The organism is Klebsiella sp. 64, assembly GCF_018223915.1.
Classification (GTDB): Bacteria; Pseudomonadota; Gammaproteobacteria; order Enterobacterales; family Enterobacteriaceae; genus Klebsiella; species Klebsiella pneumoniae.
Genome location: NZ_JAGRQZ010000004.1, coordinates 56,293 through 111,573, shown reverse-complemented (window position 1 = coordinate 111,573; position 55,281 = coordinate 56,293). Strand labels below are relative to the sequence as shown.

The 55,281-nt window shown below is 54.4% G+C and carries 58 protein-coding genes and 3 pseudogenes (2 of these 61 cut by a window edge); 40 read left to right on the top strand and 21 right to left on the bottom strand.

The window, feature by feature from the left end; genetic code table 11:
- Positions 1-138, top strand: partial view of a 3,4-dihydroxy-2-butanone-4-phosphate synthase gene (gene ribB, locus KHQ23_RS05490; protein WP_004185664.1) — the 3' end only. Its footprint begins 516 nt before the window's first position; 138 of the gene's 654 nt are visible here — the last part of the coding sequence; its start codon lies beyond the left edge, outside the window; the stop codon is at positions 136-138.
- A gap of 61 nt (positions 139-199) precedes the next feature.
- Here the strand turns inward: ribB and zupT are convergent, their stop codons facing one another.
- Complete coding sequence (gene zupT / locus KHQ23_RS05485) at positions 200-970, bottom strand: zinc transporter ZupT (protein WP_004213783.1); 771 nt, start codon at positions 968-970, stop codon at positions 200-202.
- A 186-nt stretch (positions 971-1,156) separates the two neighbouring features.
- On the opposite strand from zupT, the gene ygiD reads away from it, so the two are divergent.
- On the top strand, positions 1,157-1,948 hold the full coding sequence (ygiD, locus tag KHQ23_RS05480; RefSeq protein ID WP_032421835.1) for a 4,5-DOPA dioxygenase extradiol: 792 nt from the start codon (positions 1,157-1,159) through the stop codon (positions 1,946-1,948).
- A 44-nt stretch (positions 1,949-1,992) separates the two neighbouring features.
- Here ygiD and KHQ23_RS05475 read toward each other — a convergent pair whose 3' ends face one another.
- From KHQ23_RS05475 to tolC, 3 genes are all read right to left on the bottom strand, one after another.
- Positions 1,993-3,153, bottom strand: coding sequence for a glutathionylspermidine synthase family protein (locus KHQ23_RS05475; protein ID WP_004144540.1), 1,161 nt, complete (start codon positions 3,151-3,153; stop codon positions 1,993-1,995).
- A gap of 5 nt (positions 3,154-3,158) precedes the next feature.
- The gene (locus tag KHQ23_RS05470; protein WP_002916849.1) at positions 3,159-3,830 is read right to left on the bottom strand and encodes a DUF1190 family protein; all 672 of its coding nucleotides are present in this window, start codon (positions 3,828-3,830) and stop codon (positions 3,159-3,161) included.
- Between the two features lie 167 nt (positions 3,831-3,997).
- Positions 3,998-5,470 carry an outer membrane channel protein TolC gene (tolC, locus tag KHQ23_RS05465; RefSeq protein ID WP_004174363.1) on the bottom strand — a complete coding sequence of 491 codons (1,473 nt, stop codon included), beginning with the start codon at positions 5,468-5,470 and terminating at the stop codon, positions 3,998-4,000.
- Between the two features lie 196 nt (positions 5,471-5,666).
- On the opposite strand from tolC, the gene nudF reads away from it, so the two are divergent.
- The 5 genes from nudF to parE are packed head-to-tail and all read left to right on the top strand — an operon-like array spanning position 5,667 to position 10,071.
- Positions 5,667-6,299 carry an ADP-ribose diphosphatase gene (gene nudF / locus KHQ23_RS05460; RefSeq protein ID WP_002916848.1) on the top strand — a complete coding sequence of 211 codons (633 nt, stop codon included), beginning with the start codon at positions 5,667-5,669 and terminating at the stop codon, positions 6,297-6,299.
- Positions 6,296-6,718, top strand: coding sequence for a DUF1249 family protein (locus KHQ23_RS05455; protein WP_002916847.1), 423 nt, complete (start codon positions 6,296-6,298; stop codon positions 6,716-6,718). The genes nudF and KHQ23_RS05455 overlap by 4 nt, the downstream gene beginning before the upstream one ends.
- Positions 6,719-6,742: 24 nt before the next feature.
- Positions 6,743-7,570, top strand: coding sequence for a 3',5'-cyclic-AMP phosphodiesterase (cpdA, locus tag KHQ23_RS05450; RefSeq protein ID WP_002916846.1), 828 nt, complete (start codon positions 6,743-6,745; stop codon positions 7,568-7,570).
- Positions 7,570-8,145: an esterase YqiA gene (gene yqiA, locus KHQ23_RS05445; RefSeq protein ID WP_002916845.1), complete on the top strand. Its 576-nt coding sequence runs from the start codon at positions 7,570-7,572 to the stop codon at positions 8,143-8,145. The genes cpdA and yqiA overlap by 1 nt, the downstream gene beginning before the upstream one ends.
- A 30-nt stretch (positions 8,146-8,175) precedes the next feature.
- Positions 8,176-10,071 (top strand): DNA topoisomerase IV subunit B, encoded by a 1,896-nt coding sequence (parE, locus tag KHQ23_RS05440; RefSeq protein WP_002916844.1) that lies wholly within the window; start codon positions 8,176-8,178, stop codon positions 10,069-10,071.
- A gap of 72 nt (positions 10,072-10,143) precedes the next feature.
- Here parE and KHQ23_RS05435 read toward each other — a convergent pair whose 3' ends face one another.
- The 4 genes from KHQ23_RS05435 to qseB form a co-directional block, all read right to left on the bottom strand.
- Positions 10,144-10,458 carry a putative quinol monooxygenase gene (locus KHQ23_RS05435; protein WP_002916842.1) on the bottom strand — a complete coding sequence of 105 codons (315 nt, stop codon included), beginning with the start codon at positions 10,456-10,458 and terminating at the stop codon, positions 10,144-10,146.
- Between the two features lie 80 nt (positions 10,459-10,538).
- Complete coding sequence (locus tag KHQ23_RS05430; protein ID WP_002916840.1) at positions 10,539-11,120, bottom strand: NAD(P)H-dependent oxidoreductase; 582 nt, start codon at positions 11,118-11,120, stop codon at positions 10,539-10,541.
- Positions 11,121-11,226: 106 nt separating this feature from the next.
- On the bottom strand, positions 11,227-12,576 hold the full coding sequence (gene qseC, locus KHQ23_RS05425) for a quorum sensing histidine kinase QseC (protein ID WP_021468311.1): 1,350 nt from the start codon (positions 12,574-12,576) through the stop codon (positions 11,227-11,229).
- Positions 12,573-13,232, bottom strand: coding sequence for a quorum sensing response regulator transcription factor QseB (gene qseB / locus KHQ23_RS05420; protein ID WP_211776951.1), 660 nt, complete (start codon positions 13,230-13,232; stop codon positions 12,573-12,575). Before qseB ends, qseC begins: the two co-directional genes overlap by 4 nt.
- Positions 13,233-13,382: 150 nt before the next feature.
- On the opposite strand from qseB, the gene KHQ23_RS05415 reads away from it, so the two are divergent.
- The 7 genes and pseudogenes from KHQ23_RS05415 (at position 13,383) to KHQ23_RS05385 (ending at position 22,422) form a co-directional block, all read left to right on the top strand.
- A complete protein-coding gene (locus KHQ23_RS05415; RefSeq protein WP_002916833.1) occupies positions 13,383-13,778 on the top strand; it encodes a YgiW/YdeI family stress tolerance OB fold protein in 396 nt (131 codons plus the stop codon).
- A gap of 77 nt (positions 13,779-13,855) precedes the next feature.
- Positions 13,856-14,725 (top strand): GyrI-like domain-containing protein, encoded by an 870-nt coding sequence (locus KHQ23_RS05410; RefSeq protein WP_021468310.1) that lies wholly within the window; start codon positions 13,856-13,858, stop codon positions 14,723-14,725.
- A gap of 121 nt (positions 14,726-14,846) precedes the next feature.
- A complete protein-coding gene (gene parC / locus KHQ23_RS05405) occupies positions 14,847-17,105 on the top strand; it encodes a DNA topoisomerase IV subunit A (protein WP_004181324.1) in 2,259 nt (752 codons plus the stop codon).
- Between the two features lie 191 nt (positions 17,106-17,296).
- A complete protein-coding gene (gene plsC, locus KHQ23_RS05400; protein ID WP_002916826.1) occupies positions 17,297-18,034 on the top strand; it encodes a 1-acylglycerol-3-phosphate O-acyltransferase in 738 nt (245 codons plus the stop codon).
- Positions 18,035-18,117: 83 nt separating this feature from the next.
- Positions 18,118-19,530 carry a cell division protein FtsP gene (ftsP, locus tag KHQ23_RS05395; protein WP_032435079.1) on the top strand — a complete coding sequence of 471 codons (1,413 nt, stop codon included), beginning with the start codon at positions 18,118-18,120 and terminating at the stop codon, positions 19,528-19,530.
- 33 nt (positions 19,531-19,563) lie between these two features.
- Positions 19,564-21,895 (top strand): annotated as a pseudogene (locus KHQ23_RS05390) (YgiQ family radical SAM protein).
- Positions 21,895-22,422: a GNAT family N-acetyltransferase gene (locus KHQ23_RS05385; RefSeq protein WP_032421832.1), complete on the top strand. Its 528-nt coding sequence runs from the start codon at positions 21,895-21,897 to the stop codon at positions 22,420-22,422. Before KHQ23_RS05390 ends, KHQ23_RS05385 begins: the two are co-directional and overlap by 1 nt.
- A 35-nt stretch (positions 22,423-22,457) precedes the next feature.
- Here the strand turns inward: KHQ23_RS05385 and dkgA are convergent, their stop codons facing one another.
- Entirely contained in the window at positions 22,458-23,285 is an 828-nt protein-coding gene (dkgA, locus tag KHQ23_RS05380) for a 2,5-didehydrogluconate reductase DkgA (RefSeq protein WP_002916796.1), read from the bottom strand.
- A 145-nt stretch (positions 23,286-23,430) separates the two neighbouring features.
- Positions 23,431-24,594: an alcohol dehydrogenase gene (gene yqhD / locus KHQ23_RS05375; protein WP_004144551.1), complete on the bottom strand. Its 1,164-nt coding sequence runs from the start codon at positions 24,592-24,594 to the stop codon at positions 23,431-23,433.
- Between the two features lie 196 nt (positions 24,595-24,790).
- On the opposite strand from yqhD, the gene KHQ23_RS05370 reads away from it, so the two are divergent.
- Positions 24,791-25,690 (top strand): AraC family transcriptional regulator, encoded by a 900-nt coding sequence (locus KHQ23_RS05370; protein WP_004144552.1) that lies wholly within the window; start codon positions 24,791-24,793, stop codon positions 25,688-25,690.
- Between the two features lie 49 nt (positions 25,691-25,739).
- On the opposite strand, the gene yghB is transcribed toward KHQ23_RS05370, so the two are convergent.
- The gene (gene yghB / locus KHQ23_RS05365) at positions 25,740-26,399 is read right to left on the bottom strand and encodes a DedA family general envelope maintenance protein YghB (protein ID WP_002916791.1); all 660 of its coding nucleotides are present in this window, start codon (positions 26,397-26,399) and stop codon (positions 25,740-25,742) included.
- 131 nt (positions 26,400-26,530) lie between these two features.
- The gene (gene metC, locus KHQ23_RS05360; protein ID WP_004149836.1) at positions 26,531-27,718 is read right to left on the bottom strand and encodes a cystathionine beta-lyase; all 1,188 of its coding nucleotides are present in this window, start codon (positions 27,716-27,718) and stop codon (positions 26,531-26,533) included.
- Positions 27,719-27,968: 250 nt separating this feature from the next.
- Here metC and exbB point away from each other — a divergent pair, with 250 nt between their 5' ends.
- The 7 genes from exbB (at position 27,969) to KHQ23_RS05325 (ending at position 34,268) form a co-directional block, all read left to right on the top strand.
- Entirely contained in the window at positions 27,969-28,700 is a 732-nt protein-coding gene (gene exbB, locus KHQ23_RS05355) for a tol-pal system-associated acyl-CoA thioesterase (RefSeq protein WP_004174395.1), read from the top strand.
- A 6-nt stretch (positions 28,701-28,706) separates the two neighbouring features.
- On the top strand, positions 28,707-29,132 hold the full coding sequence (gene exbD, locus KHQ23_RS05350) for a TonB system transport protein ExbD (protein ID WP_002916785.1): 426 nt from the start codon (positions 28,707-28,709) through the stop codon (positions 29,130-29,132).
- A 204-nt stretch (positions 29,133-29,336) separates the two neighbouring features.
- Positions 29,337-30,755 (top strand): glycoside-pentoside-hexuronide (GPH):cation symporter, encoded by a 1,419-nt coding sequence (locus tag KHQ23_RS05345; protein WP_002916782.1) that lies wholly within the window; start codon positions 29,337-29,339, stop codon positions 30,753-30,755.
- A 13-nt stretch (positions 30,756-30,768) separates the two neighbouring features.
- Complete coding sequence (locus KHQ23_RS05340; protein ID WP_032412422.1) at positions 30,769-32,292, top strand: glycoside hydrolase 43 family protein; 1,524 nt, start codon at positions 30,769-30,771, stop codon at positions 32,290-32,292.
- A 106-nt stretch (positions 32,293-32,398) separates the two neighbouring features.
- A complete protein-coding gene (locus KHQ23_RS05335) occupies positions 32,399-32,893 on the top strand; it encodes a TIGR00645 family protein (RefSeq protein WP_004105804.1) in 495 nt (164 codons plus the stop codon).
- Positions 32,894-33,014: 121 nt separating this feature from the next.
- Complete coding sequence (gene yghX / locus KHQ23_RS05330; protein WP_004144560.1) at positions 33,015-33,902, top strand: YghX family hydrolase; 888 nt, start codon at positions 33,015-33,017, stop codon at positions 33,900-33,902.
- Positions 33,903-33,980: 78 nt separating this feature from the next.
- Positions 33,981-34,268: a DUF2623 domain-containing protein gene (locus KHQ23_RS05325; RefSeq protein ID WP_002916743.1), complete on the top strand. Its 288-nt coding sequence runs from the start codon at positions 33,981-33,983 to the stop codon at positions 34,266-34,268.
- Positions 34,269-34,340: 72 nt separating this feature from the next.
- On the opposite strand, the gene yghU is transcribed toward KHQ23_RS05325, so the two are convergent.
- Complete coding sequence (gene yghU / locus KHQ23_RS05320) at positions 34,341-35,207, bottom strand: glutathione-dependent disulfide-bond oxidoreductase (RefSeq protein WP_002916742.1); 867 nt, start codon at positions 35,205-35,207, stop codon at positions 34,341-34,343.
- Positions 35,208-35,254: 47 nt separating this feature from the next.
- Positions 35,255-35,815: a thioredoxin domain-containing protein gene (locus KHQ23_RS05315; protein ID WP_004150918.1), complete on the bottom strand. Its 561-nt coding sequence runs from the start codon at positions 35,813-35,815 to the stop codon at positions 35,255-35,257.
- Between the two features lie 20 nt (positions 35,816-35,835).
- Between KHQ23_RS05315 and KHQ23_RS05310 the strand changes: the two genes are divergently transcribed.
- The 3 genes from KHQ23_RS05310 (at position 35,836) to KHQ23_RS05300 (ending at position 39,227) form a co-directional block, all read left to right on the top strand.
- On the top strand, positions 35,836-35,958 hold the full coding sequence (locus tag KHQ23_RS05310; protein WP_004217169.1) for a hypothetical protein: 123 nt from the start codon (positions 35,836-35,838) through the stop codon (positions 35,956-35,958).
- Between the two features lie 76 nt (positions 35,959-36,034).
- On the top strand, positions 36,035-37,900 hold the full coding sequence (gene gss / locus KHQ23_RS05305; RefSeq protein WP_002916740.1) for a bifunctional glutathionylspermidine amidase/synthase: 1,866 nt from the start codon (positions 36,035-36,037) through the stop codon (positions 37,898-37,900).
- A 145-nt stretch (positions 37,901-38,045) separates the two neighbouring features.
- Positions 38,046-39,227 (top strand): PLP-dependent aminotransferase family protein, encoded by a 1,182-nt coding sequence (locus tag KHQ23_RS05300; RefSeq protein WP_004149825.1) that lies wholly within the window; start codon positions 38,046-38,048, stop codon positions 39,225-39,227.
- A 176-nt stretch (positions 39,228-39,403) separates the two neighbouring features.
- Here KHQ23_RS05300 and KHQ23_RS05295 read toward each other — a convergent pair whose 3' ends face one another.
- The 3 genes from KHQ23_RS05295 to KHQ23_RS05285 form a co-directional block, all read right to left on the bottom strand.
- Entirely contained in the window at positions 39,404-39,592 is a 189-nt protein-coding gene (locus KHQ23_RS05295; protein WP_002916738.1) for a hypothetical protein, read from the bottom strand.
- Between the two features lie 199 nt (positions 39,593-39,791).
- Positions 39,792-40,136: a hypothetical protein gene (locus KHQ23_RS05290; RefSeq protein WP_004174409.1), complete on the bottom strand. Its 345-nt coding sequence runs from the start codon at positions 40,134-40,136 to the stop codon at positions 39,792-39,794.
- Positions 40,137-40,222: 86 nt separating this feature from the next.
- The gene (locus KHQ23_RS05285) at positions 40,223-40,825 is read right to left on the bottom strand and encodes a short chain dehydrogenase (RefSeq protein WP_002916735.1); all 603 of its coding nucleotides are present in this window, start codon (positions 40,823-40,825) and stop codon (positions 40,223-40,225) included.
- Between the two features lie 97 nt (positions 40,826-40,922).
- Between KHQ23_RS05285 and KHQ23_RS05280 the strand changes: the two genes are divergently transcribed.
- Positions 40,923-41,834 (top strand): LysR family transcriptional regulator, encoded by a 912-nt coding sequence (locus tag KHQ23_RS05280; protein WP_004188550.1) that lies wholly within the window; start codon positions 40,923-40,925, stop codon positions 41,832-41,834.
- On the opposite strand, the gene KHQ23_RS05275 is transcribed toward KHQ23_RS05280, so the two are convergent.
- Entirely contained in the window at positions 41,835-42,983 is a 1,149-nt protein-coding gene (locus KHQ23_RS05275) for a PLP-dependent aspartate aminotransferase family protein (RefSeq protein WP_032417597.1), read from the bottom strand.
- 10 nt (positions 42,984-42,993) lie between these two features.
- Positions 42,994-44,370 carry a cystathionine beta-synthase gene (locus KHQ23_RS05270; RefSeq protein WP_073553579.1) on the bottom strand — a complete coding sequence of 459 codons (1,377 nt, stop codon included), beginning with the start codon at positions 44,368-44,370 and terminating at the stop codon, positions 42,994-42,996.
- A gap of 644 nt (positions 44,371-45,014) precedes the next feature.
- Here KHQ23_RS05270 and KHQ23_RS05265 point away from each other — a divergent pair.
- The 10 genes and pseudogenes from KHQ23_RS05265 to KHQ23_RS05220 all read left to right on the top strand — a co-directional run bounded on the left by KHQ23_RS05265 (position 45,015) and on the right by KHQ23_RS05220 (position 50,697).
- Positions 45,015-45,308: a DUF1778 domain-containing protein gene (locus KHQ23_RS05265; protein ID WP_004150912.1), complete on the top strand. Its 294-nt coding sequence runs from the start codon at positions 45,015-45,017 to the stop codon at positions 45,306-45,308.
- On the top strand, positions 45,305-45,790 hold the full coding sequence (locus tag KHQ23_RS05260) for a GNAT family N-acetyltransferase (RefSeq protein ID WP_021314147.1): 486 nt from the start codon (positions 45,305-45,307) through the stop codon (positions 45,788-45,790). Before KHQ23_RS05265 ends, KHQ23_RS05260 begins: the two co-directional genes overlap by 4 nt.
- A 703-nt stretch (positions 45,791-46,493) precedes the next feature.
- Positions 46,494-47,086, top strand: a pseudogene (locus KHQ23_RS05255) (hypothetical protein).
- Positions 47,087-47,182: 96 nt separating this feature from the next.
- A pseudogene (locus KHQ23_RS05250) lies at positions 47,183-47,399 on the top strand (transposase); the annotation flags it as partial.
- Positions 47,400-48,036: 637 nt separating this feature from the next.
- Positions 48,037-48,879, top strand: coding sequence for a DUF6387 family protein (locus KHQ23_RS05245; RefSeq protein WP_061351358.1), 843 nt, complete (start codon positions 48,037-48,039; stop codon positions 48,877-48,879).
- Positions 48,880-49,054: 175 nt separating this feature from the next.
- Positions 49,055-49,273 (top strand): AlpA family transcriptional regulator, encoded by a 219-nt coding sequence (locus KHQ23_RS05240; RefSeq protein WP_000249902.1) that lies wholly within the window; start codon positions 49,055-49,057, stop codon positions 49,271-49,273.
- A gap of 139 nt (positions 49,274-49,412) precedes the next feature.
- Positions 49,413-49,730, top strand: coding sequence for a hypothetical protein (locus tag KHQ23_RS05235; RefSeq protein WP_061351357.1), 318 nt, complete (start codon positions 49,413-49,415; stop codon positions 49,728-49,730).
- A gap of 65 nt (positions 49,731-49,795) precedes the next feature.
- A complete protein-coding gene (locus KHQ23_RS05230; protein WP_000999357.1) occupies positions 49,796-50,032 on the top strand; it encodes a hypothetical protein in 237 nt (78 codons plus the stop codon).
- A 70-nt stretch (positions 50,033-50,102) separates the two neighbouring features.
- A complete protein-coding gene (locus tag KHQ23_RS05225) occupies positions 50,103-50,399 on the top strand; it encodes a hypothetical protein (protein WP_061351356.1) in 297 nt (98 codons plus the stop codon).
- Between the two features lie 61 nt (positions 50,400-50,460).
- Positions 50,461-50,697 (top strand): hypothetical protein, encoded by a 237-nt coding sequence (locus KHQ23_RS05220; protein WP_061351355.1) that lies wholly within the window; start codon positions 50,461-50,463, stop codon positions 50,695-50,697.
- 48 nt (positions 50,698-50,745) lie between these two features.
- On the opposite strand, the gene KHQ23_RS05215 is transcribed toward KHQ23_RS05220, so the two are convergent.
- Both KHQ23_RS05215 and KHQ23_RS05210 read right to left on the bottom strand, forming a co-directional pair.
- Entirely contained in the window at positions 50,746-51,213 is a 468-nt protein-coding gene (locus KHQ23_RS05215) for a DUF4756 family protein (RefSeq protein WP_001233361.1), read from the bottom strand.
- 98 nt (positions 51,214-51,311) lie between these two features.
- The gene (locus tag KHQ23_RS05210) at positions 51,312-52,013 is read right to left on the bottom strand and encodes a hypothetical protein (RefSeq protein WP_116484567.1); all 702 of its coding nucleotides are present in this window, start codon (positions 52,011-52,013) and stop codon (positions 51,312-51,314) included.
- A gap of 880 nt (positions 52,014-52,893) precedes the next feature.
- On the opposite strand from KHQ23_RS05210, the gene KHQ23_RS05205 reads away from it, so the two are divergent.
- The 4 genes from KHQ23_RS05205 to KHQ23_RS05190 form a co-directional block, all read left to right on the top strand.
- Positions 52,894-53,226 carry a hypothetical protein gene (locus KHQ23_RS05205; protein ID WP_032278472.1) on the top strand — a complete coding sequence of 111 codons (333 nt, stop codon included), beginning with the start codon at positions 52,894-52,896 and terminating at the stop codon, positions 53,224-53,226.
- Between the two features lie 505 nt (positions 53,227-53,731).
- Positions 53,732-54,298 carry a hypothetical protein gene (locus tag KHQ23_RS05200; RefSeq protein ID WP_116484565.1) on the top strand — a complete coding sequence of 189 codons (567 nt, stop codon included), beginning with the start codon at positions 53,732-53,734 and terminating at the stop codon, positions 54,296-54,298.
- A gap of 15 nt (positions 54,299-54,313) precedes the next feature.
- The gene (locus KHQ23_RS05195) at positions 54,314-54,868 is read left to right on the top strand and encodes a DNA-directed RNA polymerase subunit beta (RefSeq protein WP_116484564.1); all 555 of its coding nucleotides are present in this window, start codon (positions 54,314-54,316) and stop codon (positions 54,866-54,868) included.
- A 16-nt stretch (positions 54,869-54,884) separates the two neighbouring features.
- A protein-coding gene (locus KHQ23_RS05190; RefSeq protein WP_116484563.1) for a hypothetical protein crosses the window boundary here: on the top strand, positions 54,885-55,281 show its 5' portion. The gene runs 263 nt beyond the window's last position; 397 of the gene's 660 nt are visible here — the first part of the coding sequence; the start codon lies at positions 54,885-54,887; its stop codon lies off the right edge, out of view.

Here is a 55,281-nt window from a genome sequence, read left to right as displayed (position 1 = left end):
TGCGAGTTGACCAATGACGATGGCACCATGGCCCGCGCGCCGGAGTGCATCAAGTTCGCTCAGCAGCACAATATGGCGGTAGTCACGATTGAAGATCTGGTGGCCTATCGTCGCGAACATGAGCGTAAAGCCAGCTAAATAGCGGTTCGCTACGCCCGAGCACAGCCCACTTGTTAGTGGGCTGTGTTGTTTCTGCGCTTTAACCGATGCCCATCGTCTGGAGTACCACCAGGCTCAGCCCCATGACCGACATCCCGCACAGGACGCCGTAGCTTGGATTGCTTTGCGGATCGATCTCTTTCGCCAGCGGCATCAGTTCATCGACCGACAGCGCCACCATAATCCCGGCGACGGCAGCCATGATCGCGCCCATCACCAGCGGCGAGACCAGGCTCCCCAGAATCAACCACGCCAGCACGCCGCCCAAAATTTCCGCCATGCCGGAAAGCCCGGCCCAGAGCACCGCTTTGCTGCGCGAGCCGGTGGCGGCATACACCGGTCCGGCAACCGCCAGTCCTTCCGGAATATTGTGCAGGGCGACGGCAAGGGCGACGCCCATGCCAAGCTCGAGGTTGTTGCTGGCCGTGACATAGGTGGCGATCCCTTCCGGAAAGTTATGCAGGCTGATCCCCAGTGTCAAAAGAATAGCGGTGCGGCGTAAGTTGCGCGGGCGCGGCATGGCGGGAATCATCAGATCCTGCGGGTGGGCGTGCGGCAGCAGGCGGTCAAGGCCAAAGTAGCCCAGCAGGCCGACAACAAACATTCCGTAGCCGAGCAGCGGCGACATGCCCTCGGCGGCCAGCGCGGCAGGCAGCATTTCCATCAATGAAATTAATAGCATAATCCCGGCGGCAAAGCCGAGGGAGAAGCCAAGCAGGCGGTTAGAGGGTTTCTGGCCAATCACGCCGAATATGGCGCCAATGAAGGTTGCGCTACCGGCTAACAGCGTCAATATTAAGGGTGATGACATCGCTTCTCTCCCTGTGAAAATAATTACATACGAGTATATTGCCTGAGGATGCGCGTACGGGACACGTCCCTTTACCGCGAATTACATTCAAATTTTCTGACGATCATCATCATGGTTATCTGAGTTTATCCTGGCGCAAAAGCGCGTAATGTGAGCACATCACATTGACACCCTAAGGATATCATCATGTCCCGTACCCGAATGCCCGCGTTGTTTCTCGGCCATGGCAGCCCAATGAACGTGCTGGAAGACAACCGTTATACCCGCGCCTGGGCTCAACTGGGCGAAACCCTGCCGCGTCCGAAAGCGATCGTGGTGGTCTCTGCGCACTGGTTTACGCGCGGTACGGGCGTAACGGCGATGGAGGCGCCGAAGACCATTCATGACTTCGGCGGTTTTCCGCAGGCGCTGTATGACACGCATTATCCGGCGCCGGGCTCTCCGGCGCTGGCGCAACGGCTGGTGGAGCTGCTCTCGCCGGTGCCGGTCACCCTCGATACAGAAGCCTGGGGATTTGACCATGGCTCGTGGGGCGTGCTGATTAAAATGTATCCGCAGGCGGATATCCCGATGGTTCAGTTGAGCATCGACAGCACCAAACCGCCGGCCGGGCATCTCGAAATGGGGCGGAAACTGGCCTCGCTGCGTGATGAAGGCATTATGCTGGTGGCCAGCGGCAATGTGGTGCATAACCTGCGCACCGCCCGCTGGCATGGCGAGAACACGCCGTACCCTTGGGCAGAGTCCTTCAATAATTACGTGAAAGCGAATCTGCAATGGCAGGGGCTGGACGAGCAGCACCCGCTGGTTAACTACCTGGCACACGAAGGGGGCTCGCTCTCCAACCCGACGGCGGAGCATTTCCTGCCGCTGCTGTATGTCCTGGGGACGTGGGATGGAGTTGAGGCGATGACGATCCCGGTCGATGGCATCGAGATGGGCTCGCTGAGCATGCTGTCGGTGTTGGTTGGCGCCTGATGATAGCGCGCTCCGGCGGCATTTACCGTCGCCGGAGCGCGGCATTATTCGACGAAAATGTGCGGATAGAAGCGCGACAGATCCTGGGTGATCAGCGCCCGGTCTTCGCGAATACCGATCCCTGCAGGCTGGTCGTTGATGAGCCAGCTGCCAATCAGCGTATAGCTATCGCCAAACTTCGGCAGCGGGTAAAACGCCTGCACGATGGTGCCTTCTTCCCCGTACGGGCCTTCTACTGCCTCCACCACTTTGCCATTTTCAACGATCGACACGTTAGCGCCTTCGCGGGAGAAGATTGGCTTAATGACGTACTTCTCCATCTCCGGGTGAGTATCTTCGCTGAAGTAGGCCGCCAGCAGATTAGGGTGATTGGGGAACATCTCCCACAGCATCGGCAGCAGCGCCTTGTTGGAGATAATGCTTTTCCACGCCGGCTCCAGCCAGCGGACGCCAGCGTCTTCCAGCTTGGTGGAGAACATCTCCCGCAGCATAAACTCCCACGGATAGAGCTTGAACAGATTGCCAATCACCTGATCCTGCAGATCGGTAAACTGGCCTTTTTCGCCCAGGCCGATATCTTCAACGTAGAGGAATTCCGTCGCCAGCCCCGCTTCAGCGGCGCAGTCCTGCAGATACTGCACGGTACCGCGATCTTCAACGGTATCGCGGCAGCAGGCCATATGCAGCAGCTGAAAGCCAAACTGCTCGCGCAGCTCGCCGAAGCGATCGATCAGCTTTTCCTGCAAACTGTTGAACTGGTCGCTGCCCGCCGGCAGCTTGCCGGCGTTGAGCTGATCTTCCAGCCAGATCCACTGGAAGAAGGCCGCTTCATACAGCGAGGTCGGGGTGTCGGCATTGTTCTCCAGCAGCTTCGGTTCGCCGACGCCATCCCAGGCCAGGTCGAGACGTGAGTAGAGCGACGGCTGGTTGGTTTTCCACGACTGGCGTACAAAACCCCAGGTGTGTTTAGGGATGCGGAATTTGGTCATCAGCTCATCGCTGGCGATCACTTTTTCCACCACCTGGAGGCACATCTGATGTAGCTCAGCGGTGACCGCTTCCAGCTTTTCCACCTGCGCGAGGGTCAGCTTGTAATACGCCTCTTCGCTCCAGTAGGGCTCGCCGTACATGGTATGGAAGTTGAAACCGTACTCGGTCGCTTTCTCGCGCCAGTCCGGGCGCTCGGTAATACTGACTCTTTCCATGTTGCTTAGCCGCCCATTGAGCGAGAAGAGGACGTTGAGCCTGCGGCGCTACGCTGCATGGTCGACTGTTTCGCTACCGACTCGCCAAAGCCGCCACGGGTGACGGTGGTGGTGGTGGCTGGCTTCGGCGCCATCGCGGTTTTCGGCACATTCATGGTGCGGCCCGGCTGGGCGGCGCCATAGCTCTTGCCGCTGGCGTCAGTGTACTGACCGTAGGCCGGGCTGGCCGGATTTTTCGAGCTGAACAGCGGCTGCTGTTGCGCCATGCCGCCGCCCATCAGGCGGCCCATCATGTAGCCAGCCATCAGCGGCATCCAGAAGCTGCCGCTGCTTTGCGCCTGCGCCTGGTTTTCCGGGGCGACGCCCGCCTGGGCTGGCGTCTGCTGGCACTGGCCTTCGCCAAACTCGGCGACGCAGTCTTCGCGGGTGGCATACTTCGGCGCAGTGCGCTCTGCCTCTTTTACCGCGTTGGTGTAGGCCGTGGTGCATTCGGCTGCTTTGCCCGGGTTGGCGGCGGAGCAGTCATCGGCGTTCTGGTACAGCGACACCGTTTCGTCGCTTTTTTCACAACCGGCGAGCATAAAGACCGCGGTGACGGCCAGCGCGACCGGCGTCAGATGGCGTGCGCTCCAGCTTTTGCGGAACGACGAATGATTAATATTTTTTGTCCGTTTCATATTTGTCTTCCAGGACCCAGTGGTATGGCGTGTGTTAACGCTCAGGATAGAGGATGAGTGGTGGAAAATGAAGCGAAGAGGGGCGCTAAGCGGGGGATCTTTACGTTGCCTTACGTTTAACGCATCGCCTGTCCGACGGACAGGCGATGCGCATCACAGTATGAGAATTACTGACGGAACGGATTGCTGCCGCTGCTCTGGGTGGTCCGTGCGGACGCCGGCTTCACCGCCGCGGTAGTGTTGCCGTAGCCATCAGCGGTGGCATCCTGTTGCGGATTTTCCGGCGCGACGCTATCTGCGGAGGTGGAGATGGGTTTACCCAGCGTGTTGTTCAGGGCGACCAGATCCTGCTCGTTCAGGGTACCTAACGCCGACTTAATGTTCAGCTCGTTGATCAGGTAGTTGTAGCGCGCATTCGAGAGCTGCTGCTTAGCGTTATACAGCGTAGTGGTGGCGTCGAGGACGTCAACGATAGTACGCGTACCCACCGAGTAGCCAGCTTCCATGGCATCCAGGGAGCTTTGCGCAGAGACCACCGCCTGTTTGTAGGCGTTGATGCTGCTGATGGAGGCGTTCACGTTGTTAAACGATGAACGCACAGTCTGCACGACGCTGCGGTGGGCGCTTTCCAGCTGCTCGCTGGCGCCGACGAAGTTGTATTGCGCCTGCTTGACCTGCGAGGTCACCGCGCCGCCCTGGTACAGTGGCAGAGAGAAGTTCAGGCCGATTTGGTTCTGCCCGGCATCGTTATCCTGGTATTGCTGAGGATTATTATGGGTTTTTGAACCACTGTAGCTAGTATTCGATATCCCACTCGACGCGGATAGGCTGAGCGTCGGCAAATGGCCGTCCTGCGCCTGGCGAATCTGCTCGCGAGCCAGGTCCTGGTTCAGACGCGCCTGCAGCAGCGACAGGTTGCGGTTCTCCGCTTCCTTCAGCAGGGCGTTGACCGCCTGCGGCTTGTTGGTTTTGAAGCCATTCACGTTCAGGGAGGCCAGCTCCGGATAGTAGTTACCGGTGACCTGACGCAGTTCTTCGACGGCGTTGTCGAGATCGTTACGCGCGGTGACTTCGTTCGCCAGCACGGCATCGTATTGTGAACGGGCGTTCTGTACGTCGGTGATCGCCACCAGGCCTACGTTAAAGCGCTGCGTGGTTTGATCCAACTGGCGATAAATAGCCTGTTTCTGCGCTTCGGTATAGGAGAGCGTGTCGATGGCGGCCAGCACTTTAAAATAGGCCGTCGCGGTATTCAGAATCAGTGTTTGCTGATCGGTCTGATACGTGACATCCTGAATCCCTGCCGTTTTTTCCTGCAGCGTCAGGGCGCGCCATTTCGACATATCAAACAGAACCTGCGTTAACTGCAGCGAGCCGCTGGTGACGTTTGAATTGATGCCGTTGCTGTCGCGATAGCCATTGTTATAGGTATAATCCGCTCCCAGCCCAAGCTGAGGCAGTAATGGACTGCGCGCTTCGTTGATCTTTTCGAACGCGGCGTCACGATCGGCTGCCGATTTACGCAGATCGGGGTTGCTGATGCGTGCCTGCTGGTAAACCTGAAGCAGGTTTTCCGCCTGGCTCATGGCGCTGAACCCGGTCAGGCTCAGGCCGATAAGAATGGGGAGCAATTTCTTCATTTGCATTCCTTGTTGTGAAGCATTTAGCGCTGGTCTAATTCTAAGAAAAATTCCGCTGATTGTATCGATTCTGCCGCCGTAAAAAGTTGGCGTTACGTGCCATCCGGCGGTAATTTGCACCAATCTAACATACGGACCGTAAAACGGTAGCCAAACGGTTTGGAAATCCCTAATTTCAGATTCGCAGGACATGACAATGAGCAAACCCACGCAGCAGGGAATTACCTTCTCCAAAAATGATGTAGAAATTATTGCACGCGAAACGCTATATCGTGGTTTTTTTTCGCTCGATTTATACCGTTTTCGCCACCGCCTGTTTAACGGCGGCATGAGTGGCGAAATCACCCGTGAAATTTTTGAGCGCGGGCACGCCGCCGTCTTGCTACCCTTTGACCCGGTGCGCGACGAAGTGGTGCTGGTCGAACAAATCCGTATCGCCGCCTATGATACCAGCGAGAGCCCGTGGCTGCTGGAGATGGTCGCCGGCATGATTGAAGCGGGTGAAACGGTGGAAGATGTTGCCCGTCGGGAAGCGCTGGAGGAGGCCGGGCTTGAAGTTGGGCGGACGAAACCAATATTAAGCTATCTGGCCAGTCCCGGCGGCACCAGCGAACGGTTATCGATCCTGGTGGGAGAAGTTGATGCATCGACGGCAAAAGGCATTCACGGCCTGGCCGAGGAAAACGAGGATATTCGGGTGCATGTGGTGAGTCGGGAGCAGGCTTACCAGTGGGTAGAAGAGGGGAAAATCGACAACGCAGCCTCTGTCATCGCCTTGCAATGGCTGCAATTGCATTATCACAATTTACGAAATGAGTGGACAAAATGAAGCGTTATACACCTGACTTCCCTGAGATGATGCGCCTGTGCGAGACCAATTTCGCGCAGTTGCGCCGCCTGTTGCCGCGAACGGATGCAGCGGGTGAGAAGGTAAGCTATCAGGTGGGAAGCGCGCAGTATCGGTTAACGATAGTTGAATCGACCCGCTACACTACACTGGTGGCAATAGAGCAGACTCTGCCTGCAGTGAGCTACTGGAGCCTGCCATCGATGACCGTCCGCCTCTACCATGACGCCATGGTGGCCGAAGTGTGTTCGAGTCAGCAGATCTTTCGCTTCAAAGCGCGATATGATTATCCTAATAAAAAGTTGCATCAACGCGACGAAAAGCATCAAATTAACCAGTTTTTGGCCGACTGGCTGCGTTACTGTTTAGCACATGGAGCGATGGCGATTCCGGTTTGTTAGCGTCGTTAAACCTAAGGACACCATTTGGAAAGCCTGTTAAACCTACCTCTGGCTGGTGAGGCCAGAGTCAGGATATTACAAATTACTGATACTCACCTGTTTGCTGAAAAGCATGAAACGTTGTTAGGCATCAATACCTGGGATAGCTATCAGGCCGTACTGTCGGCCATTCATGCCTCACAGCGTCCATGCGATCTGATTGTCGCAACAGGCGATCTGGCGCAGGACCACTCCTCCGCGGCCTATCAGCATTTTGCTGAGGGCATCGCGAGTTTTGCTGCACCCTGCGTCTGGCTACCGGGCAACCATGATTTCCAGCCGGCGATGTACAGCACCCTGCAGGAGGCGGGCATTTCCCCTGCCAAGCGCGTGTTTCTCGGCGATCGCTGGCAGATCCTGCTGCTCGACAGCCAGGTGTTTGGCGTTCCCCATGGCGAGCTGAGCGACTTCCAGCTGGAGTGGCTCGAACATAAGCTGGCGGAGGCGCCGGAGCGCTATACCTTACTCCTGCTGCACCATCATCCGCTGCCGGCCGGCTGCAGCTGGCTGGATCAGCATAGTCTGCGCAATGCCGGCGCGCTGGACAGCGCGTTGAGCGCCTGGCCGCGGGTGAAGCATCTTTTGTGCGGCCATATTCATCAGGAACTGGATCTCGACTGGAATGGCCGGCGCATGATGGCGACGCCGTCGACCTGCGTCCAGTTTAAACCGCATTGTGCCAATTTCACTCTGGATACGGTGTCACCGGGCTGGCGCTGGCTGGAGCTTCACCCTGACGGGACGCTGACCACCGAAGTGTGCCGCCTGGAAGGCGCCGCGTTTCATCCGGATATTGCTTCAGAAGGCTACTGATGGCGACGCTCCTTTATCTGCACGGCTTTAACAGCTCTCCGCGCTCGGCGAAGGCGACGGCGTTAAAGACCTGGCTGGCGCAGCACTATCCTGAGATCACCATGGTGGTGCCGGAGTTGCCGCCTTACCCGGCGGAAACGGCGGAGCTGTTGGAGTCCATCGTGCTGGAGCACGGCGGCGAGCCGCTGGGGGTCGTAGGGTCGTCGCTGGGCGGCTACTACGCGACCTGGCTTTCGCAGTGCTTTATGCTGCCGGCGGTGGTGGTTAACCCGGCGGTGCGGCCGTTTGAACTACTAAACAATTTTCTCGGCCACAATGAGAATCCATACACCGGGCAGCAATATGTGCTAGAGTCTCGCCATATTTACGATCTCAAAGTCATGCAAATCGACCCGCTCGAAGCGCCGGATTTACTCTGGCTGCTGCAGCAGACCGGGGATGAAGTGCTTGATTACCGCCAGGCCGTGCATTACTACGCCTCTTGCCGGCAGACGGTAGAGGAGGGCGGTAATCACGCATTTGTCGGCTTTGACGATCATTTCACTCAGATTATCGAATTTCTCGGCCTGCGCTAAACGGCCCTGAACGACCTACGAATACACACCATGACGCAATCTTCATATAATGCTGATGCCATTGAGGTACTCACCGGGCTAGAGCCGGTGCGCCGCCGTCCGGGCATGTATACCGACACCACTCGTCCTAACCATCTTGGTCAGGAAGTTATTGATAACAGTGTGGATGAAGCGCTGGCAGGCCACGCCAAACGCGTGGAAGTTATCCTTCATGCCGACCAGTCCCTGGAGGTCATTGACGATGGTCGTGGGATGCCGGTCGACATCCACCCGGAAGAGGGCGTGCCGGCGGTTGAGCTGATCCTCTGCCGGCTGCATGCGGGCGGTAAGTTTTCCAATAAAAACTATCAGTTTTCCGGCGGCCTGCACGGGGTGGGGATCTCGGTGGTCAACGCCCTGTCAAAACGCGTGGAGGTCAACGTGCGTCGCGACGGTCAGGTCTACAGCATCGCCTTTGAAAATGGTGAAAAAGTGGAAGACCTGCACGTCACCGGCACCTGCGGCAAACGCAATACCGGGACCAGCGTCCATTTCTGGCCGGACGAAAGCTTCTTCGACAGCCCGCGCTTTTCCGTTTCACGTCTGACCCACCTGTTAAAAGCGAAAGCGGTGCTGTGCCCGGGCGTGGAAATTGTTTTCCGCGACCAGGTGAACAACAGCGAGCAGAGCTGGTGCTATGCCGATGGCCTGAACGATTACCTGAGCGAAGCGGTGAACGGCCTGCCGCTGCTGCCGGAAAAACCATTCGTCGGCGCCTTCTCCGGCGAGACGGAGGCGGTGGACTGGGCGCTGCTGTGGCTGCCGGAAGGCGGCGAACTGCTGACCGAGAGCTACGTGAACCTGATCCCGACTATGCAGGGCGGGACGCACGTTAACGGTCTGCGTCAGGGGCTGCTCGACGCGATGCGTGAGTTCTGCGAGTACCGTAATATCCTGCCGCGCGGCGTGAAGCTGTCAGCGGAAGATATCTGGGATCGCTGCGCGTACGTGCTGTCGGTGAAGATGCAGGATCCGCAGTTCGCCGGGCAAACCAAAGAGCGCCTGTCGTCGCGCCAGTGCGCGGCGTTCGTCTCCGGCGTGGTGAAGGACGCCTTCAGCCTGTGGCTGAATCAGAACGTGCAGGCCGCGGAGCTGCTGGCGGAGATGGCCATCTCCAGCGCCCAGCGCCGTCTGCGCGCCGCCAAAAAAGTGGTGCGCAAAAAGCTGACCAGCGGTCCGGCGCTGCCGGGTAAGCTGGCGGACTGTACCGCCCAGGATCTGAACCGTACCGAGCTGTTCCTCGTCGAAGGGGATTCGGCGGGCGGCTCAGCCAAGCAGGCGCGCGATCGCGAATATCAGGCGATCATGCCGCTGAAGGGCAAGATCCTTAATACCTGGGAAGTCTCTTCCGATGAAGTGTTAGCTTCGCAAGAAGTGCACGACATTTCGGTGGCGATTGGTATTGACCCGGATAGCGATGATTTAAGCCAGCTGCGCTACGGTAAAATTTGCATTCTGGCGGATGCGGACTCCGATGGTCTGCACATTGCCACCCTGCTGTGCGCGCTGTTCGTAAGACATTTCCGTACCCTCGTGAAAGAGGGGCACGTCTATGTGGCGCTACCGCCGCTGTACCGTATCGACCTCGGTAAAGAGGTTTACTACGCGCTGACGGAAGAAGAAAAAACCGGCGTGCTGGAGCAGCTAAAGCGCAAGAAGGGCAAGCCAAACGTCCAGCGCTTTAAAGGGCTCGGTGAGATGAACCCGATGCAGCTGCGCGAAACCACCCTTGACCCGAATACCCGCCGCCTGGTGCAGCTGGTGATCAGCGATGAGGACGAGCAGCAGACCACGGCGATAATGGATATGCTGCTGGCCAAAAAGCGTTCGGAAGATCGTCGCAACTGGCTGCAGGAGAAGGGCGATATGGCGGATCTGGAAGTGTAAGTCTGTACGCTGCGCCAGACGTAAAAGGGAGCCTCAGGCTCCCTTTTTCATGGCATTACTGAGTCGGCGGACTTAAACGCCAGCCTGCAGAATACGGATGCTGGTCTCCAGCACATCGCCTTTGACCGCTTCCGACCAGGCTTTCATGTGCGGGGTTTGCAGGTGTGCTTCAAGATGCGCGACGCTTTCCCACTGCTCGACCATGACGATAGAGTCGGGCGCTGTGGTCTGGAAGCTGACGCCGGCGGCATGATCCACCAGCGGGGCATAGCCGTGGCAGCCGGCCTCCTGCAAAACGGTCGGAATAATTTTCGCGAACTGATCGAGAACCGCCTGGCGGTGGTGCTGGCCCGGGCGGGTACGGATTTCTGCAATCACTGTTAACATGGTTAACTCAACTCCTTCTGTGTGGATCTCGTCATACTCCAGGTTCGAATAACTCGAAATATGTAGAGCTAGACCTCTAGTTAACCAAAAATTTCCGCCAGATGCTTGCGATATTCTGCGATATACCGTGGGACATCAGGCATTTTAATCACGTCGTTGGCGATAAAGGTCGGCAATGCCTCCATGCCGAGGAACTGATTGGCTTTATGGAACGGCAGGTAAACGCCGTCAACGCCGACGCCGTGGAAGAACTGGTCTTTGTCGGTGAAGGCTTCCATCGGCGCGTTCCAGGTCAGAGAAAGCATATATTTTTTCCCCTGCACCAGGCCGCCGGAGCCATATTTTTTGCTGGCGTCGGAGCGGGTACGGCCATCGCTGGCGTACAGCGAGCCGTGGCCTTCGGTAAAGACGTCATCCATATATTTTTTCACCGTCCACGGAGCGCCCATCCACCAGCCCGGCATCTGCCAGATCACCACATCGGCCCACAGGAAATTCTGTACTTCTTCTTTTACGTCGTACTCGCTTTCGGCGCGAACGCTTTTAACATCGTGCCCGGCGTCGCGCAGATAACTCTCCGCGACCTCGGTCAGGGTGTCGTTCAGTTGACCATTAGAGTGCGCGAACTTTTTCGCCCCATTGATAATCAGGATGTTGCTCATTTTTTACCCTCATATATGAAAATTTGCCGACGATCTTACCCCGCGAAGCGGGGCAGTAAAATGAGCAAAATGTGCAAAGTCTTTTGCCAAATGAGCAATAATCTCGCTACCAGTACACGTGGGCCTCGAAGCCGCCGTCGCGCGCGTTGGCAAAATCAACCTGCATGCCGTGCAGCGAGGCGATGCGCCGGACGATCGACAAGCCCAGGCCGCTGCCCGGCGCCTCCTGCCCCGGCGGACGATAAAAACGCTCGCCAATGCGCGAGAGCGCCTGCGGGCTAATGCCTGGGCCGTTATCGCGCACCCGGAACTCGCGGGCGTTGAGCGTGATATCGACCTGGCTGCCGCGAGGGCTATAGCGTACGGCGTTATCCAGCAGATTGCGCACCAGCAGACTGAGCAGCAGCGGCTGGCCGGTGCGGACGATATGGCTGGCATTAAGATGCAGGCGCAGCTCAATCCCGGACTGCTGCGCCGGGTGATACATCTCCATCACTGCCGACTGCAGCAGATCGGCGATAGCGACCTGCTGCACATCATCCAGTTGGGCGAGCGAGTCCAGCCGCGACAGCGTCAGCAGCTGATCCACCAGTCGGGTGGCGCGATCGATCCCCTGGTGGAGCTGATCCAACGCTTTCTCACGCCCTTCGGGATCGTCCAGGGAGAGTTGAGCGACTTCGGTCTGCACCTTCAGCGCCGCCAGCGGGCTGCGTAGCTCATGGGCGGCATCAGAGGTAAACCGACGCTCGCGCAGCATGGCGTCGTGAGTGCGTCGGAACAGCTGATTCAGCGCTTCGACCAGCGGGCGAACTTCGGCGGGGATCTTCTCCACGCTGAGCGAATCCGCCGAGTCCGGCGCGCGCAGGCGCAGCGTGCGCGCCAGATTTTTCAATGGCGCCAGCTCGCGGCTTAACAGCACGATAAGCAGCACGAACATCAGCGGCAGGGCAACCATCCACGGGGTGAGCTGCGAGGTCACGATATCCATCGCCATTTCGCGCCGGTAATCCCACTCCTGGCCGACGGCGATGCGGTAGCGGCCGTCGGCGGTGGTTAACCACAGGAAACGCCACTCGTCATCGTCGTCACGCAGATAGCCATCGCTGAATCCCTCGCGCTGCGAATTCCACTGAATATCCTCTCCGTTCTCGCCGTCATTAAGCACCATTTTGCCGTCGCGGGTGAAGATGGCGAACGCCAGCGCGTCGTCGTCGATGTGCCCGTGGCGTACCTTTTTCTTTTCCCCGAGCGAGGCGGGCGGGGCGCGCAGTTCATCGAAATGCATGACGCTCAGGCGGCGAGCGAACAGCAGCTGCTGGGTATCGAACAGCTTATCCAGCTTTTTGCTGGTCTGCTGCCAGGCGATAACGCTGGCCATCCCCCAGGCGGCGGCGGTCAGTACGGCAAACAGCAGCGTCAGGCGCAGGCGCAGGCTCAGGCGGGCAAGTCGTTTCATGCGTCACCCAGGGTATAGCCGATGCCGTGGACGGTACGGATAAAGTCGCTGCCGGGCTTGCGGCGCAGATGATGGACGTGAACTTCCACGGCGTTGCTGGAGACCTCGTCGTCCCAGGTGTAGAGCTTTTCCTCGATAAGCTTACGCGGCAATACGCGCCCGGCGTTGCGCATAAGCAGTTCCAGCAGGGCGAACTCCTTCGGCTTCAGCGCCAGGCTTTCGCCGTCGAGGCTGGCGGTTAAGCGGTTCGGATCGAGGATCACCTTGCCGTGGCGCAGTTCGCTGCTGCTCTGGCCGTGCGCGCGGCGGATCAACGCTTCGAGGCGCGCTGCCACCTCAATCAGGGCGAAAGGTTTGCACAGGTAGTCATCGGCGCCCAGGCGCAGGCCCTCCACCCGCTGGCTGAGGGCATCGCGGGCGGTGAGGATCAGCACCGGCTCATGGCGGCCTTTATCGCGCCATTCGCGCAGAATATCGAGGCCATCGATGCCGGGTAGGGTGAGGTCAAGGATTGCGGCGTCGTAGGGGGCGCTGTATAAGGCATTTTTGCCCTCCAGCCCGGCGGTAAACCAGTCAATGCTAAAGCCCATTTTGCTCAGCCCGGCTTTGATGCCGTCGCCGATAAGCTTGTCATCTTCCACCAGTAATATGCGCATGTTTCCCTCCGACGATCCCGTTTCTTTGCGCAGTAAACCGCGTTGAAGCGGGTGATGTACAGCATTAAAATTTCTTTTTTCCGCTTAAGAAGTCGTTAAGTTTTGTCGGGCGTAATAGGAGCCATACCAACACAAAAGGGAGAATATAAGATGAAAAAAATTGCTGCGATGACCGCGATTATTGCTTTGGTTTCCATGCCTGTACTGGCCGCCGGGCAGGGAGGATTCACCGGACCGTCTACTACCACTACCACCCAGGCTGGCGGCTTCACCGGGCCGAGCGGCGCGGTGACCACCGTGGCGAACGCCAAGTCGCTGCGTGATGACACCTGGGTGACCCTGCGCGGTAAAATCGTCGAGCGCATCTCTGATGACCTGTATAAATTCCAGGATGCTTCCGGGGTGATCAATGTCGATATCGACCACAAGCGCTGGAACGGCGTGACCGTCGGCCCGCAGGACACAGTAGAAATTCAGGGGGAAGTCGATAAGGACTGGAACTCGGTAGAAATCGACGTTAAACAGATCCGTAAAATCGCGCCATAAGTCTCCGTCGGATAAGCGCAAGATCGGTCAGGAATCGCGATCCTCGCTCTGTCAGAGTATGTCGCGAGGAGGAGACGATGAACGATATTAAGGCCAGCCCGGCTTATGTCGGGCGCTTCCAGCGCGTCTGTAGGTACATTGCGCGCCATCTTGATGAGCCGCTGTCGTTGGAGACGCTGAGCGCGATAGCGCACAGTTCGCCTTACCATTTTCACCGGCAATTTAGCGCTTATACCGGCATTCCATTGTACCGGTATATTCAGTGGTTGCGTCTGCGACGCGCCTGTTGGCGCCTGGCGTTCAACCCCCGCGATAAAGTCATTGATATTGCCCTTGATGCCGGATTTCAGAATGCGGAGTCGTTCAGTCGTGCCTTCCGTACCGCGTTTGACCAAAGCCCGACCCAATTCCGTCAACAACCGGACTGGGCCGAGTGGCATCGACGCGTACCGAAACATACGCTACAGGAGCAAACGTCGATGGACGTCAACATTATTTCGTGCACCTCCACCCGGATAGCCGTACTGCAACATCGCGGTAGCCCGGACCTTGTCAACGCCACCGCCGCGCGTTTTATCGCCTGGCGTAAGACGAGCGGATTATCGCCCGTCGCCACCAGCGATACCTGGGGGATCGCCTGGGACGATCCGCAGACCACCCCGCAGGAGGCATTTCGTTTTGATATCTGCGGTACGGTCGATCGGCCGGTTGGTGAAAACGCCTTTGGCGTGATTAACGGCGAAATCCCCGGCGGACGCTGCGCCGTCGTGCGCCATCACGGCTCGCTGGACACGCTGGCGAACAGCGTTTGGTTTCTCTATCGCGACTGGTTACCCGCTTCAGGCGAGACGTTACGGGATTTTCCGGTGTACTTCCGTTACCTCAATTTTGTCCATGAGGTGGCTGAGCATGAACTGCAAACCGATATTTATCTGCCGCTGGCCTGATTAAGCGTGACGGAATCCTCAGCCGATCTCACGGCCTGTGACTCAGGGCGTGAGATCGGGTATTATCGCGGGTAGTTTTGCCGTCCGAACGGTCGGTACCCAGATTGAGGATCCACGATTAATGAGCGATATGGCAGAGCGCCTTGCGCTGCATGAATTTACGGAAAATGCTTACCTGAACTACTCCATGTACGTGATCATGGACAGGGCATTACCGTTTATTGGCGATGGCTTAAAACCGGTCCAGCGTCGCATCGTCTATGCGATGTCCGAGCTGGGGCTGAACGCCAGCGCGAAATTCAAAAAGTCCGCCCGCACCGTCGGCGACGTGTTGGGTAAATATCACCCGCACGGCGACAGCGCCTGCTATGAAGCGATGGTGCTGATGGCGCAGCCGTTCTCTTACCGCTATCCGCTGGTGGATGGTCAGGGAAACTGGGGGGCGCCGGACGATCCCAAATCTTTCGCCGCCATGCGTTACACCGAATCCCGCCTGTCGAAGTATGCCGAGCTGCTGCTCAGCGAGCTGGGGCAGGGGACGGTCGACTGGGTGCCAAACTTTGACGGCACGCTGCAGGAGCCGAAAATGCTGCCAGCGCGTCTGCCGAACATCCTGCTGAACGGCACCACCGGCATCGCGGTAGGCATGGCGACCGATATTCCTCCGCACAACCTGCGGGAAGTGGCCAAAGCGGCGATTACGCTGATTGAGCAGCCGAAAACCACCCTCGACGAACTGCTGGATATCGTACAGGGGCCGGATTTCCCGACCGAGGCGGAGATCATCACCTCGCGGGCGGAAATTCGCAAAATCTACCAGAACGGGCGCGGCTCAGTGCGCATGCGCGCGGTGTGGAGTAAAGAGGACGGCGCGGTGGTGATCAGTGCGCTGCCGCATCAGGTCTCTGGCGCCAAAGTGCTGGAGCAGATTGCGGCGCAGATGCGCAATAAAAAGCTGCCGATGGTTGACGATCTGCGCGACGAATCGGACCACGAAAACCCGACCCGTCTGGTGATTGTCCCGCGCTCCAACCGGGTGGATATGGAACAGGTGATGAACCACCTGTTCGCCACCACCGATCTGGAGAAGAGCTACCGCATCAACCTCAATATGATCGGCCTTGACGGCCGCCCGGCGGTGAAAAACCTGCTGGAGATCCTCAGCGAGTGGCTGGTGTTCCGTCGCGATACCGTGCGTCGCCGTCTAAACCATCGGTTAGAGAAAGTGCTGAAGCGCCTGCATATCCTCGAAGGTTTGCTGGTGGCGTTTCTTAATATCGATGAAGTGATTGAGATCATCCGCACTGAAGATGAACCGAAGCCGGCCCTGATGTCGCGCTTTGGCATCAGCGAAACCCAGGCGGAAGCGATTCTGGAATTAAAACTGCGCCACCTCGCCAAACTGGAAGAGATGAAGATCCGCGGCGAGCAGAGCGAGCTGGAAAAAGAGCGCGACCAGCTGCAGGCGATTCTGGCGTCTGAACGTAAGATGAACAACCTGCTGAAAAAAGAGCTGCAGGCCGATGCCGATGCCTTCGGCGACGACCGTCGCTCGCCGCTTCACGAGCGTGAAGAAGCGAAAGCGATGAGCGAACATGACATGCTGCCGTCTGAGCCGGTGACTATCGTTCTGTCGCAGATGGGCTGGGTGCGCAGCGCCAAAGGACACGACATTGACGCCCAGGGCTTGAGCTATAAGGCGGGCGACAGCTGGAAAGCCTCGGCGAAGGGCAAGAGCAACCAGCCGGTGGTGTTTATCGATACCACCGGACGCAGCTATGCCATCGATCCGATTACTCTGCCTTCCGCGCGTGGCCAGGGTGAACCGCTTACCGGCAAACTGACCCTGCCGCCGGGCGCGACCGTGGAGCATATGCTAATGGAAAGCGACGATCAGAAACTGCTGATGGCTTCCGACGCGGGCTACGGTTTCGTCTGTACCTTCAACGATCTGGTGGCGCGCAACCGTGCCGGGAAAGCGCTAATCACCCTGCCTGACAACGCGCACGTGATGCCGCCGCTGGTGATTGAGGATGAGTCCGATATGCTGCTGGCCATCACCGCCGCCGGGCGGATGCTGATGTTCCCGGTCAGCGATCTGCCGCAGCTGTCGAAAGGCAAGGGCAACAAAATTATCAGCATTCCGGCGGCGGAAGCCGCAGCCGGCCAGGACGGTCTGGCACATCTGTTTGTTCTGCCGCCGCAGAGTACGCTGACCATTCACGTCGGCAAACGGAAGATCAAACTGCGTCCGGAAGAGCTACAAAAAGTCACCGGCGAGCGCGGCCGCCGCGGTTCGCTGATGCGCGGGCTGCAGAAAATTGACCGCGTGGAAATTGACTCGCCGCGTCGTGCCGCGGCAGGCGATAGCGAAGAGTAAGCGCGTCTCCTCCCGTCTTTGACGGGAGGAGACGAAAAAATGCCGCAAAATCGTTGTTTATTCAGGCGTTGCGATTAACAATGTCCATCATCAGGGACCCAGGAAGAACGGTCCCGGCCTGCGCAGAACTTGTGAGCCTGCCTTCTGCCAGCAGCGAATAATTCTAAGCGGTTTGGGTTTTAGAGGTAGCTATGCTATTCATTTTTCGAGTAATTTTCGTGGTCATTTATTGCATCGTAGTGTGCGTACTTGGCTGTCTGTACTGCTTGTTCAGCCCACGTAATCCAAAACACGTTGCCACTTTCGGCCATCTGTTTGGCCGTTTATCTCCGGTATTTGGCCTCAAGGTAGAGCTACGCAAACCCGCCGACGCGGAAAGCTATGGCAACGCGATCTACATCGCTAACCACCAGAACAACTATGATATGGTGACGGCGTCGAATATCGTGCAGGCTCCGACGGTCACCGTAGGTAAAAAGAGCCTGCTGTGGATCCCGTTCTTTGGCCAACTGTACTGGCTGACGGGCAATTTGCTGATTGACCGTAATAACCGAACCAAAGCGCACGGCACTATTGCCGAAGTCGTCAACGCTTTTAAAAAGCGTAAAATTTCGTTCTGGATGTTCCCGGAAGGGACCCGTAGCCGCGGCCGCGGCCTGCTGCCGTTTAAAACCGGGGCTTTTCACGCGGCTATTGCCGCTGGGGTGCCGATTATTCCGGTGTGTGTCTCGAATACATCGAATAAAATAAAGCTCAATCGCTGGAACAACGGTCTGGTGATTGTGGAAATGCTGCCGCCGGTAGATACCACTCAGTTTGGTAAAGACAACGTGCGCGCGCTGGCGACGCATTGCCGCGAGCTGATGGCCGCCAAAATCGCTGATCTGGACAACGAAGTGGCCGAGCGCGAAGCGGCTGGAAAGCAATAAGACAGGAAACGCCGCCAACGCGCGCGTATTGCTGGCGGGAAACGAATTCCCTTTTTCATTTGTCAGTATGTCATGGAGTTAATATGTCACTCAGTCGGCGTCAGTTTATTAAGGCTTCCGGCGTAGCGCTGTGCGCTGGCGCCGCGCCGCTGAAGGCCCATGCCGCCGGCCAGCAGCCTGAGCTGCCGGTTCCGCCGCTGCTGGAATCTCGTCGCGGCCAGCCGCTGTTTCTGACGCTGCAGCGTTCCCACTGGTCGTTTACCCCCGGCACCCGCGCCCCCGTCTGGGGGATCAATGGCCGCTATATGGGGCCGACGATCCGCGTCTGGAACGGAGACGACGTCAAGCTTATCTACAGCAACCGCCTGACGGAGAACGTGGCGATGACCATCCGCGGTCTGCAGGTGCCTGGCCCGCTGATTGGCGGCGCGGCGCGCATGATGTCGCCGAACGCCGACTGGGCGCCGGTGCTGCCTATCCGCCAGAGCGCGGCGACGCTGTGGTATCAGGCCAACACGCCGAACCGGATGGCGAAACAGGTTTACAACGGTCTGGTGGGCATGTGGCTGGTGGAAGACGAGGTCAGCAAGAACCTGCCGATCCCTAACCACTATGGCGTCGATGACTTCCCGGTGATTATTCAGGATAAACGGCTGGATAACTTCGGCACGCCGGAATATAGCGAACCGGGCAGCGGCGGCTTTGTGGGCGACACGCTGCTGGTTAACGGCGTGCAGAGCCCGTATGTTGAAGTGTCGCGCGGCTGGGTGCGCCTGCGCCTGCTGAACGCTTCCAACTCCCGGCGCTATCAGCTGCAGATGAGCGATGGCCGACTGCTGCATGTGATTTCCGGCGATCAGGGGTTCCTGCCGGCGCCGGTTTCGCTCAAGCAGCTATCGCTGGCCCCGGGGGAGCGGCGTGAAATTCTGGTCGATATGACTAACGGCGATGAAGTATCCATTACCTGCGGCGAAGCGGCGAGCATCGTCGACCGTATCCGCGGTTTTTTTGAACCGTCAAGCATCCTGGTCTCCACGCTGGTGCTGACGCTGCGTCCGACCGGGCTGCTGCCGCTGGTGACCGACAGTCTGCCGGTGCGCCTGCTGCCGACCGAGCTGCTCTCCGGTACGCCGATCCGCAGCCGGGATATCACCCTTGGCGACGATCCGGGCATCAACGGCCAGCTGTGGGATCCGCAGCGTATCGATATCACGGCGCAGCAGGGGACCTGGGAGCGCTGGACGGTGCGCGCCGACCGCCCGCAGTCGTTCCATATTGAAGGGGTGATGTTCCAGATCCGTAATGTCAACGGCTCGTCTCCTTTCCCGGAAGATCGCGGCTGGAAGGACACCGTGTGGGTCGACGGGCAGGTTGAGCTGCTGGTCTATTACGCCCAGCCGTCGTGGCCGCACTTCCCGTTCCAGTATCTGAGCCAGACGCTGGAGCTTGCCGATCGCGGCTCGATCGGCCAGATGCTGGTGAATCCCGCGCCGTAATCTCTTTGACCCTGGCCGGCGCACGGTCAGGGTTTGAGAAAATCCTCCTTCATTTCCACTATCATTCCGGCTTATAATCCACGCCCTTTTGGTTATTTTTTTATCATTTTCCCCGGAAGCAATATGAGCGCAATATCCCTGATCCAACCGGATCGTGACCTTTTTTCCTGGCCGCAATACTGGGCTGCCTGTTTTGGCCCTGCGCCCTTTTTACCGATGTCGCGTGAAGAGATGGATCAACTTGGCTGGGATAGCTGCGACATTATTCTGGTTACCGGCGACGCCTATGTCGACCACCCGAGTTTCGGGATGGCTATCTGCGGCCGCATGCTGGAAGCGCAGGGTTTCCGGGTTGGGATCATCTCCCAGCCGGACTGGAACAGCAAAGACGACTTTATGCGTCTGGGAAAACCGAACCTGTTCTTCGGCGTGACCGCCGGCAACATGGACTCAATGATCAACCGTTACACCGCCGACCGTAAACTACGTCATGACGATGCCTATACGGCGGGTAACGTGGCGGGCAAACGTCCGGACCGCGCTACCCTCGTCTATACCCAGCGCTGTAAAGAGGCGTGGAAAGATGTGCCGGTGATCCTCGGCGGCATCGAAGCCAGCCTGCGTCGTACCGCCCACTATGATTACTGGTCCGACACCGTGCGCCGCTCGGTGCTGGTGGACTCCAAGGCCGATATGCTGATGTTCGGCAACGGCGAGCGTCCGCTGGTGGAAGTGGCTCATCGCCTGGCGATGGGCGAAACCATCGACCAGATCCGCGATGTGCGCAATACCGCCATCATGGTGAAAGAGGCGCTGCCGGGCTGGAGCGGCGTGGACTCCACCCGTCTGGATACGCCCGGTAAAATTGACCCCATCCCGCATCCGTACGGTGAAGATCTGCCGTGCGCCGATAACAAACCGGTCGCGCCGAAAAAACAGGAAGCGAAAAGCATTACTGTGCAACCGCCGCGGCCCAAACCGTGGGAAAAAACCTATGTACTGCTGCCTTCCTTCGAGAAGGTGAAAGGCGATAAGGTCCTGTACGCTCACGCCTCGCGCATTTTGCACCACGAAACCAACCCCGGCTGCGCCCGGGCGCTGATGCAAAAGCACGGCGAGCGCTACATCTGGATCAACCCGCCGGCAATCCCGCTCTCCACCGAAGAGATGGACAGCGTCTTCGCGCTGCCGTACAAGCGGGTGCCGCATCCTTCCTATGGCGATGCGCGTATTCCGGCGTATGAGATGATCCGCTTCTCAATCAACATCATGCGCGGCTGCTTCGGCGGCTGTTCGTTCTGCTCGATCACCGAGCACGAAGGACGCATAATCCAGAGCCGTTCTGAGGATTCGATCATTAATGAGATCGAAGCCATTCGCGACACCGTGCCCGGCTTTACCGGGGTGATCTCCGATCTCGGCGGGCCAACGGCCAACATGTATATGCTGCGCTGTAAATCGCCGCGCGCTGAGCAGACCTGCCGCCGTCTCTCCTGCGTCTATCCGGATATTTGCCCGCACATGGATACCAACCATGAGCCGACGATCAATCTTTATCGCCGCGCTCGCGAGCTGAAGGGCATCAAGAAGATCCTTATCGCCTCCGGGGTACGCTATGACATCGCGGTCGAAGATCCGCGCTATATCAAAGAGCTGGCGACCCACCACGTCGGCGGCTATCTGAAGATCGCCCCGGAGCATACCGAAGAGGGACCGCTGTCGAAGATGATGAAGCCGGGAATGGGCAGCTACGACCGCTTTAAAGAGCTGTTCGACACCTATTCGAAGCAGGCGGGTAAAGAGCAGTATCTGATCCCGTACTTTATCTCCGCTCATCCGGGGACCCGTGATGAAGATATGGTGAACCTGGCGCTGTGGCTGAAGAAGCATCGCTTCCGTCTCGACCAGGTGCAGAACTTCTATCCGTCGCCGCTGGCGAACTCGACCACCATGTATTACACCGGCAAGAACCCGCTGGGTAAAATTGGTTATAAGAGCGAAGAGGTGATGGTGCCGAAGGGCGATAAACAGCGCCGTCTGCACAAAGCGCTGCTCCGCTACCACGATCCGGCAAACTGGCCGCTGATCCGTCAGGCGCTGGAGGCGATGGGCAAGAAGCACCTGATTGGCTCCCGTCGCGACTGCCTGGTGCCAGCGCCAACCCTGGACGAAATGCGTGAAGCGCGTCGCCAGAACCGCCATACTCGTCCGGCGCTGACCAAGCACACGCCGATCGCCCATCAGCGCCAGACGCCTGCCGCTGCGGGCGCGAAAAAACGCGTTAAGCCGAAGGCCGTATCACGCTAAGCGGCTGGCCCGGCGGGATCGCTCGCCGGGAACATCTGTGAAAAAAGGAGAGAGGTGATGACGCCGGTCATCCTGTCGCGACAACAACTGGACCAGCTCTGGGAGATAGACCGCAGCGAAATTATCGATACGCTCTACCGTCTCGATAACGGTCAGCTGCGGGCTTATCAGGAATATTATGACGTGCGTGGCTGGGACCCTCACGATCGTCAGGTTTATACTCCGATTCACGAGGCCTGTTACGATCGCGGCGGTATTTTTTTCGCCTTTTTTGACGATGAGCAGATGATTGCCGCAGCGGCGCTGGATACGCTGCCTCGCGGCATGAATGGCGAGCTGCGCCAGCTATTATTCTTTTATGTCGGGGCGGGAAAGCGCGGCCAGGGCTGGGGGCGGCGACTGTTTCAGTATGCCCTGCACCAGCTGCCAGAAATGGGGGCGTCCGGCCTCTATATCTCGTCGATCCCCAACAAAAACACCGTCGATTTTTATCTGGCTCAGGGATGTCGCTTAGCGGATAAGCCCGACCCGGCGCTGTTTGCGCTGGAGCCAGAGGATATTCATCTGGTCTGCGATCGCCTTTAACGCTGAGGCGCTAAAGGCGATGGCAAGAGAGAGCATTACCCGCCAAACTGATCCGGGTCAGGACCGAGACGTTTACCCTGGTCCAGCTTCGCGATCGCTCCCAGCTCATCTTTGTCGAGACGGAAGTCCCAGACGTCAAAGTTTTCCGCAATACGCGACGGCGTGACGGATTTCGGGATCACCACCAGACCGCTGTCGAGATGCCAGCGGATGACGATTTGCGCCGGCGTTTTGCCGTACTTATCGGCGAGCTGGTGGATGACTTTTTGATCGAAGACGCCTTCGCCGCCCTGGGCCAGCGGGCTCCAGGATTCGGTCTGGATCTTGTGGGTGGCGTTCCACGCGTGCAGCTGACGCTGCTGCATAAGTGGATGGAGTTCTATCTGATTGATCACCGGGGCGACGCCGGTTTCATCAATCAGCTTCTGCAGATGCGGTACCTGGAAATTACACACGCCAATGCTTTTGGTCAGCCCCTGCTGCTGCAGCTCGATCAACGCCTGCCAGGCCTCGACGTAATGGCCGATAGCCGGTACCGGCCAGTGGATTAAATAGAGATCCACATAGTCCAGCTTCAGTTTGCTGAGGCTCTCTTTCAGCGCCTCGTGCGGCCGTTTTTGATCGTCGTTCCACAGCTTGGTTGTGATGAAGAGCTCATCGCGGTTGACGCCAGCGCTGTGCAGCGCATTGCCGACGCCGGTCTCATTTTGGTACGCGGCGGCGGTGTCAAAAGAGCGATAACCGACTTCCAGCGCCTTATGAATGGCGGAGACGACTTCCTCGTTGCCAGCTTTCCACACGCCGAGACCCAGCTGCGGCATCAGGTTGCCGTCGTGCAGTTTTATAACGGTTGGATGTGTCATGCCTTCCTCCTGTTAATGAACTCGGCGAAGCAGGATCCGCCGAGGGGTAGCATTAAGTCTGGACGAAATAGCTAAAAACGGTAGTAAAAACACCTCTCCCCGGCGTTTGTTTAACGTAAGGAGAGGTGAATCAGGCGGGGAGCGCTTAGCGTGCAGCCTCGTAAATACGGCGGCTGACGTCCAGGGTGATATCCTGATGTTCGCCAAGTTTAGTCATGCCGTGCTCTTCCAGTTTCGCCAGCAGCGCCGGGATGGAGCTACCGTCGAGACCGTAATCGGAAAGGCGGGTCGGCACGCCCATCTGCTCGAAGAACTGACGCGTTGCGGCGATGGCGGCATCGATACGTTGGTCGTCAGAGCCTTCGGTAATATTCCACACGCGCTCGGCATACTGCAGCAGCTTCTCGCGCTTGGCATCGCGTTTCTCATTCCACAGCGCCGGCAGCACGATAGCCAGCGTCTGGGCGTGATCCAGGCCGTGCATCGCCGTCAGCTCGTGGCCGAGCATATGCGTCGCCCAGTCCTGTGGCACGCCTGCGCCGATCAGGCCGTTCAGCGCCTGCGTCGCCGCCCACATAATATTGGCGCGCACGTTATAGTTCTCCGGTTCCTGCAGGGCTTTCGGGCCATCCTCGATCAGGGTCAGGAGAATGCCTTCGGCGAAGCGGTCCTGGATTTTGCCGTCAACCGGGTAGGTCACGTATTGCTCGACGGTATGGACGAAGGCGTCAACCACGCCGTTCGCGACCTGGCGCGGCGGCAGGGTATAGGTATAAACCGGATCGAGGATCGCGAACTGCGGCTGGACGTGCGAAGACATAAACGCGCGTTTGTCGCCGGTGGTTTTCCGCGATATGACCGCGCCTTTGTTGGATTCAGAACCGGTCGCCGGCAGAGTCAGTACCGAGCCCATTGGAATGGCGCTGGCAATTTTGCTGCCATAGGTTTCCAGAATTTCCCACGGATCGATATCCGCGTCGTAGTGGGCTGCTGCAGCGATAAACTTGGTGCCATCCAGCACCGAACCGCCGCCGACCGCCAGCAGGAAGGTCACTTTCTCTTCCCGGGCGAGTTTCACCGCATTCATCAGGGTTTCGTAAGACGGATTCGGCTCGATGCCGCCAAATTCAAGGACATCCAGGCCATTCAGAGCGGTGAGGACCTGATCCAGGACGCCTGTTTTTTTGACGCTGCCGCCGCCGTAGGTGATCAGTACGCGGGCTTCCGCCGGGATCTGTTCACGCAGCTTTTCAATCGCGCCTTTGCCAAACAGAATGCGGGTTGGGGTATGCAGGTCGAAATTATTCATTGCTTAAGTCCTCCAAAGAGTAAAACCGTCGACAGGGACGATACCGCTGCCCGATGAAGGTTATTGTGGTCCTGGCGCCGTTGACCCTCAATGCACATTCCTGCCGATGTCTTGCCTATTTCTCCATATGGCTGGAGAATTTGTAGCGGCCTGCGCACAATGTACAGGTGAAGAAACATCGGGAGAGACGGTGGCAATGCAACACGCAGAGATATGTCGGACATTAACGGAGAAGATTAACCTGCTGAAAGATAAGCACGAAATGTTAAGTTCGTTGCTGCCTGACGTCCGTTTGCTGTACGGAACGCAACCGGGGCCCCGGACGCCGGTGATGTATCAGCCGGGGATCGTTTTTCTCTTTTCGGGCCATAAAATTGGTTATATCAATGAACGGACTTTTCGCTACGATACAAACGAATATTTACTGTTGACCGTGCCGCTACCTTTCGAGTGCGAAACCTTTGCCACCCCGGAGGTGCCCCTCGCCGGGATGCGCCTGAACGTCGATATCCTGCAACTGCAAGAGCTGCTGATGGATATTGGCGAAGATCCGCTGTTTCAGCCCGCGGTCGCCTCCAGCGGGATAAACTCCGCGGTACTCTCGGAGGATATTCTGTGCGCTGCCGAACGGCTGCTTGACGTGATGGAGCGGCCGCTGGACGCACGGATCCTTGGCAAGCAAATCGTCCGCGAAATTCTGTATTATGTGCTGACGGGGCCCTGCGGCGGCGCGCTGTTGGCGCTGGTCAGCCGGCAGACCCACTTCAGCCTGATAAGCCGCGTGCTCAAGCATATCGAAAGCCAGTACACCGAAAACCTCAGCGTCGATCGGCTGGCGGCGGAAGCGAATATGAGTGTGTCAGCGTTTCACCATAATTTTAAAGCGGTGACCAGCACATCTCCTTTGCAGTATCTGAAAAACTACCGTTTGCACAAAGCACGAATGCTGATGATCCATGACGGCATGAAGGCCAGCGCGGCGGCGATGCGCGTGGGATATGAAAGCCCTTCGCAGTTCAGCCGCGAGTTTAAGCGCTACTTCGGTTTGACGCCGGGAGAAGACGCCGCGCGTATTCGCACGATGCAGGGGATGTAATACCGGGAAAGGGCGGCCGGGCGGGCGCAGGCCCCCCGGCAGATAAGCGTCAGGCGCTGCAATATTTCTTTTTAATGACCACGAACAGCGTGCCGAGCAGGCCAGCCAGCAGCAGGGCAATCGGCAGGATCATCAGACAGGTCATCACCTGATCTTCATGGCGCTTCACAAACGGGATCATGCTCAGCGCATAGCCAAGACCCGTCACCACACAGACCCACAGCAGGGCGCTCAGCCAGTTGAAGAACTGGAAGCGGCGGTTCGGCAGGCCAGAAATCCCGGCCATGGTTGGCAGCAGGGTGCGGACAAACGCCAGAAAACGGCCCGCGAGCAGCGCCAGCAGGCCGTGGCGGTCAAACATGCAGGTGGCGCGCTGATGGTACTTATGCGGCAGATGCGCCAGCCAGCCTTTCACCGTTTGCGTATTGCCCAGCCAGCGCCCTTGCACATAGCTCAGCCAGCAGCCGAGGCTGGCGGCGGCGGTCAGAATGGCGATAGTGGGCACAAAGTCCATGACGCCTTTAGCAATCAGCGCGCCGGCGAGCAGCAGCAGGCTGTCTCCCGGTAAAAAGGAGGCGGGCAGCAGCCCGTTTTCCAGAAACAGGGTCGCGAACATAACCAGATATACAACGCCCACAACGTGAGGGTTCGCCAATGCGGCAAAATCATGTTGCCACAGCGCGGCGACAATCTCTTGAATGACAACCATGGACTTTCCTAAGTGGTACCGTATTGTTGACTAGTGTACTCCTGAAGAGGCCCGAGCACCTTGATCCCGGGCGCAACAAAAGCGGCCGCTTTGCTAAAAAGCGTCCGCTATTGTTGCCACTGACTGTCACTTTACACGATACGCGCGAAGCCCGCTGCTAAATCCGCCTGCAGATCGTCAACATTTTCGAGACCAATGTGCAGGCGGATCAGCGTGCCGCTGAAGTCGACTTCAGCATCCGGTCGAATATGGGCGATTTGCTCCGGCTGGTTGGCGAGAATCAGCGACTCAAAGCCGCCCCACGAATAGGCCATACTGAACAGGCTGAAATTGTCGAGATACTCCGCCAGTTCGGCATCATTGAGGCGCTTGCTGAGCACAAACGAGAATAGCCCGCTGCTGCCGGTGAAATCACGTTTCCAGAACTCATGACCTTTACTGCCGGGCAGGGCGGGGTGGTTTACCCGCGCCACCTGCGGGTGCTGCGCCAGCCACTCGGCGATGCGCAGGCTGCTTTCATGATGCTGACGCAGGCGAACGCCCAGGGTGCGCAGGCCGCGGCTGGTCATATAGGCAGTATCGGCGTCCAGCATTTGCCCCATCAGGTAGGCATTTTCACGCAGCTGCGGCCAGCAGCGCGCGTTAGCCACCGCGGTGCCCACCATGGCGTCGGAATGGCCGATCAGGTATTTGGTGCCTGCCTGAATGGAAATATCAATGCCAAAATCCAGGGCTTTAAACAGGATCCCCGCCGCCCAGGTGTTATCGATCATGATAATCGCTTCCGGGGCGACCTGACGCACGGCGGCGACTATCGCCGGCACATCGTGCACTTCCATGGTGATCGAGCCGGGCGATTCGAGGAACACCACGCGGGTCTCAGGGCGAACCAGACGGGCGATATCGGCACCGATTAAGGGATCGAACCAGCTGGTGGTGACGCCGAGTTTGGCGAGAATTTTGGTACAAAAGTCCTGGCTTGGCTCATAGGCGGTATTGGTCATCAGCACATGGTCGCCTTGCTCGACAAACGCCAGGATAGTGTTAGCCACCGCCGCGGCGCCGCAGGGGAAGAGGGCGCAGCCGGCGCCGCCTTCCAGCTCGCACATCGCTTCCTGCAGCGAGAAATGGGTCAGGGTGCCGCGACGACCGTAGAACAGCTCGCCGTTGGCCCGATTGCGGGTGGCGTGCTTTTTGGCCTCGACGGTGTCGAAAACCAGCGATGACGCGCGCTGGATAACGCTGTTCACTGAGCCCTGGGTGTACTTTTTGCTCCGCCCGGCGTTGACCAGCGCGGTATCAAGATGTTTATCAGCCATGTTGACGAACCTGTTTTTATACGTCTGGACGTCTAAACTAACATGAATCTGCTTTTCTGTACCAGCGCACCGCCGATACAGGCGAAAATTTTACCCGGCCCGCGGTTAGCCGCTTTTTTACTGCGTAAGCGCAAGGAAAATAAACGTGATTTGCTGCACAGTGTAAATACTAATGAGAACCACTATCAATTCGATGTCGTTTTGATATTATTGTGGGCAGATTTTGTGATTATCGTCGTGGAGATAGAGCGTGGGTAATAATTTGATGCAGGCGGATCTCTCCGTTTGGGGTATGTATCATCATGCCGATATTGTCGTTAAGGTGGTGATGATTGGCCTGATTCTGGCGTCGGTCGTCACATGGGCCATTTTCTTCGGTAAAGGGGCGGAAATCCTCGCCAGCAAGCGTCGCCTCAAACGTGAACAGCAGCAGCTGGCAGAAGCCCGCTCTCTCGATCAGGCCAGCGATATCGCCAGCGCCTTTGAGGCGAAAAGCCTCACCACCCAGCTTATCAATGAAGCGCAGAACGAACTCGAACTCTCTGCCGGTGCCGAAGACAATGAAGGCATCAAGGAACGAACCGGTTTTCGCCTTGAGCGCCGCGTTGCGGCGGTTGGTCGCCATATGGGGCGCGGTAACGGCTATCTGGCGACCATCGGCGCCATTTCCCCGTTTGTGGGCCTGTTTGGTACCGTCTGGGGCATCATGAACAGCTTTATCGGCATCGCCCAGACCCAGACCACCAATCTTGCGGTGGTAGCGCCGGGCATCGCAGAAGCGCTGCTGGCGACGGCCATCGGCCTGTTCGCCGCCATCCCGGCGGTGGTCATCTATAACATCTTCGCCCGCATGATCGGCAGCTACAAGGCCTCGCTCGGCGACGTCGCCGCTCAGGTACTCCTGCTGCAAAGCCGCGATCTGGACCTCAGCGCCAGCGGCGTGAAGCCGGTGCGCAGCGCGCAGAAATTACGGGTAGGTTGATCGGCTATGGCGATGCGTCTTAATGAAAACCTGGACGATAACGGCGAAATGCATGAGATCAACGTGACGCCGTTTATCGACGTCATGCTGGTTCTGCTGATTATCTTTATGGTGGCCGCGCCGCTGGCGACGGTCGACGTGAAGGTCAATCTGCCGGCCTCCTCCAGCCAGCCGCAACCGCGACCGGAAAAACCCATCTACCTGTCGGTGAAGGCGGATAAGAGCATGTTCCTCGGCAACGACCCGGTTACCGAAGCGAATATGATTAACGCCCTGGATAGCCTGACCGCCGGCAAAAAAGATACCACCGTCTTCTTCCGCGCGGATAAAACCGTTGATTACGAGACGATGATGAAAGTGATGGATACCCTGCATCAGGCGGGCTATCTCAAGATCGGGCTGGTGGGCGAAGAGACCGTCAAAGCGAAGTAACCTCCCCCTTTCCACTTTTCTCCTCAGGCTGGCCTTGCGCCAGCTTTTTAATAGGTGGCGCAATAACTTGTAAGACCAATCTTATAGATGTGTGACAACTTTCTCAGTTAACAGAAAACATAAACCCGATGCGAAAAATGACAATAGGATAGTTTTTATCCTGCCTCTACAGTGAATACCACTTCATCTGAGAGGGATTATATTGTGAATCACGATAATAAACTGTCATTTGCGGAGAAGCTGGGATATGGCATGGGGGATGCAGCCTGCGGTATCGTTTACTCTTCGGTAACCATGTTTCTGACATGGTTTTATACGGATATTTACGGGCTTTCTGCTGCCGCAGTCGGAGTGATGTTCCTGGTGACGCGGGTTCTGGATGCGATTACCGATCCGCTAACCGGCATTGTTGCAGACCGTGTAAAGACCCGCTGGGGCCATTTTCGCCCGTGGCTTATCTGGTTTGCCGTACCTTATGCCGTGCTGGCGGTAATGACCTTCACGACTCCGGAATTTGGCGCATCGGGTAAACTGGTTTATGCCTACCTGACCTACACCTTACTCATGCTGTGTTACACCTTTATCAATATTCCCTACTGCGCATTGGGCGGAGTCATTACGCGTGATGAGAAGGATCGCCTTTCAGCCCAGTCATATCGTTTTACGATCTCATCTCTGGCCGGTCTGATGGTTTCTGTCGCAACCCTGTTCCTGGTGGATTTTTTCGGTAAAGAAAATAAGCAGTTTGGTTTTCAGGCGACAATGGGAATCATGGGCGCGATCGCTATTGTAATGCTGGCTTTTTGCTTCTTCTCTACCAAAGAACGCGTGGCTCCAGCTGTTGAACAGCAGGGGAGCATACGCGAAGACCTCCGTCAGCTGCTGGCGAATGACCAGTGGCGTATTGTGGCGATAATTACTTTTTTCTCCAGTATGGCCGGGGTTATGCGCAGCGCCGCCACGCTCTATTATGCAACCTACCTGATGTTAGGCGGTGTGGAGTCAGCGGCGGGAACGGCCATGAAATCAGCATTTGTTTCCACCAGTGTCGTTGGCACGATTATCGGCAGCATCGCCGCCGGATGGCTGGCCAAGCGCTATCGCGCGGTATCGCTGTTTAAAAATATCAACCTCCTGCTGGTCCTGGTTGGCGTCGTAATGTTCTTTGTGCCGCCGACCTGGCTGCCGGTGGTGTTCCCTTTATACTTCCTGGTCGGCTTCTTCCATCAGATGTACCAGCCGTTTAAATGGAACATGATGGCCAACGCTGCCGATTATGGCGAATGGAAGTTTGGCCGTCGCATCACGGGATTATCCTATTCCGGTAATCTGTTTGCTTTGAAAATGGGCATGGCGGTTGCTGGCGCCGCCGTAGGTTTTTCGCTTGGGCTATTTGGCTATCAGGCGGGCGTAACGGCGCAGACTCCGCTGGCGACAATGGGAATTGTGGGGCTGTTAACCCTCGGTCCATCACTATCTTACCTGCTCCTGTGGTGGCTGGCGCGTTTCTATAAGCTGGATGACAAAATGATGCAGACAATTCAGCGCGAGCTGTCCATGCGTCAGCAGCAGGGGCATTCAGAGACGCATTTGCCGCTAAACGCCGTTCCGGAAAAGGCCTGAGGAGATGCGAAATATGACCCCTTCTGAATACCAGAATCCTATCTTATGCGCCGATTATTCCGACCCGGATATCGTGCGAGTAGGCGATGATTTCTTTATGGTCTCTTCCAGTTTTAACCATGTGCCCGCTTTACCGATCCTGCATTCAACGGACCTGGTTAATTGGACTATCATCAACCACGTTATGGATGAACTGCCGCTACCTGGTTATGACCGGTATCAGCCGGGTAAGGGCGTATGGGCGCCGTCGATTCGCTGGCACGATGGCAAGCTGTGGGTCTGCTTCAGCACGCCAGATGAAGGTATTTTTATCTGCCATACCGAGGATCCGTGGGGGGAATGGAGCGCTCCGCACTGCCTGCGCGAGGCCAGAGGTTGGATAGATCCCTGCCCGTTCTGGGACGACAATGGTCAGGCCTGGTTGGTACATGCCTTCGCCCATAGCCGCAGCGGCATCAAGCATAAACTGCAGTTGTTTGCGATGGCGCCGGACGCCAGCGAATTGCTGGGCGAAGGGCAGATTATCTATGACGGCTGCTGCGATTTACCTACCCTTGAGGGGCCAAAGGTTTATCAACGCGCCGGTTGGTACTACATCTTTGCTCCTGCGGGCGGGGTTGAAAATGGCTGGCAGACGGTACTGCGCGCGCGCCAGATGACGGGGCCCTGGGAAGCCAAAAACGTGCTTTTCCAGGGAAACACCTCGATAAATGGACCACATCAGGGCGGCTGGGTGGAGGGTGAGGAGGGCGAATGCTGGTTTGTTCATTTCCAGGACTTACACCTCTATGGCCGCGTGGTTCACCTCCAGCCGATGTCCTGGGGTAACGATGGCTGGCCGCGTATCGGTGAGCAGATTGGCAACTGCGGCGTCGGACAGCCGGTTTTACGTTGGCAGCGTCCTAAAGGGTTAACGCCTTCACCGGCATTGGCGCCGCAAACCAGCGACTATTTTGCGCAAGGCCAACCGGGAATACAGTGGCAGTGGCAGGCTAACCCCAGCCCTGAGTGGCTGCTGCCAGCGAAAGGCGAACTTCGATTACGCTGCGTCCCATTATCCGAAGTCGATGGACAGAGAGCGTTATACTGGGCGCCGCAGCTGTTGCTGCAGAAATTCCCGGCGCTAACTTTTAGCGCGAAAACAAGCGTAACGTTATATGCCGCTCAGGACGGTGATGCCGGAGGCCTGATCGTATACGGCGAACGCTACGCCGCTTTGCTGGTGGAGTTTGGGCAAGGGGGTTACCGGCTCGTGTGGCGACACGGTTGGATGAGCGATGCGGGCGTGGTGCGCGAAACTCGTCAGGTTCTTGCTGAGCTTAAGTGCGGCAAGTGTCAGCTGCAGGTGGCCGTAGGCGAAAGCGGCCTGTGTCAATTTTCCTGGCGAGCCGAGGAGGAGTGGCGGAAGGTTCCTCTTTGTTTTGCTGCCGGGAAGGGAAAATGGGTCGGCGCGAAATTTGGCCTGCTGGCTGCTTCAATGGTTGGCCTACAAAGCGAGGGCTACTCCGCTTTGCAGGACTTTGAGGTCATACTTTAAAGAAACCGTTTCTGGCCGCCTGCAGATGACGCGGGCGGCTGATGTTGCATAAGCGTTACCCTGTTGCGATATAATGGCGGCCGTTTATGTTAACTGACAGGATCTTATGGAACGCTTTCTGGAAAATGCTATGTACGCCTCGCGCTGGCTGCTGGCGCCGGTTTATTTTGGCCTCTCGCTCGGTCTGATTGCGCTGACCATCAAATTTTTTCAGGAGATCTTCCACATACTGCCGCATATTTTTAGCGTCAGCGAGTCGGATATGATTCTGACCCTGCTGTCGCTGGTGGATATGACCCTGGTGGGCGGTTTGCTGGTGATGGTGATGTTCTCCGGGTATGAAAATTTTGTCTCGCAACTGGATATTAACGAGGGTAAAGAAAAACTCAGCTGGCTGGGCAAAATGGACGCGACTTCGCTGAAAAATAAGGTTGCCGCCTCCATCGTGGCGATCTCCTCTATTCACCTGCTGCGGGTGTTTATGGATGCGAAAAACGTCCCGGACAATAAGCTGATGTGGTACGTGATTATCCACCTGACCTTCGTGCTTTCGGCCTTTGTGATGGGCTACCTTGATCGTCTGACCAAAGTGAAACACTGATCCCTTCTCTCCCGGCGGTGTTAGCCGCTGGGCTGTTTCTCCCTGTTTCATGCTTTTCTGGGCTGGCGTATGTCCGGGCTTCTGCTTTGCTTAAAGAGCGCTTAACAACGGAGGCAGGGTGATGACGCGATTAACGGCCAAAGATTTCCCGCAGCAGTTGCTCGAATATTATGACTACTATGCCCACGGCAAAATCAGTAAACGCGAGTTTCTCCAGCTGGCGGGGAAATACACTGTCGGCGGGATGACCGCGCTGGCGCTGTTTAATCTGCTGAAGCCCGACTATGCCCTGGCAGAGCAGGTACCGTTCACCGACCCGGATATCCGCCCGGAGTATATTCATTATCCCTCTCCTGACGGTCACGGCGAAGTGCGGGCTTACCTGGTGACGCCGACAAAAATAGCCGACAAAGCGCCCGCTGTGGTGGTGGTGCATGAGAACCGCGGCCTGAACCCCTATATTGAAGATGTAGCCCGGCGGGTAGCGAAAGCGGGGTACATCGCGCTGGCGCCGGATGGCCTGAGCGCTGTCGGCGGCTATCCGGGGAATGATGATGAAGGCCGCGCGCTACAGCAGAAAGTCGATCCCGTGAAGCTGATGAATGATTTTTTTGCGGCGGTCGCGTTTATGGCGAACTATCCACAGGCGACGGGGAAGGTCGGTATCACCGGTTTTTGCTACGGCGGCGGCGTCAGCAACGCGGCGGCGGTGGCGATCCCGGAGCTGGCCTGCGCGGTGCCGTTTTACGGTCGCCAGCCGCCGCTGAAGGAGGTTGATAAAATTAAAGCACCGCTGCTGCTGCACTATGCCGGCCTCGATAGCGGCATTAATGAAGGCTGGCCTGCCTATGAACAGGCGTTGAAGGAACACCATAAAGTCTACGAGGCCTATTTCTATCAGGGCGTGAATCACGGCTTTCATAATGATTCCACGCCGCGCTACGATCGGGCTGCGGCTGATCTTGCCTGGCAACGCACGCTGGCATGGTTTGAGAAGTATTTACGCTAGCGCAACCGTCATAAATAGCGCTACCGCTCGCTCAAAAAAACGCTATATAATTTATTATATAACGATTGGGAGGGCGCGATGGAAAATCATTTTGGCAAAGGCTTAATGGCGGGGCTACAGGCATCCTATGCTGACACCGCCGCGCATGCGGCGAATTTTTGCGCCGACTATAAACGCGGGTTTGTGCTCGGCTACTCGCACCGCATGTTTGAAAAAACCGGCGACCGCCAGCTCAGCGCCTGGGAAGCGGGGATCCTCACCCGTCGCTATGGCCTGGACAGGGATATGGTGATGGATTTCTTCAAAGAAGGTGGTTCCGGTATGGCGATGCGCTATTTTCTGGCGGGCTATCGGCTGGAAAGCTAAACAGGACGGCTTCGCAGGCGGAACCGTCCTGTGGTGGGAACCCTTTCCCGTCAACGGGAAAGGGTGAAGACCTTACGCCTGGCGCTTATCTTCCGTTTGGGTGTCAAAGTCGCGGGCGTCATGGCGCTCATGCAGCTGCTCATTGAGCGGGCCGTTGGTGCGGTTGACGATGCGTCCGCGCTTGACGGCCGGGCGGTTGCCGACATCCTGCGCCCAGCGCAGCACGTTTTTATAGCTCCCGGCGTCGAGGAACTCCGCCGCGTTATAGACATTGCCCAGCACTACGTTGCCATACCACGGCCAGACAGCCATATCGGCGATGGTGTACTCCTCGCCGGCCACATAGCGACCGCGGGCGAGCTGTTTGTCCAGCACGTCGAGCTGGCGTTTGGCTTCCATCGTAAAGCGGTCGATCGCGTACTCGATCTTCACTGGCGCATAGTTATAGAAGTGGCCGAAGCCGCCGCCGAGGAACGGCGCCGCGCCCTGCAGCCAGAACAGCCAGTTGAGGGTTTCGGTGCGACCGGCAGGATCTTTCGGCAGGAAGAAACCAAATTTTTCCGCCAGATAGAGAAGAATGTTGCCGGACTCAAATACCCGGGTCGGCGGCGTGGTGGAATGGTCGCTGAGGGCCGGGATCTTCGAGTTCGGGTTGATCTCGACAAAGCCGCTGGAAAACTGATCCCCTTCGCCAATGCGTATCAGCCAGGCGTCGTACTCCGCGCCGCTGACGCCCAGCGCCAGCAGCTCCTCCAGCATGATCGTCACCTTCTGGCCGTTGGGCGTGCCGAGTGAGTATAGCTGGAGCGGATGGGTTCCTACCGGCAGGACGCGTTCATGAGTCGCGCCGGAAACGGGACGGTTGATGTTGGCGAACGCGCCGCCGCTGTTTTGCTTCCATTCCCACACTTTTGGTGGCTGGTAGTTTTGCTCTGACATGCTGGTTTGCCTTTTTCGTGGATGTACAAAAAGTGTAGCAGGTGACCTCAGGCCATAATCCGCGCGGCCCACACGCTGACATCATCGCCGCTGCCCAGATCCGGCTGCACCAGGCCGTTGACCATAAAGGTCGGCGAGACATGGATGCCGTTCTGACGGGCGTATTTACTGTGCCACTTGATCACGTCCTGCAGCTCCGGGCGGGCAAAGGCGGCCCCCAGCAGCACGTGACTGTAGCGTTCAATGCGCTCAATGATTTGCTGCGGCGTGGCGTTCATATTCGGCCCGCTGCAGTGATCGGTAAACTCAAACTCTTCCCGATGGTCGGCCACGGCCTGCATCACCTTATGCGCCTGCTCTCTGCCGTGCGGCAGGGTGGACGCGGCGAGGATGCAGCGGACGATAACCCCGGAGAACAGATGCCACGGCTGCGACTGCAGGCGTATCTTGATGGTCACGTTATCGGCGCCGACCTCATCGAGCAGATCGTCGAGTTTATTAAACGCGCGGACAGAGTAGGGGCAGGTGGGCTCAAGGAACACCTCAAACGTCCGCGGGCCGTGTCCCCAGACCAGCGGTTGGGCATTCAGATGCGAGGGTGTGCTCATTGTCGACTCCTGATGTTGCGTTGTTTTTTTGTTATATCACCGATAACGATATCACTTTTGTTTCCGGCTGCAGGGTTATTTTCCTTAACGGCACGATTAGCGAAACGAATGAGTGGTATCATCGTTACACCTCTGTCTGGTAAGTGCCTGCGGCAGGATAAGAAGAGGGAGTTTTGTTTCGCCAACTGCCCGGGCTGCATTAATTTGAGGTCAGGCTAAATGAGCAAAGGATCGACAAGCAGTGACGCCCCGTTTGGGACATTGTTAGGCTATGCACCCGGTGGCGTAGCGATTTATTCATCGAATTACAGTAGCTTAAATCCGCAGGACTACCCGGATGACGCGACGTTTCGCAGCTACATCGGCAATGAGTATATGGGGCATAAATGGCAGTGCGTGGAGTTTGCGCGCCGCTTTCTGTTCCTGACCTATGGCTTTGTCTTCACCGATGTGGGGATGGCTTATGAAATCTTCTCCCTGCGTTTCCTGCGCGAAGTGGTCAATGACAATATTCTGCCGCTGCAGGCCTTCGCCAACGGCTCCCGCCGTCCGCCTATCGCTGGTTCGCTGCTGATCTGGCAGAAGGGGGGCGAGTTTAAGCACACCGGCCATGTGGCGGTGATCACCCAGCTTGTCGGCAATAAGGTGCGTATCGCCGAGCAGAACGTGATTCACTCGCCGCTGCCGCAGGGCCAGCAGTGGACCCGCGAGCTGACCCTCGAGGTCAACGACGGCCGGTACACCATCAAAGATACCTTTGCCGATACCGAAATTTTAGGCTGGATGATCCAGACCGCTGATACCGAACACAGCCTGCCGCAGCCGGTGCTGCCGGGCGAGGCGATGGCCATCAAAGGCGCGCGGCTGCCAAACAACGGCCAGTTTCGCGGTAAATGGCTGAACGAGAAAGACCCGCTGCAGAAAGCCTACGTGGCAGCCAACGGTCATTTCATCAACCAGGATCCCTATCAGTATTTCACCATCAGCGAAAGTGCCGAACAGGAGCTGATCAAAGCCACCAACGAGCTGCACCTGATGTATCTGCACGCCACCGATAAGGTGATGAAGGATGACAACCTGCTGGCGCTGTTCGATATTCCGAAAATTCTCTGGCCTCGTCTGCGCCTCTCGTGGCAGCGCCGCCGTCATCATATGATCACCGGGCGCATGGATTTTTGCATGGACGAGCGCGGGCTGAAGGTGTACGAGTACAATGCTGATTCCGCTTCCTGCCATACCGAAGGCGGGCTGATCCTCGAACAGTGGCTGAAGCAGGGCTACTACGGCACCGGCCACAATCCGGCGGAAGGTCTGCTCGATGAGCTGGCGGGGGCGTGGAAACACAGCCGGGCGCGGCCCTTCGTCCACATCATGCAGGACAAGGATCTGGAAGAGAACTACCACGCGCAGTTTATTCAGCGTTCGCTGACCCAGGCCGGTTTTGAGAGCAAAATTCTCTTTGGCCTTGATGAGCTGCGCTGGGACGCTGCCGGTCAGCTGATCGACGCCGACGGACGGCTGGTCAACTGCGTCTGGAAAACCTGGGCATGGGAAACCGCCATTGAGCAGGTGCGCGAAGTCAGCGCCGAGGAGTACGCGGCGGTACCGATTCGTACCGGACATCCGCAGAATGAGGTGCGGCTGATTGACGTCCTGCTGCGTCCTGAAGTATTGGTATTCGAACCCCTGTGGACGGTGATCCCCGGCAACAAAGCCATTCTGCCGGTGCTGTGGTCGCTGTTCCCGCATCATCGCTATCTGCTGGATACCGATTTTGAGGTTAACGACGAGCTGGCGAAAACCGGCTATGCGGTGAAGCCTATTTCCGGGCGCTGCGGGAACAATATCGACCTGATCGGCCCTCAGGATGAACTTCTGGATAAGACCAGCGGCCAGTTTGTCGATCGCAAGAATATCTACCAGCAGCTGTGGTGCCTGCCGAAAGTGGACGGTAAGTACATTCAGGTGTGCACATTTACCGTCGGCGGTAACTACGGCGGTACCTGCCTGCGCGGCGATTCGTCGCTGGTGGTGAAAAAAGAGAGCGATATCGAGCCGTTAATCGTTTTGAAAGACAAAGCATGACGTACGAAACCCGGGTAGCGGCATACCCCTGTCCGGGTGACAATGTACTGAAAAGGATAGCCCCGGCATGGTAAGCGCCGCCGGGGAGCACCTGCAACAAAGCCAAGATAATTAACACAACAACAAGACAGAAAAGGAAAATAGTATGCACGATCGGCGTCTCGCCGCCCGCGCGGGTGAACTCAAGCCCTCCGCCGTCCGCGAACTTCTCAAGCACAGTAAACTGCCCGGCGTGATTTCGCTTGGCGGCGGCATTCCGGCCCCGGAACTGTTTGATACCGAAGGCCTGGAGCTGGCGGTGCAGAAGGTGATGAGCGAGCGTTTTAATGACGCATTCCAGTACGGTCTGACGGAAGGCTACCCGCCGTTGCGCCAGGCGGTGAGTGAAATTTGCCACTCCCGTGGCGTCGCCTGTTCAGCCGCCCAGGTCTATATCACCTCCGGCTCCCAGCAATCGCTGGATATCGTTGCCCGTACGCTGCTCGATCCGGGCGATACTATCGTCGTTGAGCGTCCCACTTATCTGGCGGCGCTGCAGGTATTTCAGCTGGCGCAGGCCAATATTCTCAGCGTTGACACCGACGATGACGGGATGCTGGTGGAGCAGCTGGCCGACCTGCTGGAGACCACCCGCGTCAAAGCTGTTTACCTGGTGCCGACGTTCGGCAATCCCGGCGGCAAAACGCTGAGCGAGGCGCGTCGTCGCCGGTTGGTTGAGCTGGCGAAAAAATATGATTTCGTCATTCTGGAAGACGATCCCTACGGCGAAATTAGCTTTACTGACGCCGTTCGGCGCCCGCTCTATCAGCATGCTGTCGAGCTGGGCTGTGAAGATCAGGTGGTTTACACGTCGACCTTTTCGAAGATCCTCGCGCCGGGAATGCGCATCGGCTGGATCGTCATGCCGGACTGGCTGGCGCAGCAGACGGTGATTGTGAAGCAGGCGGCGGATCTGCATACCAATATGCTGTCGCAGGTGATCACTGCGGAATACCTCAGTCTGAACCGGCTGGATAACCAGATTGCGTTGATTCGCGAAGACTACCGCAAGAAGTGCGTGGCGCTGGCCGATGCGCTGGAAAGCCGCCTTGGCGAGCACCTGGAATTCAGCCGCCCGCAGGGGGGGATGTTCCTGTGGGCGCGTTTCCGCTATCCGTTCGATACCATGGAATGGATGAAGAAAACGCTGGAAAACGGCGTGGTGTACGTCCCGGGTGAAGCGTTTTATCACGATAAGCCGGATACCCGTACCCTGCGTCTTTCTTACTCCACGGTGTCAGAAGCCGGATTGCTGACGGCCGTTGAGCGGCTGGCGGCCTCCCTGTAACGTCTCTGCTGTGCGCCGCTTTTCGGCGGCGCGCAGCCCTGCGTGACGTTAACGTCCAGCGCAGGGTCAATCCGTTTCGGCGATCCGGTCATCGAGCCAGACCAGCATCAGCGCTGCGAGAAAAGCCAGCGCAAAGGTTCCAATAAACAACCACATAGACGTCCCTCGCGGGTTAATTATTTTGCTGATTCTACCGGAGAGCGATCGTTGCGGTCGGCGATGGAGATTTTAGTTCCGGCGGAATGGCTGGCGAGAGAGAAAAAGTCATCGGCATCAATATCGAAGTTAAGAATAATTTCCCTGTATTTTCCACCGTTAATTAACGCTTTGGCTTCTTTAACACTACTGGCAATAATGACAGGCATCAGTTTTATCTCATTTTGAAAACTGTGAAGCAAAATAAGAGTTAGTTCGTACCAGATCAACTACTTTTTATCGTATTCCGCCGCAGAAAAAACGTCGTACTGTGACGCGACGACGACCGGATATTTTGTGACAGCGATCCGGTCATCAACAGCACAATCTTATTCGACGCTGGCGATATGCTGCAATTTTGCCAACTCGTCAGGATGATTTCCCCTGTTGTTTTTCGCGCAATATCTCGCCGCAGCGCTGCTTGTCCTGACGCAGCACCTGCTGTTCCTGCGGGCTGAGCTGGCGCCAGGTATCCAGCATCCGCTGCCCCAGTGCCGGAAGGTAATGGGTTTTATGCAGCGCGTAGTCAGAATTTCCCCCCTCGACGATATTCTGCATATCGTGGAGGAACTGGCGGCTGTCGTCATGATCGATTATGCAAAATACCGCCCGGTAGTAAGCTTCATCTTCCTCGGTGTAATGCGGGGTGAACCACCAGACCAGCAGCGCGATAAGCGCCAGTAGCGGGATAATTAAGGATAATTTTTTCAACATCAGTTTTTCGGCCGGAGACAATCAGCCGTCAGTGTACCTGCAACGACGGCCTGATGTAAGCGCCGGCCCCGGCGGGCCGGCACAGGCTAGTAGCCGACCGGGTAGATGCGGCCGGTCTGAACGCCTTCAATGCTGCGGCGATAGGCCTGCGCCACGGCGGCGGCGGGAACGCTGGGGAAGCCCGGGAAAAAGTCGCCGTAGGCCGCCAGCGACTCGCTGAGCACGGTGGGGCTGATGAGATTGATGCGGATCCCGCGCGGCAGCTCGCAGGCGGCGGCGCGAACAAAGCCTTCCAGACCGGCGTTGACCGTCGTGGCATTGACCCCCTGAGCAATGGGTTCCTGCGCGACAATACCGCTGACCAGGGTAATCGACCCCCCGTCGCGCAGAAAATGCTGGCCGACCAGCGCCAGGCGAATTTGCCCCAGCAGCTTGTCCTGCAGACCGAGGTTGAACTGGCTGTCGGTCATGGTGCTTAACGGCCCAAAGTGCAGATTGCCGGTGGTGGAGACGATGGCATCTACTTCACCCGTTTGGGCAAATAGCGCCTCGACGCTCTCCTGCGAGGTGATATCCACCTGATAATCTCCCCGGGTGCGGCCGACGCGGATAACGTCATGTCTCTGACTCAGTTCTTCGCTGACCGCGCGACCGATGGTGCCGCTGGCACCGATAACGATAATTTTCATGGCAGACTCCTGATGAGGTGAGAGGCTATTTTTTAATAAAAGTAATCTCGGATAAACTGGCTAAAAGTTAGAACATTACTAACCAGAGGTTAGCAATATGGACAAATTACGAGGGATGGAGACGTTTATTGCCGTGGTGGAGTGCGGCAGCTTTACCGGGGCGGCGTCGCGCCTGGGGCTGTCGGCGGTGATGGTTGGGAAATATATCGCCCAGTTGGAAAGCCAGCTGGCGACGCGTCTGCTGGAGCGTAACACCCGACGCCAGAGCCTCACCGACGCCGGGCGAGTCTATTTTGACGAAGCGAAACGGGTGATGGAGCAGGTCTCCATCGCTGAAAGCGCGGTCGAGCGGCTGCGGCTGGCGCCGGCCGGCACCCTGCGGGTGAGCGCTCCCACCTCGTTCGGCGCCAGCGTGATCGCGCCCCTGACCGCCACCTTCCTGCAGGTCTGGCCTGCGGTCCGGGTGGAACTGGATCTGACTAACCGGATGGTCGATCTGGTGGATGAGGGGTTCGATCTGGCGATCCGTATCGGCGAGATCCATCAGGAGGATCTGGTGGCTCGCTACCTGGCGCCGTATCGGATGGTGATCTGCGCCGCGCCGGCTTATCTGGCGCGTTACGGGACCCCCGGGACGCCAGAGGATCTCGCCGATCATCTCTGCCTGTCCCATACGGTCTGGACCGCCCGCAACGAGTGGCGGCTGCCGGGCGTAGAGGGAGAAGTGCGCTGGAAACGCGATGCGGTTTTGCGCTGCAACGATGGCTACGCGCTGCGCCAGGCGGCGATCGCCGGGGCCGGGCTGCTGATGCAGCCGGAGGTACTGCTGGCCGATGCGCTGGCCAGCGGCAGCCTGGTGCGCGTGCTGGAGGCGTGGACTCCGCAGCCGCGGCCTGTGCATCTGCTCTGGCGCCAGGATCGTCGGCCCCTGCCGAAGCTGACGCAGTTTATCGCCCACCTTCAGCAGGGAATGGCCGACGCGCTGACAACGACCCGCGCGTCGGAATAATCACTCCCTCCGCAGCGCCTGCTGCCAGTCGGCAATCAGATCGTTGGGATCTTCGATCCCCACCGACAGGCGGATCAGCTGCGGTGTGATACCGTTCGCCAGGCGTTTCTCCAGCGGGATCGAGGCATGGGTCATGCTGAAGGGCTGGCTCACCAGACTCTCCACGCCGCCCAGGCTCTCCGCAAGCGTAAACCAGCGCAGCTTGCTGATGATGCGCTCGGCGTAACCTTCATCGCCCTTCACCACCACCGAAATCATGCCGCCGGGCAGGGCCATTTGCTGGCGCGCCAGCTGATGATGCGGGTGCGAGGCCAGCCAGGGAAACCAGACTCGCTCCACTTCCGGCTGCTGTTCCAGCCATTCGGCGAGCTGCAGCGCGTTCGCGCTGTGGCGCTCCATCCGCAGCGCCAGGGTACGGATGCCGCGCAGCGTCAGGAAGCTGCTGAACGGGTCAAGCACGCCGCCTACCGCATTCTGCAGATAGCCAAGCTTTTCCGCGAGCTCGGAGTTATCGCCAACCACCGCCAGGCCGGCGACGACATCGGAATGGCCGTTGAGGTACTTGGTCGCGGAGTGCACCACAATATCAAACCCATGCTCCAGCGGGCGATGGATCGCCGGCGAAGCAAAGGTGTTATCGGCGACGCTGATCAGGTTATGGCGGCGCGCGATGGCGGCGATGGCGCTGAGATCCGCGAGCTTCAGCAGCGGGTTGGTGGGCGTTTCCACCCAGATCATGCGCGTATCGGGGCGGATCGCCGCTTCAATTCCCGCCAGGTCGTCGGGTTTCACCCAGCTCACCTGCAGACCCGCGCTACGGCGGCGAACGTTTTCCAGCAGGCGGTAAGTGCCGCCATACACATCATCGACCGCCACCAGGTGACTGTCCTTATCCAGCAGCTCCAGCACGGTGGAGATGGCGGCCAGCCCGGAGGCGAACGCGTAGCCGCGCGTGCCGTTTTCCAGGTCGGCGATCGCCGTCTCCAGCGCGTGGCGGGTGGGATTCCCGCTGCGGGAATATTCATAACCGGTATGCTGCCCCGGCGCTGGCTGAGCAAAAGTGGAGGTGGCATAAATCGGCGGCATCACTGCGCCGTGGCTGTCGGTGAAGGTTCCGCTATGTACACTCAGGGTGTGGATAGATGACATAAAAAATTCCTTATTGTGCGACTCGGTTACGCCAGGCGGTCAATACATCGCTGCGGGTGACCAGGCCAAGAAAACGCGCGTTGTCAGCGATCACCGCCACCAGACCGCGATCGAGAATGGCCTGCAGTTCGCTCTCGGGCGCATGCTTATCGAGGGTTTCAACATGGCGACTCATCGCTTCGCTAACCGGTAGGGAGAAGCGTTGGCGGTCGCCCTGTACGTGGCGGATCAAATCCCACTCATCGACGATGCCGACCACGCGGCCATCCTCCAGAACCGGCAGCTGGGAGATGTCATACAGCCGCATGCGGGTAAAGACCGTGGCCAGGGTGTCGTCCGGCGCGGCCGTGACGGTAGCGCCTTCGTCATGGCGCAGGGCGATAAAATCACTGAGATCGCCCTGTTCGGGGCGGGCGATCAGTCCTTGCTGGCGCATCCAGTCGTCGTTGAACATTTTGGACAGGTATTTATTGCCGCTGTCGCAGGCGAAGGTTACTACCCGTTTCGGACGGCTTTGTGCCCGGCAGTAGCGCAGCGCGGCGCTGAGCAGGGTGCCGGTGGAAGAGCCGGCCAGCACGCCCTCAACCTGCAGCAGCTGGCGCGCGGTGTGGAACGCTTCGCAGTCGCTGACGCGATACGCGGTATGTACCCCCTCCAGCCTGGCCAGCGGCGGGATAAAATCTTCGCCGATCCCTTCGACCAGCCAGGATCCCGTTTCGCCGTAGCGTCCGGTATCGACCTGATCGGCAAGGATCGAACCCGCCGGATCGGCGAGAATAAATTCCGTTTTCGGCGAGTGCTCAGCAAACCAGGCCTGAAGCCCACCCAGCGTGCCGCCGGAGCCGACGCCGACGACGATGGCGTCGATGTCGCCCTCCAGCTGCTGATAAAGCTCCGGCGCAGTGGAGGTGGCATGGGCCAGCGGATTGGCGTCGTTATTAAACTGGTCGATATAAAAGGCGCCCGGCGTTTCATCGGCAAGGCGGCGGGCATAATCCTGGTAGTAGGCCGGGTGGCCTTTATTGACGTCGGAGCGGGTGAGCAGCACCGTCGCGCCCAGCGCCCGCAGGTGAAAGATTTTCTCGCGGCTCATTTTGTCCGGCACCACCAGGATCAGGCGGTAATTTTTCTGCGCCGCAATCAGCGCCAGACCGAGGCCGGTATTGCCGGCGGTGGCTTCGATAATCGTTCCCCCGGGCGCCAGTTTTCCCTGGCGCTCGGCTTCATTAATCATCGACAGCGCAACCCGATCTTTAATTGACCCGCCGGGGTTCTGATTTTCCAGTTTTAAAAACAGACTGCAGGGCCCGGTATCCAGTTTGTGCAACTGGAGCAGGGGAGTATGACCGATCAGGTCGCTCACGGAATGAAACAGTGACATAACCATTTACCCACTCGTTTAAGATATTTTTGCATGCTAGAGCTGTGAAAACGGTTATTTAAAGAATATTTCTCTGTCATTTAGCGCAAAATGGAATATAAGATGCTATTTGGCCATCTGGAGGGAAAGCAGGGCAGCCACCTGGGCGGATCGATTTCCAGAAAAGGGCGTTTCTAGCCGCTTTTAGCGGGAAAATGGCGATTTTAATCAGTGTGTTATCTGATATCTGAAAATGTATTTGCGAAAAGATTCTATGGAGAATAGGCCTGCGCTTGTCGTTAACTAGCAGCGGGCTGGCCAGGAGAAAAACGCAGCAGGGAAATCACGGGTTAACGCAGTTCGATGGAGAGTCCGGATGCAGAAAAGCAAAAACCCGCCTTGTGGGCGGGTTCTTTAAATAGTGGTGCCCGGACTCGGGAACATTCAGTACTCTATTAACTTGAAATTTATCATAAATCTGTTTTTGGTTGATTATCAAAACTCAGAGTTAGACCCATAATTTTACTTTCAAATCAAAATACTAGATTTGAATATTTAAAGGCATGTTCGGTTCGATACTCCGATTCGATTCCTTATAAATTTATCGTAATGACATCTGCGTTACGCGTGTTGTATACTTAATATCCACAGAAACACAAGAGGACAACACGATGCCAGCCGCAAACAGCATGTCCATAAAACGCGAAACGTTAAATCTGCGCATTAAACCTGCCGAACGCGATCTTATTGATCGGGCGGCGAAAGCCAGAGGGAAAAACCGCACAGACTTTGTGCTGGAGGCCGCCCGCGCTGCCGCTGAGGAAGCGCTGATTGAGCAACGCATCATTATGGCCGATCCGCAGGCTTATCAGGAATTTCTCGCTCGTCTGGATCAGGCTCCTGCACCTAATGCCGCACTGCGTAAAACTATGCAGACCCCTGCGCCGTGGGAACAGGAAGAATGATCTTGGCACCAGAACCGCTTCATGCCGGGCATATTCTTACCCCGTTTTGCTGCGGTATAGATTCCATGGATCACTGGCTGAAACAGCGGGCGATGAAAAATCAGGTTACTGGCGCATCCCGCACCTTTGTCTGCTGCGACGACGCGAAGGTGATGGCTTACTACTCACTGGCTTCCAGCGCTGTGACGACAAATACTGCGCCGGGTCGTTTTCGCCGCAATATGCCTGACCCGATCCCGGTTGTGGTACTGGGTCGTCTGGCGGTGGATAAATCACTACATGGGAAAGGTGTCGGGCGGGCCCTGGTACGTGATGCCGGGCTGCGTGTGATTCAGGTGGCGGAGACTATCGGCATTCGCGGGATGCTGGTTCACGCCCTGTCGGATGAAGCACGGGATTTTTACCTGCGGGTGGGGTTTGAGCCGTCGCCGATGGATCCGATGATGTTGATGGTGACGTTGAGGGATTTAGTTAATGCCTGATGGGTATTATTTATAATTACAAGAGAATCTGAAGTGTTTGTTAAACCCGTAGCGATTCAGTCCCACATGTATCGTTGGTCAGATTATCAACCTGGGACCACGGTCCCATCTGCTCATTTTAGTACTATTTAGTCTGTGACTATGGTCCCAACTGACGGTCAGAAGGCTTCCAACTGTATGTCAAATTTATGCATAACAGTCTGAACCAAGTAATGCAGATTTGTCGTACCGTGACTGGCTATCAAGCTCTTTGAACGCGAATAGACGTGGATGCAGATCTAAGTAATAAGCTCCCCGCTGTAGCTGGGAAAATCCGACAAAGGATGTTCTATATGGACTCACAGGATGTATGGTATATCGTCCGATGTTACGGCGTCGTCAAGCGGTCCTTTACCGCTCCAGGTCACCAATTAGCATATGGAAGCTTAAAGGTCGCCGATGGCGAACTAGATAAGGTTGCCTGCAAAATTCACCGCACAGGTGAAAACAGCCCAGTTAGTCACGACAAGCCATAAAATTAAAATGAATTGACGACGCCGTGCAAATCACATTTTATCGCCGCTATGAACGCTGTGTTCCGGAAACGGCAAAACGGGGAGGGGATGAATAAACCTGCATGTTCTAAGTAATAATTTGTTGCTATGTTGAACGCGAAGGATGATAATTGCTAACAGGAAGCTAATTTTACTAAAGGGAAATTTAGATGCCTTCAATTCTCGCAAGGTTGTCAGTTTGTATTATTCTGTCATTGTTTATGGTTTCTTGTTCGGGAAGTTTTGATAAAACTATTGATTATCAAGACGCTAAACAGATGCCCGGCTATGGGTATATAGTCATGGATTTCAGACTGGCAAATGAAATGGCGTATGGCAATGGCTATATTCCAGGAAAAACAAACTATACAATTTCTTATAAAAATAAAGGTGATATTTTTTTTGTTGATATTCAGCATGCTGATTTTCGTAATAGAATATTAAAGGCATACATACCATATATGAAAGGCTATACCTTAATAGGTATAGGGAGAAGTTATTGGTATCCTTTTTTAGATGTGATAAATGTGACAATGAGCCACAGTTAAAATTTTTATATATAAACATTGTAAAATCTGTGGATGAAGCATGGTGTAGTGAAACAACTTATAAAAATTTACGATCATTTAATGCAATGGACGGTTGCTCCCAAATGGTAGGTGTAGAAGAATCTAGAAAAGTTACAGGAGATGTTCTTATCACCCCAGAATTAAAATCTGATTTCCAGGGGATGTTCACCCCTTATCTGAAGCCAGGACGTTAATCACGAGGCTCTTAAGTTGATCTCCTCCCAGAAAAGAGTGACAGGATAAACTGAAGTCTACGGTTTTTCTTCCATCTCACAGAGAGGCATATCGCCATGAAAAAGACCCGTTATACCGAAGAACAGATTGCATTTGCACTGAAGCAGGCCGAAACCGGCATCTGTGTCGGGGAAGTCTGCCGAAAGATGGGCATTTCTGAAGCCATTTTTATAATTAGAAGAGAAATTCGCTGCTCTGGGAGTAACTGAACTTGAATTGCGTCGTCTGCGGCAACTGGAGGATGAAAATCAGCGGCTGAAAAAGCTTGTGGCTATAAGACCTACCGGGGCGGAGTCAGCTCACCCTCAGTTGTACCCTCGCAATGGACATGATGCGGGTTGAAGTTGATTGAGTTGGGTGGAGTTAAGGGATTGAAGAGATGTTGATTTCTGCGGGCTTGGAATGCAAAAACGGACCTCCGTGGAGGTCCGTTGCTATGAATTTGGTGCCCGGATTCGGACTAACGCCGCAGGCGTTGAACAGCGCGCGTGTCGCGCTGGCCCCGAAGGGGTGAGCCGCTGTGCGGCGAATAATCGAACGCAGTTCGATGGAGAGTCCGGCTACAGAAAAGCAAAAACCCGCCTTTTGGGCGGGTTCTTTAAATAGTGGTGCCCGGACTCGGAATCGTAGTTTGTGTTAACAGTATGAAATAAATGTAGAATAATCATAATCACCTTAAGTATACCAACTAATGTACCATCAGTTTATAAGTGTGATTGCAAATAAAGTCAATTATATTCAATTGGTTATGACAACATGCCCTGCCAAATCTTACTGAACAATCTTCAAGTCTGGACTGATTGTTCCGATGCTTTTCCCTGCTCTATTCAATAGATTACCGTCATCAAATCCGATATGTTTACTCATAACATATCAAAGCGATAAGTAAAGCCAGAAGGATAGATGCCACATGACCAAAGCGGAGATCGCCAGCGCTGTTAATGAGTGGTTCAACATTGAAAATTACAGCGTCCTGCAAAATTTGACAGTGGAGCAGCTTTTCCAAGAGATAGAGAACAGGATTGTCGCTTACCGCATGGGGCAAAACAGTGGGGAGTTGCCTCCTGAAAGCCGTCGCAGGCATCAGAACTATTACGAAGAACTGATTGAAGGTAAGGTCGTGTTTGGTGATGTTTTCGGGGGGCCAGAAAAAAGACTGTCTTCCAGCTATGCCATCAAGCCTGTCACACATCAGGAGCTATGGGAGGTGGCGGGTTATGTGGCTGCTTTCGATAAATACGTTAACCCGGAAGGAAAACCCCTACCTCATATGGAAGTCTCGCATTATCTGAAGGAAGCCGGGGTAAACAACGAAGGGTTGATGCTTGTTCAAATTAATCTGGCAGAAACATCACCCGAAGAAATCATCAATCACCTGAAAGTCATGGTTCCTGAGTGGAAACAGCAGCTACAGGCTCCTGAGCCTCCAGCCAGAGATTTTCGCTTTGGGGTCAGCAACCTTAAAAAAATACTCGATTACAATATTATCCCCATCATGGACCTGCTGTACTGGGCGCAGGATGAAGAGGTCAGGATTGGTATGCCACAACTGACCAGCTTTTTATACCCTGATGAGTTTAAAGACGGTATCCGTGATGTTGATAAGGTGAAGTCAACAGATCATCCTCTGGCAGTTAAGTATCTGACAAACCTTGCTCACTATCGCTCTTTTGTCGATTTTACATATAGATACGACGACAGAAGACACTGGAAGGTTCAGGATCTCATCACTGACGAACTCGGTGAGGACTGACATTCCCGGAGGCGGTGTGTTGCGCAATGCGGATATCGCCTACATTCACTCAACCTGAACATACCCTATTTTTATCCTCCCAAAAATCTGCGTAAAAAACTTCTTCTCGAACGTCCCTCTTAAATCACAAGAAAAACCCATACAATTATCTCATCGAACAACAAAGGAGATAAATATGGTTCAAATCAAAACAGATAAACATCCCAAGCTTATTCGTTTACCTGAAGTAATGAGCAGAACTGGATTCGGGAAAACATGGATATATGAGCTTATTAAAGCGGGTTGCTTTCCCGCACAGATAAAAACAGGTGTGAGAGCAATCGCCTTTATTGAAAGTGAGGTGGATGCGTGGATTGAACGAGCTATTCAGGCATCACGAAAACAAGCAGTTTAACAAATATTATCCATATAATGATCTAAGGAGGTTTTATGTAAACATAAGAAAATAAAACTGTTGTAAATAATATCCCTTACCAAAATCATACAGATTTCTGTAGGGGGACGTTCAATTAAAAATAAAGAAGGAAATAAAAATGAGTAAAGCAATAACAGAAGTCCACGAAATCAAAGTTTACAATGAATCTACCAGATTATTCCTTGTAAAGTCATTTTATTGCTATGAGCTTTATATCAGTAATATGCAGGAATACATGGGCGATAGATTTGTTAAAATGGTTGAAGACAGAATATATATGGATGAGGTTTTTGACAAGGTAATAGAAAACAGTAAGGAAGGATTTAATAAGTTTCTTAAGGAGTGTAAAAGCTCAGGCTCTCTCAGAGATGTTTTATTTGATGAGGTCAAAGTGAATCTGAGACATATGCACAACGTTATTTTTAACTCAAACTAATGGTCATGTGATCAGTATATGGCCCCGCAAGGGGCTAATAATCAACTTAATAAAGGAACATTTAAATGAATGATAATATTGCAATATCAGTAAGTCTGCTATGTGAGCAAACACCTGAAATACTCTGCACCATCCAAGCAAGCGTCAGTACGTTCATTGCGCTATGCGGGTATTCAGCCGAGGAAGTAATGGATGATGAAAACCTGACAGATGCGTTGAACAGTTATGTTAATAACGAACTGGTCAGTGAAATGGATTTAAGATACGGATCAGTGATCATTAATCTGGTTTATAAAAAGTAGTTATCTGTTTATCCCTATTCCGGGGCTAAATAAAATAAGTCAAACAAATATGTAAAAATGAGGATTAATTATGTCTAAAGAAACTGTAGTAACAAATAAGTCTACACAGCTGTTCCTTGATCTTGCTATAAGATCGTTAGAGGCAAGCTGGAAACTTTTTCAGGAGATAAATGGAGATGGAGACGCTAATGATTATCTTGATGATCCTGACTTTATGAGTCCATTCATAATGCACGTTATTGACCATATTCAGAATAACTTTGAGAAGTTTACGACCCAAGAAGGAGATTACGGTGATATTAAGGAAGTTAACTTTGAGCAGATTGCTGCTCTGTTAGTGTGGCATTCAGAACGATTCAGAAAATAAGTTTTAATGTTGCCCCGCAAGGGGCTAACTAAAAAACAGTAAATAAAAACAGGAGCCAAAAATGGTTGATGAATTTCTTGTAATGTATATGTACAAAAAAATCCAAGCCGAAGCTCAGGCAACAGATATGAAAACACTGGAACGTTTATTGAAGAAGTTCCGCAAAGTTGTTGCGGAGCGTCGGGAAGAATACTATCAGGAGATTGGTGAGAAGAAGGCTCAAAAGCTAAGGGCAGAAAGATTACAACGGTTGCTTAAGAAAATGGAGCGTGATCGTGTATCACCACATGAGTTATAAAATAAAACCACCATATTGGTAATATACTGCCAGTATGGTAGTTTTATTTTAGATAGAAAATTTTCGGCGCTTTGTTGCTGATGCATTAAAATCAGAAGATATATCTGAAAGTTGCTCAAGACTCTGTTCAACAGAACGCTGGAACTCAATAGCAGCTTCTGTGCGCTGTTTTATGACCAGAGCGACGAGTTCATCAGGGCTTTTCTCAAGTAATGACTTTCGGTAGATAATGGACTCTTGTACTTTTTCAAGCTTTCTTGATGCAAGGGCTGATGCGTGACTTACAGGGTTGAGTTCTTCAATAAATTTTTCGAGTAGTGACTTTTTCTTCCTGTCTAATCTCAGAAGTTCGGTATGTGCCGATTTAAATTTCTTGGCTTCACTCAACGGTGAACCATCGGTTCTTATCCTGCGATATTCATCTCTGTATTCAGTCATCGTTGGATATTTTTTTAATGCTTTAATGGTGTTCATGTACTGAATTAAATCATCATTGTCTAATTTTACTTTCCTCATATATACCTCGAAAAAATAGTGGATATATTTATATTACGAGATATAGTGTAAGTGTCAAATAAAACCGAGAAATAAGAATGATAATATTCAGCTGAAAACTATATTCTTTCTTCTTGATCAATATCTTCAGGATAATCAACAAAAATGTCATCTTCTGAAACAGAGTCCCAGTCAATATCTTCGTCGGGAGTAGAAAGTAAAGGTTTATCATCTTCTTTATCGATTGTTTTCTCTACGTTATTTGTAAGTACCGTATCTTTATAAACGGTGACGAATACGTCTTCTATGCCTTCACTGGTCGTTCTCAGCGACTTCTTAACATATTCTTTCCTTGTGGCATTTAATGTTCTGTACTGGCCTTTCAGAAAGAGATTCGCGTTTATCATGGTATGCTTCCCTTCTTTGACCAGAATGCCTTTATTTATTAGCTTATTCCAGCATTTACATACGTTAGATTTGCTCATATTAAGCTCTTCTGCGAGTGCCGACTGAGATATACTGGCAATGAGGTTTCCATGCTGCATGAGTTTACATAAGCGGATCATTATTGTGTATTCTGCACCAGACATATTTTTCCCGATCTTTTCCAGATTATCAAGAAAAGCATGAACATAGGCTATTCCCGGTCGAATATCAGAGCTTCGCTCTTTTTTTACATTTACGGTTATTTTATCTTTTTTGTTTCTGTTATAAAAACTGTAAATCTCCAGTTTCTGTTTGTCTGTAAAATGATTTCTGTTGATATATTCTTCCACTTCTTCACTGCTGGAGGTCATTATTGTATTGTAATCAATGCTCATCGGTTATCCTTTTATTGTTATTATGTTTATTCTATATAATGCAGGATATACTTTTGTCAAAAATAAATGTGAAAAAAGGAAAAATAATACACTTTTGCGAAATAGTGTTCACTTCTTTCCGGGTGTTTTAACTATAAAAAAGTTTCCACAGAAGAAATTTTGGTTTCCGTACAGGAAACTTCGGTTTCCACAGAAGAAACTTAAATTTCCGTACAGGAAACTTTTTCCGTGAAATCTCTTTTAAATATAATAGGTTACACATCCTTAATACTATAATATGTTTAATAACCTTAACGGGGAGTGTGCCGGTTAAATGGCACCGTCTATTTTTCTACTTTGTTTTTACTTGATTTTATGGACAGCAAGTGATTGTTTTATACAATCACGAAGCGCTGCTGATTTTTAGTAAATATACAATTGTTTTTCCTCTACGTTATAGCGGTTACGCCTCAATTCTTTATGGATAAATCCATCATTAACAGGGATGAACCCTGTTTCAGCAGTGTGATTGTCTTGAGCAATCACTAAGTGCTGCTTCTATGAATATAGTTTTCCTATGCGTTTAAGAGCAAATACTATATCTTTTAGTGCTAATGCTGTTATGAAATATAGGATCGAAAATATTTAATCATGAATAAAAGAATAGATGTTGATCCTTTTGGCTTTACCCTAAAACATAGCAAGGACCATTGTTAAATCGTTAAATATATTTTACAGAGTTAGGGCGTAGCCGTGCGTCAGCACATGAGCTTTAGCTCATAAGAGATATATATTTTCAAAAGAATAAGAAAAAACAGGTAAAACGTTTATTAAATGAGTTAAATTTGATTTTTGCCGATTCGATATGGTATTAAATAATAAAAAAGAAGGAAAATAATGAATGAACAACATTAAGATTATTACGCTCTTTCATACAAATAAAAAAATACCATTTATGACTTGTATTGTTAAAGAAGTTGAAGAAAATGAACAAGGAATAAAACTCACTTTGGAAAGTGGTGATAATATCCATGTCAAAGATTATGGCTATTTCTTCTTATCAGAATCAGCAAATCAGTTTGATCAGGAACGAATGATTAATACATACAGAAGATTGATTTCTGAACTCAGCCAAGTTAGCGAAGAAACAATAGAGTCCTTAGTTCCGAAGATATCGAATAATATGAAAACCAACTTCCCGGCAAGTGGTGTGAGTGCTTTGGAAGATGATTGAAAAGTCTGAATGGTAGCTACCATTCCATATGAAACAGTATATTAAAACATGCGTTGCATACAGGTTTTTACAACACCATATCTGAAGATAGCTACATTACCTGAGATCTAACAATACCTGTCTGCGTAATGGTCGACAGGGTATTATCTGTTCCGACCTATACCTTTCTATCTCCATCCATGTGCAAACAGCTACTGACATGGCTCTTCGTGTACATTACACCTCTTATTGATCGATATAAAAGATCAATAAACTGCATTTGATAGATATTAACTATCAAATTAGCGTCAATTGATCGGTGTTTTAATTGTTTATATCGATCAATTATTGATATATGATAGTTTTGATCTATCAAATGATTTGAATTCGATCGATACAAACGATATGACGAACAGAAAAATAAATTGAATCCTATCAATTGATTAATGCTTTTTTACAGCCCAGAGAGACCAACCTATGGGTAGGGCTGTCTTTGACATAAAGTTTCCACACATTGGGGATAGATATGAAATTACGGATAGTGATGCCTCTACTGCTGTCTGCTGCCGCACTGACAGGATGCCAGCAGCTCAACGACGGCGTGAATACAATTAATGGAGCAATCAGCTCGTCTTTGTCTTCAGTAGGTAAAGCGCTGGGGGGAACAGCCACCACTCAAAGCCTTGGCCCGGTATCGTCTGTATCTGGCCTTGGTGCTGTCTGCAAAGACTATGAAGAAAACGCAATGGCAGCAGAGAAAAAATGGACGGGAAAACGGATCTCAATCGCAAATGCGACTGTTCTTGAAGTTACAAAGGGCAGAAGTGCCAGCGATATGATGACGGGAATGCCCATGTCAACCCCTAACTATTACCTGCTATTCAAAACAGCCGATACAAGCTATTGTGGTGGTATGGTCTGGCTGGATTACTACTCTGGTATTGATGATGCAGTTCTTACCTATAAGAAAGGCCAGAAAGTCAGCGTCACCGGAACTGTAAACAATTTCGAAGTCCGTGGATTCGCTACCGTCAACAACGCCGATATGCCAGTTCGTCTGGTTGTTCTGAGAAACGGTACGATTAACTATTAACTCTGGGATAATACGATGCGTAAATTTTTACTCGTGGTAGGTCTTACTGCTCTTTTATCGGGATGCGGTGAAAAAGGTGATTTTGAGAAAGCGATCAACGCGAAAATATCACAATCAAAGCTGTGCTACTCACTACAGGACAATGACATTGTGTTCAATAAAGGTTTCCCCATCCGGGTTAATCACGGCTATCGTTCTGCCGGATACAGTGCCAGTGATGAAATCTTAAAAGGTCTGGCTAATCAGGGACTGCTTGATGTTTCTCAACAAGCTAATGGTTTCAGTAGTGTCGATGTTCTGGAAGTAACAGACAAAGGCCAAGAGGTTGAGTTTTGGGACCGTGAGAAAGGTGCCTGTGTCGGTCATCGGGCAGTTGCTGAGGTTAAAAGCTGGACTGAACCGAGTGAGGGTAATGGCGTTAAAATGACGCAAGTGACCTATACGTGGAAACTGGATGGTGTGCCGGGCTGGGTTGATAAAAATGCTTTCTCCGGCTTGAAAGGGATGTCTGAACCAGAAGAAGCCAAAATTGTTCTGGTGAAAACCAATAACGGTTGGGAAGCACGGTAATTACAGGAAGAACTCTATGAATTCTATCTATTGGGTGATTTTCATGGGACTGCTGATAAACATACCATCACTGGTTCCTGTGTTGTTTCTCCGTAAGATTCAAAAGAACGTGAAGATATCTATTGCGATCAGACTGTTTCTACTTAACGCTTTCTTGGTGCTGTCCCTTGTGACGCTATCGCAGAATATCACGCAAGAATACGGGTTATTTCCGATATGGCTGCTGTCAACTGCAATGGTGCTGTTTGCGGTCACGCTAGTACCAACGATAAAATTTGTGCGTAAGTATTTAACTGTCGGGAAAAGCAGAGCTGTTATCCTCTCATCATTCCTGATTGTCTATGCTGTCAGGTTTCATGGTGTGTTTTCAGATGTGAATGGAGTTGGATATGCGCTTAACGGATATAACGCCA

What these genes read in the sequence shown, in the direction of transcription:
- zupT (WP_004213783.1), bottom strand. Translation starts at nt 970, where the DNA reads ATGTCATCACCCTTAATATTGACGCTGTTAGCCGGTAGCGCAACCTTC.
- ygiD (WP_032421835.1), top strand. Translation starts at nt 1,157, where the DNA reads ATGTCCCGTACCCGAATGCCCGCGTTGTTTCTCGGCCATGGCAGCCCA.
- KHQ23_RS05475 (WP_004144540.1), bottom strand. Translation starts at nt 3,153, where the DNA reads ATGGAAAGAGTCAGTATTACCGAGCGCCCGGACTGGCGCGAGAAAGCG.
- KHQ23_RS05470 (WP_002916849.1), bottom strand. Translation starts at nt 3,830, where the DNA reads ATGAAACGGACAAAAAATATTAATCATTCGTCGTTCCGCAAAAGCTGG.
- tolC (WP_004174363.1), bottom strand. Translation starts at nt 5,470, where the DNA reads ATGAAGAAATTGCTCCCCATTCTTATCGGCCTGAGCCTGACCGGGTTC.
- nudF (WP_002916848.1), top strand. Translation starts at nt 5,667, where the DNA reads ATGAGCAAACCCACGCAGCAGGGAATTACCTTCTCCAAAAATGATGTA.
- KHQ23_RS05455 (WP_002916847.1), top strand. Translation starts at nt 6,296, where the DNA reads ATGAAGCGTTATACACCTGACTTCCCTGAGATGATGCGCCTGTGCGAG.
- yqiA (WP_002916845.1), top strand. Translation starts at nt 7,570, where the DNA reads ATGGCGACGCTCCTTTATCTGCACGGCTTTAACAGCTCTCCGCGCTCG.
- parE (WP_002916844.1), top strand. Translation starts at nt 8,176, where the DNA reads ATGACGCAATCTTCATATAATGCTGATGCCATTGAGGTACTCACCGGG.
- KHQ23_RS05435 (WP_002916842.1), bottom strand. Translation starts at nt 10,458, where the DNA reads ATGTTAACAGTGATTGCAGAAATCCGTACCCGCCCGGGCCAGCACCAC.
- KHQ23_RS05430 (WP_002916840.1), bottom strand. Translation starts at nt 11,120, where the DNA reads ATGAGCAACATCCTGATTATCAATGGGGCGAAAAAGTTCGCGCACTCT.
- qseC (WP_021468311.1), bottom strand. Translation starts at nt 12,576, where the DNA reads ATGAAACGACTTGCCCGCCTGAGCCTGCGCCTGCGCCTGACGCTGCTG.
- qseB (WP_211776951.1), bottom strand. Translation starts at nt 13,232, where the DNA reads ATGCGCATATTACTGGTGGAAGATGACAAGCTTATCGGCGACGGCATC.
- KHQ23_RS05415 (WP_002916833.1), top strand. Translation starts at nt 13,383, where the DNA reads ATGAAAAAAATTGCTGCGATGACCGCGATTATTGCTTTGGTTTCCATG.
- KHQ23_RS05410 (WP_021468310.1), top strand. Translation starts at nt 13,856, where the DNA reads ATGAACGATATTAAGGCCAGCCCGGCTTATGTCGGGCGCTTCCAGCGC.
- parC (WP_004181324.1), top strand. Translation starts at nt 14,847, where the DNA reads ATGAGCGATATGGCAGAGCGCCTTGCGCTGCATGAATTTACGGAAAAT.
- plsC (WP_002916826.1), top strand. Translation starts at nt 17,297, where the DNA reads ATGCTATTCATTTTTCGAGTAATTTTCGTGGTCATTTATTGCATCGTA.
- ftsP (WP_032435079.1), top strand. Translation starts at nt 18,118, where the DNA reads ATGTCACTCAGTCGGCGTCAGTTTATTAAGGCTTCCGGCGTAGCGCTG.
- KHQ23_RS05385 (WP_032421832.1), top strand. Translation starts at nt 21,895, where the DNA reads ATGACGCCGGTCATCCTGTCGCGACAACAACTGGACCAGCTCTGGGAG.
- dkgA (WP_002916796.1), bottom strand. Translation starts at nt 23,285, where the DNA reads ATGACACATCCAACCGTTATAAAACTGCACGACGGCAACCTGATGCCG.
- yqhD (WP_004144551.1), bottom strand. Translation starts at nt 24,594, where the DNA reads ATGAATAATTTCGACCTGCATACCCCAACCCGCATTCTGTTTGGCAAA.
- KHQ23_RS05370 (WP_004144552.1), top strand. Translation starts at nt 24,791, where the DNA reads ATGCAACACGCAGAGATATGTCGGACATTAACGGAGAAGATTAACCTG.
- yghB (WP_002916791.1), bottom strand. Translation starts at nt 26,399, where the DNA reads ATGGTTGTCATTCAAGAGATTGTCGCCGCGCTGTGGCAACATGATTTT.
- metC (WP_004149836.1), bottom strand. Translation starts at nt 27,718, where the DNA reads ATGGCTGATAAACATCTTGATACCGCGCTGGTCAACGCCGGGCGGAGC.
- exbD (WP_002916785.1), top strand. Translation starts at nt 28,707, where the DNA reads ATGGCGATGCGTCTTAATGAAAACCTGGACGATAACGGCGAAATGCAT.
- KHQ23_RS05340 (WP_032412422.1), top strand. Translation starts at nt 30,769, where the DNA reads ATGACCCCTTCTGAATACCAGAATCCTATCTTATGCGCCGATTATTCC.
- KHQ23_RS05335 (WP_004105804.1), top strand. Translation starts at nt 32,399, where the DNA reads ATGGAACGCTTTCTGGAAAATGCTATGTACGCCTCGCGCTGGCTGCTG.
- yghX (WP_004144560.1), top strand. Translation starts at nt 33,015, where the DNA reads ATGACGCGATTAACGGCCAAAGATTTCCCGCAGCAGTTGCTCGAATAT.
- KHQ23_RS05325 (WP_002916743.1), top strand. Translation starts at nt 33,981, where the DNA reads ATGGAAAATCATTTTGGCAAAGGCTTAATGGCGGGGCTACAGGCATCC.
- yghU (WP_002916742.1), bottom strand. Translation starts at nt 35,207, where the DNA reads ATGTCAGAGCAAAACTACCAGCCACCAAAAGTGTGGGAATGGAAGCAA.
- KHQ23_RS05315 (WP_004150918.1), bottom strand. Translation starts at nt 35,815, where the DNA reads ATGAGCACACCCTCGCATCTGAATGCCCAACCGCTGGTCTGGGGACAC.
- gss (WP_002916740.1), top strand. Translation starts at nt 36,035, where the DNA reads ATGAGCAAAGGATCGACAAGCAGTGACGCCCCGTTTGGGACATTGTTA.
- KHQ23_RS05300 (WP_004149825.1), top strand. Translation starts at nt 38,046, where the DNA reads ATGCACGATCGGCGTCTCGCCGCCCGCGCGGGTGAACTCAAGCCCTCC.
- KHQ23_RS05295 (WP_002916738.1), bottom strand. Translation starts at nt 39,592, where the DNA reads ATGCCTGTCATTATTGCCAGTAGTGTTAAAGAAGCCAAAGCGTTAATT.
- KHQ23_RS05290 (WP_004174409.1), bottom strand. Translation starts at nt 40,136, where the DNA reads ATGTTGAAAAAATTATCCTTAATTATCCCGCTACTGGCGCTTATCGCG.
- KHQ23_RS05285 (WP_002916735.1), bottom strand. Translation starts at nt 40,825, where the DNA reads ATGAAAATTATCGTTATCGGTGCCAGCGGCACCATCGGTCGCGCGGTC.
- KHQ23_RS05280 (WP_004188550.1), top strand. Translation starts at nt 40,923, where the DNA reads ATGGACAAATTACGAGGGATGGAGACGTTTATTGCCGTGGTGGAGTGC.
- KHQ23_RS05275 (WP_032417597.1), bottom strand. Translation starts at nt 42,983, where the DNA reads ATGTCATCTATCCACACCCTGAGTGTACATAGCGGAACCTTCACCGAC.
- KHQ23_RS05270 (WP_073553579.1), bottom strand. Translation starts at nt 44,370, where the DNA reads ATGGTTATGTCACTGTTTCATTCCGTGAGCGACCTGATCGGTCATACT.
- KHQ23_RS05265 (WP_004150912.1), top strand. Translation starts at nt 45,015, where the DNA reads ATGCCAGCCGCAAACAGCATGTCCATAAAACGCGAAACGTTAAATCTG.
- KHQ23_RS05260 (WP_021314147.1), top strand. Translation starts at nt 45,305, where the DNA reads ATGATCTTGGCACCAGAACCGCTTCATGCCGGGCATATTCTTACCCCG.
- KHQ23_RS05245 (WP_061351358.1), top strand. Translation starts at nt 48,037, where the DNA reads ATGACCAAAGCGGAGATCGCCAGCGCTGTTAATGAGTGGTTCAACATT.
- KHQ23_RS05240 (WP_000249902.1), top strand. Translation starts at nt 49,055, where the DNA reads ATGGTTCAAATCAAAACAGATAAACATCCCAAGCTTATTCGTTTACCT.
- KHQ23_RS05235 (WP_061351357.1), top strand. Translation starts at nt 49,413, where the DNA reads ATGAGTAAAGCAATAACAGAAGTCCACGAAATCAAAGTTTACAATGAA.
- KHQ23_RS05230 (WP_000999357.1), top strand. Translation starts at nt 49,796, where the DNA reads ATGAATGATAATATTGCAATATCAGTAAGTCTGCTATGTGAGCAAACA.
- KHQ23_RS05225 (WP_061351356.1), top strand. Translation starts at nt 50,103, where the DNA reads ATGTCTAAAGAAACTGTAGTAACAAATAAGTCTACACAGCTGTTCCTT.
- KHQ23_RS05220 (WP_061351355.1), top strand. Translation starts at nt 50,461, where the DNA reads ATGGTTGATGAATTTCTTGTAATGTATATGTACAAAAAAATCCAAGCC.
- KHQ23_RS05215 (WP_001233361.1), bottom strand. Translation starts at nt 51,213, where the DNA reads ATGAGGAAAGTAAAATTAGACAATGATGATTTAATTCAGTACATGAAC.
- KHQ23_RS05210 (WP_116484567.1), bottom strand. Translation starts at nt 52,013, where the DNA reads ATGAGCATTGATTACAATACAATAATGACCTCCAGCAGTGAAGAAGTG.
- KHQ23_RS05205 (WP_032278472.1), top strand. Translation starts at nt 52,894, where the DNA reads ATGAACAACATTAAGATTATTACGCTCTTTCATACAAATAAAAAAATA.
- KHQ23_RS05200 (WP_116484565.1), top strand. Translation starts at nt 53,732, where the DNA reads ATGAAATTACGGATAGTGATGCCTCTACTGCTGTCTGCTGCCGCACTG.
- KHQ23_RS05195 (WP_116484564.1), top strand. Translation starts at nt 54,314, where the DNA reads ATGCGTAAATTTTTACTCGTGGTAGGTCTTACTGCTCTTTTATCGGGA.